At 65.4% G+C, this 57671-nt stretch carries 39 protein-coding genes (1 of these 39 running past the window's edge); 6 read left to right on the top strand and 33 right to left on the bottom strand.

Features of this window, described 5'->3' with window-relative positions; translation table 11 throughout:
- Positions 1 to 15256: leukotoxin LktA family filamentous adhesin (locus QRQ56_RS32180; protein WP_438745410.1), on the bottom strand; the 15256-nt coding region annotated here is incomplete at its 3' end.
- 69 nt (positions 15257 to 15325) lie between these two features.
- Entirely contained in the window at positions 15326 to 16075 is a 750-nt protein-coding gene (locus QRQ56_RS32185; protein ID WP_438745411.1) for a hypothetical protein, read from the bottom strand.
- Between the two features lie 292 nt (positions 16076 to 16367).
- On the opposite strand from QRQ56_RS32185, the gene QRQ56_RS32190 reads away from it, so the two are divergent.
- Positions 16368 to 17399, top strand: coding sequence for an ABC transporter substrate-binding protein (locus QRQ56_RS32190; protein ID WP_438745412.1), 1032 nt, complete (start codon positions 16368 to 16370; stop codon positions 17397 to 17399).
- On the top strand, positions 17396 to 20089 hold the full coding sequence (locus QRQ56_RS32195; protein ID WP_438745414.1) for an ATP-binding protein: 2694 nt from the start codon (positions 17396 to 17398) through the stop codon (positions 20087 to 20089). Before QRQ56_RS32190 ends, QRQ56_RS32195 begins: the two co-directional genes overlap by 4 nt.
- 22 nt (positions 20090 to 20111) lie before the next feature.
- Here the strand turns inward: QRQ56_RS32195 and QRQ56_RS32200 are convergent, their stop codons facing one another.
- The 6 genes from QRQ56_RS32200 to QRQ56_RS32225 all read right to left on the bottom strand — a co-directional run bounded on the left by QRQ56_RS32200 (position 20112) and on the right by QRQ56_RS32225 (position 26700).
- The gene (locus tag QRQ56_RS32200; protein WP_438745415.1) at positions 20112 to 21089 is read right to left on the bottom strand and encodes a LysR family transcriptional regulator; all 978 of its coding nucleotides are present in this window, start codon (positions 21087 to 21089) and stop codon (positions 20112 to 20114) included.
- A gap of 44 nt (positions 21090 to 21133) precedes the next feature.
- Positions 21134 to 22807, bottom strand: a complete 1674-nt coding sequence (locus tag QRQ56_RS32205; RefSeq protein WP_438745417.1) for a carbon-nitrogen hydrolase family protein — start codon at positions 22805 to 22807, stop codon at positions 21134 to 21136.
- Between the two features lie 31 nt (positions 22808 to 22838).
- On the bottom strand, positions 22839 to 23675 hold the full coding sequence (locus QRQ56_RS32210) for an ABC transporter ATP-binding protein (protein ID WP_438745418.1): 837 nt from the start codon (positions 23673 to 23675) through the stop codon (positions 22839 to 22841).
- A 12-nt stretch (positions 23676 to 23687) separates the two neighbouring features.
- Positions 23688 to 24683, bottom strand: coding sequence for an ABC transporter substrate-binding protein (locus QRQ56_RS32215; protein ID WP_438745419.1), 996 nt, complete (start codon positions 24681 to 24683; stop codon positions 23688 to 23690).
- A gap of 28 nt (positions 24684 to 24711) precedes the next feature.
- Positions 24712 to 25497: an ABC transporter permease gene (locus QRQ56_RS32220; RefSeq protein WP_438745420.1), complete on the bottom strand. Its 786-nt coding sequence runs from the start codon at positions 25495 to 25497 to the stop codon at positions 24712 to 24714.
- A gap of 294 nt (positions 25498 to 25791) precedes the next feature.
- The gene (locus QRQ56_RS32225; RefSeq protein ID WP_438745422.1) at positions 25792 to 26700 is read right to left on the bottom strand and encodes a LysR substrate-binding domain-containing protein; all 909 of its coding nucleotides are present in this window, start codon (positions 26698 to 26700) and stop codon (positions 25792 to 25794) included.
- Between the two features lie 128 nt (positions 26701 to 26828).
- Between QRQ56_RS32225 and QRQ56_RS32230 the strand changes: the two genes are divergently transcribed.
- Complete coding sequence (locus QRQ56_RS32230) at positions 26829 to 27767, top strand: ring-cleaving dioxygenase (protein ID WP_438745424.1); 939 nt, start codon at positions 26829 to 26831, stop codon at positions 27765 to 27767.
- Complete coding sequence (locus tag QRQ56_RS32235) at positions 27764 to 28384, top strand: alpha/beta hydrolase (protein ID WP_438745425.1); 621 nt, start codon at positions 27764 to 27766, stop codon at positions 28382 to 28384. Before QRQ56_RS32230 ends, QRQ56_RS32235 begins: the two co-directional genes overlap by 4 nt.
- A 92-nt stretch (positions 28385 to 28476) precedes the next feature.
- On the opposite strand, the gene QRQ56_RS32240 is transcribed toward QRQ56_RS32235, so the two are convergent.
- From QRQ56_RS32240 to QRQ56_RS32280, 9 genes are all read right to left on the bottom strand, one after another.
- Positions 28477 to 29451 (bottom strand): magnesium transporter CorA family protein, encoded by a 975-nt coding sequence (locus QRQ56_RS32240; RefSeq protein WP_438745426.1) that lies wholly within the window; start codon positions 29449 to 29451, stop codon positions 28477 to 28479.
- 265 nt (positions 29452 to 29716) lie between these two features.
- On the bottom strand, positions 29717 to 30535 hold the full coding sequence (locus QRQ56_RS32245; RefSeq protein WP_438745427.1) for an alpha/beta fold hydrolase: 819 nt from the start codon (positions 30533 to 30535) through the stop codon (positions 29717 to 29719).
- 449 nt (positions 30536 to 30984) lie between these two features.
- On the bottom strand, positions 30985 to 32607 hold the full coding sequence (locus QRQ56_RS32250) for an amidase family protein (RefSeq protein WP_438745428.1): 1623 nt from the start codon (positions 32605 to 32607) through the stop codon (positions 30985 to 30987).
- 262 nt (positions 32608 to 32869) lie between these two features.
- On the bottom strand, positions 32870 to 34363 hold the full coding sequence (locus tag QRQ56_RS32255; RefSeq protein ID WP_438745429.1) for an ABC transporter substrate-binding protein: 1494 nt from the start codon (positions 34361 to 34363) through the stop codon (positions 32870 to 32872).
- Between the two features lie 56 nt (positions 34364 to 34419).
- A complete protein-coding gene (locus QRQ56_RS32260; RefSeq protein WP_438745430.1) occupies positions 34420 to 35424 on the bottom strand; it encodes an ABC transporter ATP-binding protein in 1005 nt (334 codons plus the stop codon).
- Positions 35421 to 36434, bottom strand: coding sequence for an ABC transporter ATP-binding protein (locus QRQ56_RS32265; RefSeq protein WP_438745431.1), 1014 nt, complete (start codon positions 36432 to 36434; stop codon positions 35421 to 35423). Before QRQ56_RS32265 ends, QRQ56_RS32260 begins: the two co-directional genes overlap by 4 nt.
- A gap of 2 nt (positions 36435 to 36436) precedes the next feature.
- On the bottom strand, positions 36437 to 37330 hold the full coding sequence (locus tag QRQ56_RS32270; RefSeq protein ID WP_438745432.1) for an ABC transporter permease: 894 nt from the start codon (positions 37328 to 37330) through the stop codon (positions 36437 to 36439).
- On the bottom strand, positions 37327 to 38277 hold the full coding sequence (locus QRQ56_RS32275; protein ID WP_438745433.1) for an ABC transporter permease: 951 nt from the start codon (positions 38275 to 38277) through the stop codon (positions 37327 to 37329). The genes QRQ56_RS32270 and QRQ56_RS32275 overlap by 4 nt, the downstream gene beginning before the upstream one ends.
- 99 nt (positions 38278 to 38376) lie before the next feature.
- Positions 38377 to 39798, bottom strand: a complete 1422-nt coding sequence (locus tag QRQ56_RS32280) for an amidase (protein ID WP_438745661.1) — start codon at positions 39796 to 39798, stop codon at positions 38377 to 38379.
- Between the two features lie 120 nt (positions 39799 to 39918).
- Between QRQ56_RS32280 and QRQ56_RS32285 the strand changes: the two genes are divergently transcribed.
- Positions 39919 to 40806 (top strand): LysR family transcriptional regulator, encoded by an 888-nt coding sequence (locus tag QRQ56_RS32285; RefSeq protein ID WP_438745434.1) that lies wholly within the window; start codon positions 39919 to 39921, stop codon positions 40804 to 40806.
- Between the two features lie 4 nt (positions 40807 to 40810).
- Here QRQ56_RS32285 and QRQ56_RS32290 read toward each other — a convergent pair whose 3' ends face one another.
- The 15 genes from QRQ56_RS32290 to QRQ56_RS32360 form a co-directional block, all read right to left on the bottom strand.
- Positions 40811 to 41746 (bottom strand): carbohydrate kinase family protein, encoded by a 936-nt coding sequence (locus QRQ56_RS32290; protein ID WP_438745435.1) that lies wholly within the window; start codon positions 41744 to 41746, stop codon positions 40811 to 40813.
- 5 nt (positions 41747 to 41751) lie between these two features.
- The gene (locus QRQ56_RS32295; protein WP_438745436.1) at positions 41752 to 43398 is read right to left on the bottom strand and encodes an FGGY-family carbohydrate kinase; all 1647 of its coding nucleotides are present in this window, start codon (positions 43396 to 43398) and stop codon (positions 41752 to 41754) included.
- 40 nt (positions 43399 to 43438) lie between these two features.
- Positions 43439 to 44212 carry an SDR family NAD(P)-dependent oxidoreductase gene (locus QRQ56_RS32300; protein ID WP_438745438.1) on the bottom strand — a complete coding sequence of 258 codons (774 nt, stop codon included), beginning with the start codon at positions 44210 to 44212 and terminating at the stop codon, positions 43439 to 43441.
- 20 nt (positions 44213 to 44232) lie between these two features.
- A complete protein-coding gene (locus tag QRQ56_RS32305; RefSeq protein ID WP_438745439.1) occupies positions 44233 to 45240 on the bottom strand; it encodes an ABC transporter ATP-binding protein in 1008 nt (335 codons plus the stop codon).
- Between the two features lie 10 nt (positions 45241 to 45250).
- Positions 45251 to 46081 carry a carbohydrate ABC transporter permease gene (locus QRQ56_RS32310; protein WP_438745440.1) on the bottom strand — a complete coding sequence of 277 codons (831 nt, stop codon included), beginning with the start codon at positions 46079 to 46081 and terminating at the stop codon, positions 45251 to 45253.
- A gap of 3 nt (positions 46082 to 46084) precedes the next feature.
- Positions 46085 to 46957, bottom strand: a complete 873-nt coding sequence (locus tag QRQ56_RS32315; RefSeq protein ID WP_438745441.1) for a carbohydrate ABC transporter permease — start codon at positions 46955 to 46957, stop codon at positions 46085 to 46087.
- A gap of 146 nt (positions 46958 to 47103) precedes the next feature.
- Entirely contained in the window at positions 47104 to 48417 is a 1314-nt protein-coding gene (locus tag QRQ56_RS32320; RefSeq protein ID WP_438745442.1) for an ABC transporter substrate-binding protein, read from the bottom strand.
- A gap of 298 nt (positions 48418 to 48715) precedes the next feature.
- Entirely contained in the window at positions 48716 to 49666 is a 951-nt protein-coding gene (locus QRQ56_RS32325; RefSeq protein WP_438745444.1) for a sugar-binding transcriptional regulator, read from the bottom strand.
- Between the two features lie 7 nt (positions 49667 to 49673).
- Positions 49674 to 50336 (bottom strand): HAD family hydrolase, encoded by a 663-nt coding sequence (locus QRQ56_RS32330; RefSeq protein ID WP_438745445.1) that lies wholly within the window; start codon positions 50334 to 50336, stop codon positions 49674 to 49676.
- 71 nt (positions 50337 to 50407) lie between these two features.
- Positions 50408 to 52327 (bottom strand): nitric oxide reductase activation protein NorD, encoded by a 1920-nt coding sequence (locus tag QRQ56_RS32335; RefSeq protein ID WP_438745446.1) that lies wholly within the window; start codon positions 52325 to 52327, stop codon positions 50408 to 50410.
- A 10-nt stretch (positions 52328 to 52337) separates the two neighbouring features.
- Positions 52338 to 53150, bottom strand: a complete 813-nt coding sequence (locus tag QRQ56_RS32340) for a CbbQ/NirQ/NorQ/GpvN family protein (RefSeq protein ID WP_438745448.1) — start codon at positions 53148 to 53150, stop codon at positions 52338 to 52340.
- 63 nt (positions 53151 to 53213) lie between these two features.
- Positions 53214 to 54560 (bottom strand): cbb3-type cytochrome c oxidase subunit I, encoded by a 1347-nt coding sequence (locus QRQ56_RS32345; protein WP_438745449.1) that lies wholly within the window; start codon positions 54558 to 54560, stop codon positions 53214 to 53216.
- Between the two features lie 40 nt (positions 54561 to 54600).
- Positions 54601 to 55053, bottom strand: a complete 453-nt coding sequence (locus QRQ56_RS32350; protein ID WP_438745450.1) for a c-type cytochrome — start codon at positions 55051 to 55053, stop codon at positions 54601 to 54603.
- Between the two features lie 114 nt (positions 55054 to 55167).
- On the bottom strand, positions 55168 to 55428 hold the full coding sequence (locus QRQ56_RS32355) for a cytochrome C oxidase subunit IV family protein (RefSeq protein ID WP_438745662.1): 261 nt from the start codon (positions 55426 to 55428) through the stop codon (positions 55168 to 55170).
- Positions 55428 to 56006, bottom strand: a complete 579-nt coding sequence (locus QRQ56_RS32360; protein WP_438745451.1) for a cytochrome c oxidase subunit 3 family protein — start codon at positions 56004 to 56006, stop codon at positions 55428 to 55430. The genes QRQ56_RS32355 and QRQ56_RS32360 overlap by 1 nt, the downstream gene beginning before the upstream one ends.
- Positions 56007 to 56179: 173 nt before the next feature.
- Here QRQ56_RS32360 and QRQ56_RS32365 point away from each other — a divergent pair, with 173 nt between their 5' ends.
- Positions 56180 to 56347: a hypothetical protein gene (locus tag QRQ56_RS32365; protein WP_097659322.1), complete on the top strand. Its 168-nt coding sequence runs from the start codon at positions 56180 to 56182 to the stop codon at positions 56345 to 56347.
- 206 nt (positions 56348 to 56553) lie between these two features.
- Here QRQ56_RS32365 and mmsB read toward each other — a convergent pair whose 3' ends face one another.
- A protein-coding gene (mmsB, locus tag QRQ56_RS32370) for a multiple monosaccharide ABC transporter permease (protein ID WP_438745453.1) crosses the window boundary here: on the bottom strand, positions 56554 to 57671 show its 3' portion. 73 nt of this gene lie beyond the right edge of the window; the window shows 1118 of its 1191 coding nt (coding positions 74-1191); the start codon falls outside the window, past its right edge; the stop codon is at positions 56554 to 56556.

Raw genomic sequence — 57671 nt, forward strand, 5'->3', positions numbered from 1 at the left:
TGATGCTGCCCTGCCCCGCGGTCGCGCCCAGGCTCGTGCCGACATTGAGCACGTTCCAGTCGATCGGGCCGCCGTTGGCGGTCAGCAATCCCGAGCCCGTCGTAGCCGCGAGCGTACTGCCGGTGATGGTCGTGGCGGCCAGCAGGCTCGCCGAGCCGTGGGCCGAGACCGAGCCGAGCGTGGTCGCGCCGCCCGACGTCGCCGTCTGCGCCAGGATGAAGCCGGTGTCGGCAGTGACGTTGATGTTGCCGGCGTCACTGCTGTTGCCGGTCGTCATGAGCGACTTGAACGTCACATTCTGGGTCGCGTGGACCGTCTGCGAGCCGCTGCTGTCGGCGGTGCCGATGACGATGCTGCCGTTGTTCGCGATCGCGCTGAAGCTGCCGCTCGCGCCGGTCGCGGTACCCGCCACCACCTGGTCGAGCGTCAGCCCGCCCGTGCCGACGATGTCCACGCTGCCCTTCGCGGCGGACAACAGGCTGACCTCGGTGTCGGTCAGCGCCTTCAGGTAGATGTCGCCGCCACTCGCACTGGCCGACAGCCGCGTGGCGTTGGTGGTGAACCGGCTCGTCGCGCCACCGATGCCGTTCGATGCACTCAGCGACACTTCAGCGCCCGCGCCGGGCACGAGGAACTTGGTCTGGCCGTCGCCATTGTCGATGATCGCACCGAGCGAGGCGACGCCACCGGCGGTCACGATGATCGAAGGCGCGTTGGAGGCGGCCGCATAGGACAGCGACGAGTTCAGCTGGCCGATCGTCGCATCGCCCGTGGTGGTCACCGAGATCAGGCCAGGCGCGTTGATGGCGGAATAGGCGCCCATCGACAGCGTCGCGGCCACCAGCGTTACGCCAGAGGTGTTGCTGGTCGCAACCACCGGCGCCGCGCTGGTGCCGGCCGCAAAGGTCATGCCACGATTAGCGAGCAGCTGCATCAGGCCGTCGCTGGTGATGCTGCTGTTGATGGTGAGCGCGCCGCGCGCCACGTTCAGCGTCATCGCGCCGCCGGACGTCAGCGTGCCATAAGCGCCGCTCCCGCCGATCGCGAGATCACCGGTGACGGCCAGGATGCTGAGATCGCCGACTGACGAGCCGGTCACCGCGCCCGAGATGTTCACCTGCAGCGGCTGGAAGGCCGAGCCGTTGAAGCCGATCTTGCCGCCGGCGCGCAGATCGAGGTCGGTGCCGAGGATGTGGATCGCGCTCCGGTCGGTGAAGTCGGCCTCGGCGTAGATGCTGCCGGTCGCGGCGAGCTGGATCGCATTGCCTGCGGCGATGTTGCCGAGGATGAGATCGCCGGTGGTCTGCTTCAGATAGATGCCCTGCGCCGACGAGACCTGGTCGAGCTGGTCGTTGGCGGGATCGGCAAACGCGATCTGGATCGCGTTCGGGTTGCCGACGGGATTGGCGGTTCCAGAGGGAGCACCGACATTGCCGCGCTCGGCGATCAGGCTCAGGTTGGCGATATCGCCCGAGATCACGGCGCCGCCCGCATTGGCGGTGATGTTGTTGACGGCGTCGAGCTTGGCGTCGCCGCGGCCGGTCACCTCGATGCCGTTGGCCTGCGCGGCCGCGATCGGGCCGTAGTTCGCGGTGACGCCGCCGAGCGAGAGACTGTTCTTGCTGCCGAGATAGATATTGGCCGCCGCCTTCGCCGAGATCGCGATCGGGTTGTCGACGACGACGAGGTTCTGCTGCGACAGGCTGACCGTGTAGGTCGTGACATGGCTCGTCGGGTCCGTGACCGCGCCGACGGTGAGCTGGCCGGGACCGGCCGAGGACAGCAATGCCCTCTGCTCCGTCGTCAGCGACGAAGCATCAACGCTGGTGAAGGTGAAAGTCTGGGGCGCGGCCGAATTGCCGACCGAGCCGCGCGGCGCATATAGCATGATTTGGTTGGCGCTGACATTGGCGACGACGTTCTCGTCGATCGGCGGCGGCGCCGCGCCGATCGACGACGACGAGACGGTGTAGGCCAGCTGGCTCTGCGTCCACTGCGCGCCCGCTGTGATGATGCCGTAGACACGCTCGGTCGATGCGAGCGTAAAGCTGTAGTTCGCGTTGTAGGTGTTCAGCGCCGTCTGCAGCGCCGTGTTGGTGGGCATGCGCTGATTGGCCGTCGAGACGCCGTCGAACAGCTTCGTGAACAGCGTCGTCGACAGCGAGCTGCCGAACACCGTCCCCAGCGGATCCGAAGGCGCGGTGCCGAGCAAGCTCGTCAGCGAGGTCTTGAGCTCGTCGGTGGTGATCTTGCCGAGCAGGAATTGATCCCGGAGGAACCGTGTCGTCGCTTCGGTCTTCATCTGCGTCGTCGTGACGTCGGCGGGATCGATACCGAGCTTGGCCGCGACCTGCGCCCGCAGCACCGTCTGTCCCACCGAGGTCGGGCTATAGGTGCTGCCGTTCTGGAAGGCGATGTTCTTGAGCTGGAAATAGTCGTTGTAGGCCGACGTCACCATCGACTGGTAGCTGTTGACGGCGTTGGTGGCCGCGTTGCCGCTGAGCAAATCGAGGCTGGCCCAGACGTCCTGCAGATGCTGGCTCTGCGCCTGGGTAAGACCGACCGCCGCCCGGCCGTTGAGGATGCTGGCCTGGTTGCCGTCGGAGCCGGCGGCCTCCAGGAACACCGGACCGCCGGTCGACTGGATCGTGCCGAGGCGAAGGTCGCCCTTGGACTGGATGATGTAGGTGCCGGTGGCCGAGGCGCTGTCGAGCACGCCGCCATCGACGGCGCCGCTCGCCTGAACCGTCCCCGTCGCCTGGATCACCAGCGGATTGATATTGGTCAGGGTGGAGGCGTTGTTGACGACGGCGCTCGTCGCGCCGATCGCACCGGACGTGGAGTTGATCTCGATATTCTTGCCGATCACCACCGGATTGGCGACGTTGTAGGCGGAAGCCGAGTTGATGTCGCCGGTCGCCGAGAGGAAGACGCTGCCCTGCGGCGTGGCGCCCGCCGAATTCACCTTCACCTGGTTGATCGACAGCGCGCCGATGGCCGAGATCGCGATGTCGCGGTCGATCGAGCTCGCGGTCAGGCTGCCGCCATAGAGCTGCACCTGGACCGGGGTCCCGTTGGTGCCGAGCGAGCCGATGCCGCCGTCACCCCGGAGCGTCACGCTCGTGCCCGAGACCACGGGGTTGTTGGCATTGGCGCCGACCGTGATGGACGAGCTGGCGCCGGTGGCGCTGAGCGTCGTCGCACCCTGAAGGTTGTTGATCGAGCCGTTGATGACGATGCCGGAGGTCGAATTGACCACGACGTCGCTGCTCCCGCCGCCGGTGAACTTGATGTTGATCGGGTTCGACGCCTTGACCGTGTTGGTCAGTGTCAGCGTCAGGTGATCATAGATCGCCTGGTACCAGTTGAACTGGGCGTCCGCGCCGCAGCACTTTTCCACGTGAGTGTTGAGTCCGACGGGGGACCCGTCCGGGTTCACCCCTCCCGCCCAGTGATAGCTGCCCGTGGCGGTGGTGACCTTCTGGTAGTTGGTGCTCTGCGTACCCGAAATCAGACTGGTGGTACGGGTCCAGTTCTCTCCGGTGGTCTGATTGGGCGTGAAAGCCCAGCCGTAGTCGAACTGCGTGCTGCTGGTCGAACGATCCAGGGTCGCGGTGTCGACCCACTGATAGAGCATGTTCGCCTGCGTCGCGTACTGGATGCCTGCCGTACCCGTCCTGGATGTGATCATCGACGGGTCGACCGCGGCCGCAGTGACGCTGTTGGTCTCGTATTTCGTTACCTGCTGGTTGCTCGCGGCCTTGGGATCGTAGACATACCACGTCGTCTTGCCCTTGAGCTGGTCGACGATCTCGACCACGCTCTGGGCCGTGGCGCCGGTATTGATGGTGTTCGTGACCAGCGCAAGGCCGCTCGTGTTGTTGACCGTGATCGTGCCGGCGCCGCCCTTGATCTCGATATTGCCCTGGGTCTGGGTGTTGTCGGTCGAGGTCGAGATGATCTTGCCGTTCAGATAAACGTAGCCGCCCGCGCCCTGCACCACGCCGTTCAGGACGAACTGGTCGGTGAGAGCGTTGTACCTGACCCCGATCTTGACGTCGTCGCTCACCGACGTCGTCACCGAGCCAGAGACGTCGTAATAGACGCCGTTCCGCGCATTGGCCTGGGCCGCGGCGAAGTCCGCGCCGCCGTTGCGGTTCTTGAGGCCGTTCGTGCCGTAGATGGCAGCATAGGCGTCGGCGCCGATGTTGACCGAGTAATTGCTGCTCGAGCCGGCCTGGATGGTGCCGTTGATGTTGATCACCGACGCCGAGATGATGACCGCCTGGCCGGTGATGGTCCGGGTGGCCGTCGCGGTCGCCGGCGTATTCGCGGTCTTCGCCGTGATCGCATCTGGCTGGATCTGGATGACCTGGAAGAAGGCATCGCAGCCTGCACAATTGAACGGCGTCTTGTACGGACCACTATCCGCGTAAACGTTCCGGCCGTCGTAAGTCGTTTTCTCCCAAGGCGCGGTGGCAACAATGGTCGAGTTCGACGGCTGCCCTTCGATGACCTTCAGCGTAGCGACATCAGGCACGCTGCCGGCATTGGGAGTGCTGGTGTTCCCAGGCGTGCCCCGGCCCACCGGCAGGAAGATCGACGAATAGAGCGAGGTGCCGTCGTAGAACGTCATCAGCATGCGGGCGGTGAAGATCGTGCTGGCGTCAGCGTTGCCGACCGGTGCATAGATGCCGCTACTGCCGCTGGCGCAGCAGTAATAGAAGTACGGGTGATCGCCTCCCGAACCGATGTGCGGAGCGGTGTAATAGTCGCCATAGGCGCCGAGATAGGTCGCCGCCGTCATCACCGCCGTCAGCGTGTCTTCCGGCCTGTTTTCGGTGCTCGACCATTGCGAGGTGACTGCGCTGCTGCTGTCGTAGAAGCTGCCGATGCCGCCGAGGAAGGTGAACGTGCCCTTGGGCACCACGATCTGCACGGTCGCGGCGCTGAGCGACTGCGAGGCGACGACACTGCCGAGATTGTTGAGGACCTTGAGCAGTCCGTTTGCGTTGCTGACGGCGCCGTTGAAATAGATGTCGGGCGTGCGCGTCAGCAAATTGCCGTTCTGGTCGATGCCCTGCCCGCTGTCGGGATCGAGGCGGTTGTAGGTGGCCGAGACGTCGATCACCGGCGTTGCACTCGGCATCGCGGTGAAGGTCACGTTGGAGTGCGAATCAGGGTCGACATGGTCGATCTGGCGGTAGGTGATGTTGCCGCCGCTCACCTCGGTGACCGTGAGGTTGCCGAGGCTCATGAAGTCGAGACCCTTGTTCTCGATCTTGATCAAGGGCGAGCTGCGCGCGATGACCGCGGGCGCGGCCGGATTGGTGCCGCTGTTTCCGGTCAGCTTCTGGGCCAGGATGGAGACGTTGCCGGCGGACACCAGGATGTCGCCGAATGCGAAGGCGTTGCCGGGCGCATCGGAGGTGAACGGCGCCTGCTTGATCAGGGTGTCGATCTGGCGCTGGATGTCGCCGGTCGGATCGGTGCCGGACGGCGACATAGTGGCCGGGTTCGTCGCCGTCGCCGCCGCGAGCTGGGCGCGAACCTGAGCCTCGGAGAGGCCGGTCAGCGTCGCCAGCTGGTTGACCACCAGCTGATAGGGATTAAAGTTGCCGATGGTGGTGTACTGGACCGTCTGATGGTTCCAGCTCATCACCCGGCTGAAATGGTTGACGTCGGACACGGATTCGAGCGTCAGCGCGGAGTACGGGCTCGTCGTGCTCAGGGTCGGCGTGGAAGCGCCGAGGTCGATCGTGATGGTCACGTCGTTGTTGATGCCCGCGACCACGAGGCCGTTGAGCGCGACGTCGCCGGTGCCGCTGGTGTGGCTGTGGTTGTCGCTGTTCTTGGCGCTGAAGATGTCGAGATACGGGTTGTAGTTGCTGCCGTTGCCGGCGGCCGTGACCTGCCCCTGCGTGGCGCCGAGATAGATGTCGCGCGCGCCGAGTATGCTCGAAGTGGGAGCGAGCGTCAGGCTCGTGGTGTCGTCGGCATTGGCCGTGCCGCGGTAGAGCGCGGAGATCGGAATGGCGGTGTTGTTGTAGACCACCGTCGTCGCCATCGCCTGCACGCTGCTGAAGACCGAGCCGTCGCCGGCGAGGCCCGCATACATGGTGATGTCGCGCCAGGCCACGATCTTCGTGCCGTCGCCGACATTGACGGACTGGTTGGCGTGAACCCAGCTGTTGGTGCTGGCGCCGACGCCGGCGATCGCGCCGTAGAGGCTGGCATTGGCATTGTTGGACGCCGCCATCTTCGCGGCCGTGCCGACGTAGATTTTGCCGGCGCTGAACAGCTGGCGGGCGTCGATGTTGACCGCGAGCGTGGCGTTCGCCGTCATGTTGGATTCGGCACCGCCGCCGGCGAAGAAGCTGGCCGTGGCGAGGCTGGCGGTGTCGTTGGTGTTCAGCGTGTTGTAGGCCTCGATGTTGATCACGGCCGTCGAGGTCCGGGGATCGTCGTTGAGGCTGAGAACCGTGCCGGCGCCGATATTCGTGGTGACACGCTGGGTAACGAAGGATTCGCTGAGTGCCGCCGCTCCCGAGAACGAGCCGCCCGAGCCCGAACGCGCGCCGCCGCCGGCCTGGTTGACGATGTCGTTGGCGATGACGACCATGTCGCCGGCGGCCGAGTTGATGATCAGATGCGTCCCGACGTCCGCCGTGGTGGTGGAATCGACGTCGTTCCGTGTTTTTCCGGCGGACACGCCGGCCGTAGACGCCTGATAGGCGTCGCCGCTCGCCATGTAATTCGTGGTGTGCTTGGCGTCGATGCGGAAGCCGCCGAAATAGAGCGTGTCGTCCGTCGAGCCGCCGTCGAACCGCGCATTGGTGACGGCGGTCGAGCTGGTGGTGGCGACCGCCGCCGCGCCGGCATAAGTGCCGCCCGCGCCGACCAACGCGCTGGAGAAATTGGTATCCGTGCCGGTGGCCTTGATCCAGAGGACGCCCGTGTAATTGCCGTGGTTGGCGGCGTCCATATCCGCGGGCGCACCCAGATAGGCATAGGTGTGTGCGCTGGACGACGTCTGCGCGACCGTGGCGCCCAGCGCCAGGAAGCCGCTCGAGAGGCCGGTGGCCTCCGCGTATTGAGCACTGTCGTTTTCGGCTTCGATGGTCACGTTGGCGTTGGGCAGCCTGATCCCCGTTCCGCCATAGGCGTTGACGGTCGTGTTCTGCGACGCCTTGGCGTAGCTGCCCTGCGCGCCGATCAGCGAGCCGCCGCCGCCGGCGAGCGCCTTGGCCCAGGTCGTCGTGCCCACCGTCGGAACCAGCGCCTTGGCGCTGACGTCGAGCGCACCGCCCGAGAAGCTGACGCCGTCGCCGACATCGGCCGTCACGGTGGCCCCGACCGTGGACTGTGCGATGGCGACGCCGACGGCACCGCCGCCGACCGAAACGCCGATCGCCTCGCTCGACAAATTGGGCGCGATCGCCGCCGCCACCAGCGTGCCGATCCCGCTCGCGGACGTCGTGATCGAGGCGCTGGCACCGATCTCCGCCAGCACCGAAGAGTTCTCGGTGGCCTCCGCATCCGCCCCGCTCCCGGAGACGATGCCGCCACCGAGCGCGGTTGCCGTCGTGCTTAGGGTGCCTGCGCCGGCTGCGCCGATCATCAATTGCGAGGTGTTGATGGTGGCGCCGTTCAGGACTCGCGCTGCGACCGAGCTGTGCCGGCTTGCCGTCGCGACCGAAGCGCCGACGGCCACGGCACCGGCCGAGACGCCGCCCGTGAAGACCACCTGGGACGTGGAATCCTGCGCCATGACGGCAGCGCCGGTCCCGCCCGTGCCGCTGATATTGCCGCCGAGCAGCGCCGTCACGGTGTTGGTGACATTGCCGACCGCAACGGCGGCCTGGGCGCCGAAGTAAAGCGCCGCACCGCCGGCGATTGCCTCGGTGTCGATGGTCTTGCCTGCGTAAGGTCCGGTATTGGCGTCCTGGACGACCGCAGCGACGGAGATTGACGGCGCCGCGACGGCCAAAGGCGTATCCGCGGCCACCAGCACGCCGGAACCATTGCGTCCATAGTCACTGAGATTGGCGACCACGGTGCTGTTGACGCTGGTGTAGCCAATGCCGGCACCGATGCCGACATTCTTGGCGAAGCCCGCGCCGAGCAGATACATCTTGGCCGCGTTGGCGCTTGTGGCCGAGACGTTGACTTGCGTGCCCGCGACGTTTCCGCCCGCGATCTGCGCGACCACGACATCGTTGCCACCGCTCAGCACGTTGCTGACGTCGTAGGTCGAGCTGACATTGGCACTGTTCGGATTGCCGGCGGTGCCGCTCGCGACAGCGCCGCTGCCCTGCGCGTTGCTGGTGCCGCTGTTCACGGACGCAATGGTGCCGCTGCCGCCCTGATTGAGCTGGCCGGTCTGCTGGCCCTGGGTGTCGGCATCAGCGGTGTTGGTGCCGATGATGATGACGCCGACGGTCGCGCCGATGCCGACGCTGCCGCCGATGCCGGCGGTGACCGCGTAGGACAGCACCTCCTTGGTGCTGAGCGCAGTGACGTTGATCGCGCCAGACGAATTCAGGTTGCTGTTCCAGCTCTCTGCGACGGTTCGGCTCTTGAACACGATGATGTTGGCTGCGGCGCCGACGCCGACCCCTCCTCCGCTGGCGCCGACCGCGAGCGCGCCCGCGATCTCCTTGATCGCGACGTCCTCATTGGCGTTGATCGTGACCGCGCCGGCCGTGCCCCCCGTCACCCCCTGCAACGTGCTGTCGTAGACGCCGGCGATGGTGGTGTTGTTGGCGACCTCGATGTTGGCCATGCCGGCGATCGCGGCGGTGCCGGTCGAGAGCGCGCCACCGATCGCGTAGGCCTCGAAGCGGTTCTTGGTCTTGGCCTCGACGTCGAGCGCGCCGCTCAAATTGAGCGCGGTGGTGTGCGCGGCGCCATTGCCTTGATAGCGGAACTCGTCACCGACATAGGCCAGGGTCCGGTTCGAGGAGACCTGGACCAGGAACGCCGCGCCGATCGCGGCCTGGCTGCCATAGGCGCCGGAGCCGTTCGCGGAGAAGATGCCGGTGTTGTTGTTGGCGTTGACAGTCAACGACGAGGCCGTCAGCGCGCCGCCGTCGACATAGGCTTCCGTGGTCGCCTGGAACACGTTCAGCCCGACCGAACCCGTGTTGAAGCCGATCGCGATCGAGGACGCATCCTGCTCCGCATTGGCCTTCACGGTGACGGCGCCGACCGTCTCGCTCGACCACTGGACGCCGCCAACCGTGGCATTGGTGATATAGGCAAAGGTCTCGCGCGACATCGTCGTGGAGATGATGGTCGCGCCACCGCCGCCGCTGCTGCCGTAGGCGATACCGGCGCCGAACGCGCCCGAATAGGAGAAGCTCGACGCGGCCACCTCGATCTGCGGCTTGAGCGTCGACGAGGTCAGGCGCGTGTCGATCGCCGCGCTGTCGATATAGGCCCGCGTCGCCCCGCTCATCACATTGGTGATCGGGTTGATCATGATCGAGATGCCGCCGCTTGCGGCGACCGAAGCGACGTTGGTCACGACGGCCTGGTGCGAGCTTGCGACAACGGCAAGGCCGCGCACGCTGTCCTGATTCTCGGAGAGATCGGGCGTGGTGTCGGTCGGCGCATGGGCCGTGCCGAGATCGAACGCATGCACCAGCGTGCCGTTGTTGACCGACAGCGTATCGGTGGTGCTGGTCCCGAGCGCGTCGACCTTGGTGTTCGCGCCCGTGATGTAAGCCGCTGTGGTGCCGGTGATCTGGTTGGTCACCAGCGAGCCCGCGCCGCCGGCCGCGCCCTTGCTGATCGACAAGGCACCCGCGAACACCGCCGCCTTGTCGTTGTTGCCGGCGACCACGCCGACATTGTTGGTGGCCGTGACATCGGCTCCGTTGATGCCGTTGGTGCCGGCGGCGGTGATGCCGGCCGTGACGTTGGTCCCCATCAGATTGGTGGCGACCGAACCTGCGAGGCCAACCTGCGAGGACATCGCAATGCCGACCGCGACCGTCGAGATGTTGGTGTTCGAGTTCGCGCTGACCCCGACATTGCCCGAGGCGGTCAGCTTGGAGCCGGTGACGCCGGCGCTGACATTGTTGGCGATGCTGCTGTAGACGAGCGCAAGGCCCGCGGCGCTGCCTTGCGTCGAGGCGCCCGCGATCGCGGCGGTCCCGGTGATGCTGGAATTGTCGGTCGCGTTGACGGAAATGTTGCGGCCCGTGACGGACGATTGCGACGCGCTCGACAAATTGTTGCCGATGGCGGCCGAAACGGTATTGCTGATCGAGCTGATCGTCGTGCCGCCGACGCCCGCGAACTGCCCGGTCGCAAGGCCGAAGCCGATCGTGACCGCCTGGATCTTCGAGGAATCGACCGCACTGACCCGGACATTGCCCGGGGCCGACATCAGCACATTGGCGATGTAGGCCGAATGCGTGGTGGCGATGGTGTTGTAGACGATCGAGGCGCCGACATTGTTCTTGCCGGCCTGGATCAGGCCCGCGACGGAGACGATGCTGGCGCCGGGACCGTTGCCCGTGCCGTCGTTGAGCGCGGCCGCGCTGAAGTCGATGCAGTTCTGCCCGCCCGTGCCGCCGGCGACCGTGCAGGTGTCGGTGGCGAGATGATTGTTGTTCGACTTCTTGACGAGGTTGCCGAGCGCCGTGTCCAGCGCCGAGACGGCGCCGCTGTCCGCCAGCACCGTCACGCCACCGACATTGATGTTCACGGTCGAGCCGCTGCTGATATAGGCCGTCGTGGTGGGCGTGACCTCGCTGACGACGATCGCGCCGGCAAGGCTGTTGGCGCTGGCCCCTCCGCCGCCCGAGGCCGCACCGGCCGCAATCACGCTGGCGTTGTCGGCCATCACCAGCAGGGTGTCGTAGTTCGAGATTCCGGTGCTACGGATATGCGCGTCGGTGGCGTTGCCGCCCGAGGGATCGGCGATCGACGCATAGGTCAGCCCGATGCCGACGCCGACCTGGCCACCCGATAGATAGAGCGAGCCGCCGCCGATCGCGATGTTCGTGGTCTGGTAGGCGTCGACCTCGAGCGCGCGATTGACGCCGGTCGCCTGGCCCGTGATCGTCGAGCTCTCGATATAGGCGTTGGCGCTGTCGGTGATGATGCCGACCGAGGCCGACAGCGACGCCGCATTGGATCTCGATCCCGCCACGCCGAGAGCGACGACGGTTTCCGAGCCGCCATTCAGCGCCTGCACCGTCACCGAACTCTGGTCGTTCATGGTGGTGCCGTAGATATAGGCAAGCGTCGCGTTGTTCGACATCGCCGACGCAATCGCACCGCCGATCGCAGCCCCGGTGGCGGACGCTCCGGCCAGATTGAGCGCCGCGGAGCCGGACCCGTTGTTGAGCATGGTGTCGTTGAGCGCCTGAACGATCGTATTGGTCGTGACAGCGCTAGCCGTGGTGTATTTGTTGACCGTCGTGTTCTTGATATAGGCGCTGGTGCCCAGCGAGACGTCGCTCACCGACGAGCTGCCAGCGAGATCGAGGCTGAAGCCGCTGGTGCTGGATCCCGAAGTCGAGCTGATCTTGCTGGCAGCCGTTGCCACGCCGGCAGCCCCACCGGTCGCGGCGGCGCCGGCAGCGTCGGCCTTGTCGGAGAAGCTCGACGACGCCGGATCTGAGACCGCTGCCGCGACGGCGGCCGCAGTGATGCGTCCGGAGGTGGTCGCGCTCAGCGTCAGATTGTCGACGTTGACCGATCCGCTTCCGCCGCTGGTGCCGGCGAACGGGTCGTCGGCGCTGAACACGCCGGGCCGAATGTCAGAATGGTTGTCGCCGATATAGGCGGAAGTGTCGGTATTCGCGCCGAGATAGGCGACCGACAGGCCGACCGCCGAACCGCCGCTGCCATTGTAGCTCATCGCACCGGACAGGGTCACGACCGACAAGTCCTGCTGCGCCAGGATGCCGACGGTCGGGGCATAGACGGTGGCCTGGCTCGAGATCGACGCATGGGTCGTGTTGTTGAGGAAACCGAGCGAGGTGATGCCGTTCAGCGCCAGCGCGCCGGCGGCCTTGCCGGACGACGGCGCGACGGCGACGAACTGGTCCGAGGTGATCGCGTTGACGGCGATGTCGTCCGCCGCGCGCAGCGTTGCGCGGTCCGAAACGCCGGCGATGGTGTTGGTGTTGAACTGGACGAGATTGAGCGCACCGCCCACGGACGATCCGCCCGAGGTGTTGCCGAACAGGAAGCCGAGCGTGCCGACATTGCCGGCCGCGTCGATCGACGCCATGGTCGTGGTCGCCGCGATCTGGATGCTGGTGTCGTAGGTGTGGACGTCACCGTTGTTGACCGTCGCGGACCAGCTGCTGCCGCAGGCCGCGGTGGTGCAAGTCGCGGTCAGACTGGCGCTGCCGGCCACCCAGGCCGTCGTGTTGTTGTTGACGACGAAATGGTTCAGCGAGCCGGCAACGCCGATCACGTCTCCAGCGTCGGCCGTAGCGTTGGCATAGCTCGTCAGGATATTGCCGCCAACGCCGAGATTGCCGTTGAGATGGCCGAGGACCTCGGTCAGTCCGTCCCACTTCAGCCAGGTATTGGTGATCGGCATCGAGGTGGTGGCGTCAACGGCGATGTTGGCCGCGTTGACGGTGGTGCCGCTGCCGATATAGGCGTTGGAATTGTGGTTGAAATTGCCCCAGGCGACCGCCGCGCTGATCGCGACGCCCTCGCCGCTGGTAACGTCCTTGGTGATCGCGGAAGCCGTCGCATTGCTGCGCACGCCCCGATCGATGAGAGTGCTGACGACCGCGACGTTGCCGCTGACATAAAGGCTCGGCGCGCCGCCGCTCGGATTCTGGCCGATCGATGCCGTCGCGTTTTCAGTGCTGTTGGCCAGCGACAGCGCACCGGCGGCCTTGAAATTGAAGTTCACCGGCATCAGCGAGACCATCTGCTGAGCCATCATCCCCGACAGGCCGGGGCTGGAGACCAGGAACCCCTGGATCGCGCCGACCAGGGCCGGCGTCCCGACAATGGTCGACGCCATGGTCGAGTTGCTCGTCGTGTTCGAGGTCGCCTCGACCAGAACGGAGCCGTTCATCCGCGACGACGCGCTGGTGCCCAGCGACGAGCCGAGCTTCGCGGTTGCGGATGTGGTGACGTCGCTGATCGCGAGCGCCCCGCCAACACCACCGCTGGCGGTCGGCGTGCTCAGCGCAACCGACGTGGCGCCGGTCGAGAACGAGTTGTTGTTGATCGCCCGCACTGTCAGCGAGTTGCCGGATGCATTCACGGTGCCGACGGAAAGGTTCGCGCCGGTCCCGACATTGGCCGTGGTCGAGACCGAGCCGGTGGAATAGGCCACCGTCTCGACGAATTGCGCGCTGGAGGTCGCTGCGACCGCGGTAACGGCCATCGTTGCATCGTTGATGGCGTGGATGCCGAGGTTGCCGCCTGCGCTGATCGTGGCGCCGGAGGCAACATTGGTGCTGACATTGCCGTCGATCTTGCCGACGACGGCGGCGGCGCCGATCGGCGAGCCGCCGATCAAGGTGCTCGCAATCGCCGGATCCTGCGCCGTCTCCGAACCATGCGAGGCGATGGAGACGTTGCCGGTACCGTTGATGTTGGCGTTGCCGTTGATATTGACCGTCGCGGTGGCGCTGGCGGCCACGTAGCCGCCGTTGATGCCGAGCATCGAGGCCGCGAGCGTGGTGCCCACCAGCGTGAAGAGGCCAGGGACCGAGCTCGTAAAGCTGGACGACGCCGTCGAGACCGATGCGATCGTGATGTCACCGCCGGTGATCCGGCCGTCGACCGTAATTCCCGACGTCGCAGTGGCTTGGCCCGACAGCTTGCTGTCGCTCGCCGTCGCCGCGAGCGTCACATTGCCGCTGGTGTAATGCGTGCTGCCGGAGTTGACGGCCTGCGCGAGAATTTGCGCGCCGTTCTGGATATCGATGATCCGCGCCTCTATCCGGATGTCGTTGGCATTGCCCGTCGAATAACCATTGGCATCGAGACGACGGGTATCGACCAGCGCGTGGGCCGCCAGCGTGATCGAGTTGTCTGCCTGGATGAGGTAGGTGGCGCCGGCGCTGAGCCCGTTGATCGCAGCCGCGACCGAGCTGTTCGACAGCGTCACGCCGGTATCGCCCTGGGCGGCATCACCAACGACGAGATCCGTCGGGTCGATCAGCAGCGTGCCGGCCTTGCCGTTGTCCGCGCTGAGGTTGACCTTGATACCCTGGCCGATGTCGATGACCCCGTTGGCGCTGAAGTCGACGAGGCCGGCATTGCCGGTCTTGGCACTGGCGTTGAACTTCGCTCCGCCCGACACGGTCAGGTTCTGCGCCGCCTTCAGCCGGATCTCGCCGGCATCGCCGGTCTTGCTGGCAATGTTGAGCCTGGCGTTCTTACCGACCTCGATATTGTTGCCGGCCTGAACCGTGATGTTGCTGGGCGTCGAGGTCTTGCTGCGCGCGGTGAGCCGGCCATTGACGCGGGCATTGTTGACCGCGCCGATATGGATCGAACCGTTGCTGACGGTGATGGAGCTAGCGCTGCGCAGGCCCTTGGAGTTGACGGAGGCCGCGAACTTGGCGGCATGATCGAGATTGGCGATGTCACGCTGGGTGGCGCCGCCGACAAAGACGTTCTGCCCGGTCAGGCGCACGCCGTCGATCGCATTGACGCGACCGTATATGCGGATGTTGCCGTCGGGCGAGACCGGGAACGAACCCGCCATCAGATTGCCGACCGCCGACTGGTTGATCTGCCCGCCCGCGCCGATCAGGCTGTCGGTAAACTCGCGCGTCGGCGTCGAGACGTTGAGGCTGCCGACATTGACCACGCCGCTGCGGCCGACCACGAAGCCCTTGGGATCGGCGAAATAGACGTTACCGCCGATCGCGCCGTTCATGTAGGAATTCAGCGTGCCGTTGACGTAGACCGGCGCGTCGCGAACGATGTTGACGAGATTTTGCGTCCCTGTCGGCAGTTGCAGATTGACGGTGTTGCCCTGCCCGACGCTGAACTGCGAGAACGAGTTGAAGGCGTTGTTGCCCGACACCGTCGACGTCGTGACGTTGGTGACGCTGCCGGAGGTCTGCAGGGACGTACCGGTGCGTCCGTCCGGCAGGATGACGTTCGCCGTCTGCGCCTGAACGCGGACGCTGTACACCGGCAGGAAGACCATCTGCATCGCGCAGAGCAGCGACATCGAGCGGAAGCGCGCCAGTCCGCGCAGCGTCGTCGCCTCGTCATTGTCTCGCGCCGCAGATGGTCCGCGCATGTCAGATCCTCTTCATCGGCATTGGCGCCGATCCACAACCGGGTGGGAGAATGTCGTGCGTTCCAGGCATCAGAACTGGCCGGGCGGCAGCTTGAAGATGTCGGGGCTCTTGGCGTCGGCCACGTAGAACAGCAGCAGGCTGGTCGGGGTCAGCAGGCGCTGGTTGTTCTCCTTGTTCTCGAACGTGCCCTGCAGCAGCAGGATCACCGAGCGGTCCTTGGCGTCGCTGCCGCGGAACATCACGATGCCGCCGGCGACGGGCATGTTGACCGCGATGGAATCGGGCTTGAAGCCCTCGCCCATGAAATGGGCGCGCAGGATATTGGCGTTGGAGAACAGCTTCTCCGGCGTGATCGCAGCGTCGGTCGCCTTCGACCAAACCGCGCCGACTTGGATCAGCGATTTGGACTTGTAGCCGAACACGTAGGACAGCTCGGCGGTCCCGCCGTTCGGCAGCAGCTCCGGAACGGACAGCAGGATGCTGCGTGTCAGCTCGGCCGCGTTGTCCTGCGCCTTGATGGCGTCGGGCTTGGCGTTGAAATCCTTCGCCATCGCCGCGCGCACGTCGGCCTCGCTCATGCCGAACTTGGCGGAGCGGAAGCCGTCGATCGCCTTGGATTTCTCCTCCGCTCCCGGCGCCTCGGCCGCACTCGTGCCGGCGGCCACGGGCGTTCCGGCCGCAGCGGGAGCGCCGGCCGCAGCCGCCCTGGGTGCCTGGGCAGCCTTCTGCTTCGGCACGGCGCCCTGAGCCGCGAGCGGCCCGGCTGCAATGGAGGTGAACAGGCCGACGACGGCCGGAATGAGATAGATCTTGCGCATCGAAAACCTTCGAAACAAACCTGAAACAACGCTTCAAAAATCGGCAGCTGCGAAACCGGCTTGCCCGCACCGTCGTCGCAACCGGGACGAAAATGCTGCAACGCCACAAGGCGTTACAAGGCGCCACCGAGGAGACAAAATTCGAAACAGCGACTCTTGGCTGCGTAGGAATACGGTATCGGGCTGCCAAACGCTGCGAATGAACATTCACAAGCGCTTTTTTTGATCAATTGTGGACACCGGCCGTTCGCGCTAAGCAACAAACCGGGGCAAGCCACATGCAAAGAATTCCATGACCGAACGGCGTTCCGCTTTCGCGGTCGATCGCCGCGGCTTCATCCGTCTTGCGGGAGCAACCGTCGCGGGATGGAGCGCGCTCGGCGCAACGTCGGATCGCATGCGGATCGTCGCCTCGTTGACAGCCTTGCCGCTCGACGACGATCTGACCCGGCGGAGCATGATCGACAGCGCGACCTCGCGTCTCGGCGGCCTCATCGTCGGCTTGAGGCAGCGCGGCTGGGTCGAAGGCGTCAACTTCCGTCTCGAGCTTCGTTCGAGCTTTGGTCCGCCGGACCGGCTGAAGTCGGCGATCCAGGAGTTGCTGGCCCTCAAGCCGGATGTGATCCTGACGGGATCCACGGTCGAGACCGCAGCGGTGCTTGCCGCCACCAAGACCATCCCGATCGTGTTCGCGACCGCCAACGATCCCGTCGGCAATGGCTTCGTCGAAAGCCTCGCGCATCCCGGCGGCAACGTCACCGGCTTCACCAACAGCACCGCCGAATTGGGCGGCAAATGGCTTCAGCTCATCCGCGAGGCCGTGCCGGATATTTCCCGCGTGGGTGTGCTGTTCAACCCGGCGACCACGCCCCGGGCGGGACGCTTCTTCCTCGACTCGATCGAGCAGGAAGCGGCCGAGACCGGCGTGGCCGCGGTGCCCACCCCCGTCAACGCGCCGGCGGACATCGACGAAGCCGTCAGGCGCTTCTCAGAGCCGCCCAAGGCTGCGATGATCGCGCTGGTCGACAGCTTCCTCGTCGTCAACCGCCAGGCAGTCATCGCGGCCGTCGACAAATATCGTGTGCCCACGATCTATCCGTTCCACTATTTCATGGATGCCGGCGGCTTGATGAGCTACGGCCCGACGCTGGAAGTGCGCTCGGCCGACTACGTGGACCTTATCCTGCGCGGCACCAAGGCCGGTGACCTGCCGGTGCAATCGCCGCGGAAATACGAGCTCTTGATCAACCGCACGGTCGCCCGCGCGCTTGGATTGACCATTCCCTTCACGCTGCTCGCGCGCGCCGACGAGATCCGCGAGTGAACGAGACGGACGACCAGGGACCTTTGCGGACGCCTCCCGGCCGGTTGTTTCGCAAATATCTCTACTCCATCGTCGCCCTCGCCTTTGCCGCGCTCGCCATCAACACCGGCTTCGACGTCTGGTTCTCCTATCGCGAGCAGAAGCAGCTGCTGGCGGCGACCCAGCGCGAGCAGGCCGCGTCTGCCGCGATCCAGATCGGCCAGTTCATCGGACAGATCGAGAGCCAGATCAGATGGCTGTCGCGCCTGCCGCCGGAATTGTCGACCAACGAGGACGAGCGGCTCAACGCCATCCGCCTCTTGCGCCTGTCGCCGGCAATTGCTGAGCTCGCCGAGCTCGACTCGCGTGGGATCGAACAGGTGCGCGTATCCCGCCGCGTGGCGGACAAGATCGGCAGCAAGGCCGATCTCTCCGCCTCGCCCGCCTTTCGCGGTGCCAATGACAGCCGGGCGTATTACGGGCCGGTCTATTTCTTCGCGGACACCGAGCCGTTCATGACGCTCGCCACGCGCGGCATCGGCCGTAACCCGAATGTCATCGTCGCCGAGGTCAATCTGCGCTTCATCTGGGATCTCGTGACCGGGATCAGGGTCGGCAACACCGGCAAGGCCTATGTAGTCGATCGCATGGGTGTCTTGATCGCGCATCCCGATCTGTGGCGGGCTCTGCAGCGCAGCGACCTCTCCGGCCATCCGGACGTCCGCGCCGCGCTCGATGGCGTGGGACCTCCCTCCGGCGGCCTGGTCAAGGAGGATTTGTCCGGTCAGCGCGTGCTGTCGACCTACGCGACAGTGCCCTCGCTCGGCTGGCTGGTGTTCGTCGAGCTGCCGCTCACCGAAGCCTACGCGCCGATCTATGCATCGATTGGCCGCTCGACGTTTCTTCTCGTCATCCTGCTGATCTGTGCGGTGCTGGTCTCGCTCGTTCTCAGCCGGCGCATGACCGTGCCGATCCAGATGTTGACGCAAGGCGCCAAGCGGATCGGCAGCGGCGATCTCGGCCAACGGCTCGCGATCAGGACCGGTGACGAGCTGGAGGCGCTCGGCGAGCAGTTCAACCGCATGGCGGCGCATTTGCGCGAGTCCTACGCGACGCTCGAGCGCAAGGTGGTCGAGCGCACCTCCGAGCTGGAGAAGGCGCGCGACCACGCGCTTGCCGAGCATGACGCCGCCGAGCGCGCGCGCAGCGTGGCGGTCGCGGCCAACGAGACCAAATCGCGCTTCCTCGCCGTCGTCAGTCACGAGCTGCGCACGCCCCTGAACGGCGTCATGGGCGTGCTGCAGCTGCTCGACGACGGCAGGCTCGGCGAAGCGCAGCGGCGCCATCTCACGACCGCGGCCGCGTCGGGCGAAACGCTGATCGCGCTGGTCGATACGATTCTCGAATATGCGCGCCTCGAGGCCAGCACCGAGGTGCTGGAGCCGCGCAATTTCCACCTGGGCCAGCTGATCGAGACGGCCGTCGATCTGATGCGCCCGCAAGCCCTGGGCAAGGGACTGACCTTCGAGCTCGCCTGCGATGCTTCGGTCAACACCTCCGTGCACGGCGATCCCGTCAGGCTCAACCGCATCCTGCTCAACCTGATCGGCAACGCCATCAAGTTCACGCCATCAGGCGGGATCGCGGTGAGCGCGGCCGCACAGCGGCACGACGACCACATCCTGCTGCGCATGACCGTCCGCGATACCGGCATCGGCATCGCCCCCGACATGCACGAGCGCATCTTCGAGGATTTCGTGCAGGCCGATGACAGCATCGCGCGGCGGTTCGGCGGCACGGGTCTCGGCCTTGCGATCGCGCGGCGCCTCAGCCGCCTGATGCGCGGCGAGCTGACGGTTGCGAGCACGCCGGGCGCGGGCAGCAATTTCACCTTCGAGGTGCCGCTCGGCCTTGCCGCAAGCGATGTCGCGCAAGGCGCGTTGCCGCCCCCGTCGCGCCCGCTCCGCGTGCTCCTGGTCGACGACGATCCCGTCAATTGCGAGGTCGGAGAGGCGATCCTGAAGCGGCTCGGTCATCACCCCACGATCGCCCGGAACGGTGCATCGGCCGTCGAGCTCGCCCGCGATCGATCCTTCGACATCATCCTGATGGACCTGCACATGCCCGACATGGACGGCGTCGAGGCGGCGTCGCGGATCGGCAAGCTCGGCCTGACAAACACGCCGCGCATCATCGCCGTGACGGCGGATGTGTCCTCCCTCGCCCGCGAGCGGCTCGCGGACGCCGGCATCGTCCAGATCGTCAGCAAGCCGATCCTGGTCAACGCGCTGCGCGAGGCCATCGAGGACGGCCCCAGGATGGGTCCAGCAGACGCGCAGCTCGCGGCCGGCGCATTGATCGACCGGCACTATCTCGACGACCAGAGGGAGCTGCTCGGCGTCAGGCAGATCGAAAAGCTGCATCATCTGCTGCAGGAGACCAGCGACGGACTGATCGCGGACATTGCCCGGGCCGCGGCGGCAGGCGATCGCAAGCAGCTCGCGCGCTTGACGCACCAGCTCGGCAGCGCCGCCGGCGCGCTCGGCCTCGTCCGCCTGTTCGAGCGCTGCCGAGAAGTCGAGGACGCCGCCGCCTCAATGTCCGCGCCGGAATGCGCGCGCGCCGCGCAAGATCTCGCCGCGCTGCAGACGGCCTCGATGAGCGCGCTGGATGAGTTGCTCCGGCCGGCGGGACAACGCTCGGCGGGCTAGGCGCGCCCGCGGCGCCCCTCGGTCACACGGCCTTGGCGAGATGGGTCGCCGACATCAGATAGTCGGCATCGGCCGCGACGCGTTTCTCCAGAAAGCCCATGACCGCCTTGATGCGGGCGATGTGCAGCAGGTCCTCGTGAACGGATAGCCAGATGTCGCGGACGGAGAAATAGCTCGGCAGGATCGGACGCAGGTCCTTGTTGTGGGCCGCCACATAGGACGGCAGCATGGCGATTCCGACCCCGTTCGATGCCGCCATATACTGGGATACGAGACTGGTGCTGCGAAACACCACATGCGCCGGCCGCAGGATGTCGGACAGCCAGCGGTTCTCCTTGATGTGGATGTGCTCGTCGATGAAATCGATGAAGTCATGGTTGTCGAGGTCCTTCAGATCTGCCGGAGCTCCCGCGCGCTGCAGATAGGCACTGGAGGCGTAGAGGAAGATTCTGAACTCGCCGACCTTCTTGACCGAGAGCCGCCGTCCCTTCGGCTTGAAGAAGCTGATGAAGATGTCGGCCTCGCGGCGCGTCATGTCGAGCAGGCGCGTATCGGTGATCAGCTCGACCTGAATGGAGGGCCAGGCCTTGCTGAAGGCGGCCATGCAGCTCGTCAGGTACATGCTGCCGATGCCTTCCATCGCGGCAATGCGCACCGCGCCGGCGGCGTCCGCCTTCTCGGAACCGACCACCGTTTCGATGATGGCGTTGGCGTTGTTCTCCATGCCTTCGGCGAACTGCAGCAGCCGCAGGCCCGCTTCCGTCAGCGCAAAGCCCGCCTTGCTCCGCTTGAACAGCGTGGTGTTGAGGCTGCGCTCGAGCTCCCTCACCCGCCTGCTGACGGTGGTGTGGTCGACCTTCAGCTTCTGGCCCGCGCGGACGAGATTGCGGGTCCGCGCGACCTCCAGGAAGAAGATCACGTCGTCCCAATTGTAACGCAGCGTTCGCGCAGCCTTTGCCACCTCGGCCGTCCTGATATACCCGTTCGCGAGCTTCGGCATCTAGCACTCGTTACTTTCGGGCATATCAGCAGGCACGGCAACCGTCAGGCGGCAATGATCGGGGCGTAGGTTTCGACCAGCCGGTTAGCGAACATGTCGACCTTCGGGATCATCAGCTTCTGCCGGCAGACCGCGAGATCGATGTGCTTGGGCATGACGGCCCCGAGCTTGAAGACACGTGGCGCGACGAGGTTGATGTCCCAGAGCGGGAAGCCGGTCGGCGGGATCACCAGGCTGCCGCCCGGATAGGGCGAGTCGACACGGTTCGCCAGCACCACCGCGACCCGATTGTCCTCGGCCCTCGGTATCGCCAGCAGCTCACGTTCGAACGGCTCGCGCAGCGAGGCCGGCCACAGGATGATGTCTGCCGCCGCGATACCGAGACACCGCGAGACCTCCGGAAAGACGGCGTCATAGCCGGACATGATGCCGATCCGCCCGAATGGTGTCTCGAACACCGGATAGTCGTCGCCGGCCCGCGCCCATTTCCGCTCCTCGGCCGTCAGGTGGGTCTTGCGATATTTCCCGACCTCCTTCCCATCGGGCCCGATCAGGAACGTCGTGACGAACAGCCCGGCCGCGGCTCGCTCTACCGTGGGCAGCGCGATCAGGCATTGATAGCGGGACGCGATGGCGGCCGTCCGGGTCAACAGCGATGTCGTCTGGTCGGCCAGGGTTGCGGCCTCAGCCGCATTCGGGATTGCGGACGGACAAAACGCATATTCCGGCAGCGTGAGGACCTTGATGCCGAGCTTGGCCGCGTGATCGACCATGTCGAACACCTCCTCCGCCCCGCTGTCCCTGGTCACGTGCATCTGCACGGCGGCGACCTTGGCGACGGACTTCGCCGGGATCAGCGGCTGTTCCGCGATCCGGTAGACCGGCGTCTTCTCGTACGGCAGCGCCATCAGCCCATACGTCTCGGGACGGCGGTCGGCGATCTTGTCGTTCGCCGAATAGATCGACTTGTCGTGCGCGGCGTCGAGATCGACGTCGGCAATGGCCATACCGTGCACATCGTACGGCACCTTCGACAGCACCCGTCCCTTGGGATCGACGATCATGCTGCCGCCGGGATAATAGATCGATCGCTCGTAGCCGGCCTTGGTTGCCGCCACGAGCCACATGCCGTTCTCGTAGCTGCGAGCGGGGCCCCACATGTCCGCCTGGTCCATAGCGAAGAAGTTCGCCATGTCGACGATCACTTCCGCGCCCTGCATCGCCATTGCGCGGAAGATCTCGGGAATGCGGCCATCGAAGCAGATTAGCAGGCCGATCCTGCCGAGATCCGTGTCCACGACCGGGCAGCCGCGTTCGCCGAACGCAAACCAGTTCTGATCGTGGGTGGCGAGGAACTGCTTGTGATAATGACAGACGGTCTCGCCCTTCCGGCCGAACATGATGCCGGTGTTGAAGATCTTCTCCTTGTCCGGATCCCATTCGGTGACGCCGCTGGCGATGTAGATGCCGTGCTTCCAGGCGAGCGCGGACAATGCCGTCACGAACGGGCCGTCCGACATCGTTTCAGCGAGTTCGCGGCAGTGATCGGCGGAATCGAAGAGATAGCCGGTGTCCATGCATTCCGGGAACACGACCAGTTCGGCTCCCTGCCTCACCGCGTCCTCGACATATTGCGTGGCGAGCGCGATGTTGTGGTCGAAGTCCCCCAAACGGGCAAGCGTCTGGACGGCGGCAGCGCGAAAACGGCGCTTCGTCATGTTGGTCTCCATCTTTCGAAGGTTGATCGAATTAGTCTCGCTTGACCTCGCGCCAGAAGCGGTCGAGGCAATGGCGTTTCAGGGTGATGAACCCCTCGCCGGTGGTGACATCGAGATCCCGCGGCCAGGGCAGATCCACCGGAACGATTTCCGCGACGCGCGTCGGCCGGCGCGTCAGCAGCACGACCTGGTCGGCGAGCTGGATGGCTTCTTCCAGGTCGTGCGACACCAGCAACATCGTGGTCTTCAACTTCATGAAGATGTGCTGCAGCCGTTCGCGCATGAACAGCGTCATTTCGTAGTCCAGCGCGGAAAATGGCTCGTCGAGGAACAGCACTTCGGGCTCGGTCACGAGCGCGCGCAGGATCGAAACCGTTTGCTGCTGGCCTCCGGACAGCGTGTAGGGGTAGGCATTGAGGTCGAACGGTACGTCGAAATCCGCAAGCAGCTTCTCGACGCGCCGGCGCCTCTCCTTGCGATCCAGCCCGATCACCTTCAGCGGATAGTGAATGTTGTCGATCGCGCGCATCCAGGGGAACAGCGCTTCCCTGTAGTTCTGAAACACATACGAGATCCTGGTGTCCCGGATGGTCTGGCCGTCATACAGCACCTCGCCGGCATCCATCGGCATCAGGCCGGAGATCATGTTGATGAAAGTGCTCTTGCCGCAACCGTTCGGGCCGAAGACCGAGATGAACTTTCCCATCGGCAGGTCGATCGAGAAGTCGTCGTAGATCGTCGTGCCCTGAAATTTCTTGCTCAGCCCACGCACCGTGACGTAGGCCTGCCGCGGCTTCGGCGACGGTGCAGGTGACGGGGCTTCAGCGGCTGCCCGGTCGATGCTGCGGATCGCGGTCACGTTCCCCATCGGAGTGTCCACTCAGTTTCCGAGATCGGACTTGGCGAGGAGCTTGTCTTTGACGTTGATCGGACCTACCACCACGCCCTCCTTGATGAAAACGTCGACCAGCGCCTGATACGACTTCAGGTCGGTGTCGTTGAGATCCTTGAAGCCGCGCAGATAAGGCTGCGCCAGGAGTTCGAGCTGGTCCTCCTTGATCGGCGTATACTTGGTGAGGATCGGCTTGTATTTCTTGAAGTCGGCATTCACGAGGTCGGTCGCCTCGTCGATCACGGCGACCACCTTGCGCGCCACCTCGGGCCGCTCCTTCAGGAACTTCGTGGTCATCAACGAGGCGCCTGAATAGAAGGGATCGGCGATCACATGCGCGACCGGATTGGTCATGGCGCGGGCAGCCTTGCCCGAGGCGACCGCGATCGATCCGACCGGCTCCAGCGAGAGCGTCGCATCGACCGTGCCGCCGACCACGGCGGGCACCTGCATCGCGACCGCGAGGTCGACCAGCTTGACGTCGGTATCGGGATCGAGCCCCGCCGAACGGACCATGTGGCGGGAGATGGTGCGCCATTGGATGCCCGGGACGTGACCGAGCGACTTGCCCTTCAGGTCGGCAAAGCTCTTGATCGGGCTGTCCGGCTTGACGATCAGGCCGTCATTGATGCGGTCGACGACGATGCCCCCACCCTGCAGGCCAAACACCTTCAGTTTGCCCGGGAACTTGGCTTCCGCGATCATCGCGATGCCGGCTGCAGCGCCCGGAGGACCGAAATCGGCACGCTCCGCGATCAGGGCGTCGATGATCTGGTTCGGCGCTTCCATCTTGGTGGAAACGATCTCGATGCAGGCCTTCTCGAACAGCTTCTCTTCCAGAGCGACGTAGTAGGCCGTCGTCTGCATGATCGGCAGCCAGACGGCCGTCACCTTCTCGGTCTTGTCGCAGGCCGCATGCGCGCCGGCCGCACCAAGCAGGAACGTGGACGTCGCGAACGCCGCAAGGAATCTCTTCGTTTGCATGATGGCCTCTTCGTTTTGGGTGGGCGGACTATCTGCCGGACCAGTGAATGAACGAGCGTTCGATCATCAGGAGCATGAGGTTGAGCCCGTATCCCATCGCGCCCGCGATCAGGATGGAGCCGTACATGTCGGTGAGCGAGTAGGAGATCTGCGCATCGATGATGCGGTGACCGATGCCGTCCGTCGCGCCGATGAACATCTCGGCGACGATGATCACGACCAGTGCAAGCGACACCGCCGTGCGCAGGCCGACGAAGGTCTGCGGCAGGGTCTCGTAGAAGATGACGTCCTTGAAGATGCGGAGCGACGAAGCGCCCATCGAGCGGGCGGCGAGGATGCGGGTCTGGCGGGCATTCATGACGCCGTAAGCGACGTTGAAGACGATGACGAGCCAGGCGGCGAACGCCGCGACGGCAATCTTGGCGAAATCACCCAGTCCAAACAGCAGCAGGAAGAGCGGGAAGAGTGCGGTTGCCGGCGTGGAGCGGAAGAAGTCGACCAGGAATTCGACCGAGCGATAGATCGCGGCCTTGGCGCCGAGCACGATCCCGATCGGAACGCCCGCGATCACGGCGATCAGGGTCGAATAGCCGACCCGCGCGATGGTGTGAACGAAATCGCCGGTCATCTTGCCGGCTGCGATGCTAGCCGCGGTGTCGCGCAGCGTGTCGACCGGCGACGGCAGCAGGTCCTTGTTGACCAGTTGCCCCTTGAAGGCGATCCACCACAACGCAAACAACAGTAACGGGCCCACCGCGAGTTCGATCGCGCGCTTCACCTTCGGATTCGAGATCGCTGCGGTGATCTGTTGCATCGGCATCCCCGTGGGCTCTGCGGCTCTGCGCACTTCCGCCGCGAGCACGAGAAGTGTTGGCCGCAGCGGCGCGAAAGAAAATGGCGAGATGTGCAATCGATCGTGCAGGAATGCATATTGAAATCAATCTTCCCAGTGATTGATTTGCAGGCTTGCAGTGCCCTTTGCTTAGGCAAACCGCGACTTTCCGCCCATGACAATGGCAGCGGGACGTCGGATGGCAGCGGCACGCCGCCGGCCGATCCTGAGCGGAAAGCCTGCCCTGCCTTCAGATGATGGAGCCGGCCCCGCCTCTCAGCGCGCCCGCACGCGATCCTCCTCGCGCCCAAACCGCTCCACCAGAAAATCGATGAACAGCCGCACCTTCACCGACAGGTGCCGCGTCGGCGGGTACACCGCATAGAGCGCGAGCGGCGGCGCGGAATAGTCGTCGAGCACCGTTCGCAGCTCGCCCTTCTTCAACGCATCAATGGCGATGAACTCCGGCAGCAGGGCCAGCCCCCTGCCCTTGATCGCGACGTCGCGCAGCACCTCGGCATTGTTGACACACAGTGACCACGCCGGCTGAATCCAGTGATCGCCATCGCTGCCGGTGAGCTTCCACTGATTGCCGGTCAGCAGGAAGCCGTAGGTCAGCGCGGCATGCTCGCGCAGATCCTGCGGATGCCCGGGCGTGCCGTGCCGCGCGAGATAATCCGGCGAGGCGCAGATCATCCGCGCCACCGGCATGATCCTTCGCGCAATCAAGCTGGAGGATTCCAGCTCCGCGATCCGCAGCGTCACGTCAAAACCATCCTGCACGGGATCGAGCAGGTCGTCGCTGAGCACGATCTGGAGCTGAAGCTCGGGATAGAGCGCCATGAAATCGGCGAGCACGGGACCGAGCCGCATCGTGCCGAACGACATCGGCGCGTTGACGCGGAGCAGCCCGCGCGGCGCGGATTGAGCCTGCGTCACCGCCTGGTCGGCCGCCTCGACCTCCGAGAGGATGACGAGCGCGCGTTCGAAATAGCGCTGGCCGCTCTCGGTCGGGCTCGCATGCCGCGTGGTCCGGTTCAAAAGCTGGACGCCGAGGCTCTCCTCGAGGTCGGCGATGTATTTGCTGATCGCCGAGCGGGACAGCCGCAATTGCCGGCCGGCCTCGGCAAAACTGCCGCTTTCGACCACCTTCACGAAGGCCCGGAGGCTGCCGAGCTTATCCAAGGGCCGCTTCCGGCGATTGTTTCCAATTCGTAGACATAGCCGTCATATTTGCATGGATTGTCTCCAATCCAAAGCGGAACAATATTTCCGGTCAGAGCAAGACGCTCCCCGAGCTTTGGAGGACGACAATGTCTGGACTGCACCATGTCACCGCGATCGCGGGCGATCCGATCCGCAATTTTGGCTTCTATACGCGGGATCTCGGCCTGCGCTTCGTCAAGAAGACGGTCAATTTCGACGATCCCGGCACCTACCACTTCTATTACGGCGACGAGACCGGCCGCCCCGGCACCATCCTGACCTTCTTTCCCTGGGCCGGCGCGTCGCCTGGACGTCGCGGCGTCGGCGAGACCCATCAGACCGCCTTCCGCGTGCCGCAGCGCTCGCTCGGATACTGGACCCAGCGCTTCACCGAGAAGGGCATCGCCTATGAGGCGCTCGAGAAGCGTTTCGGCGAGTCCGTGCTGCCGTTCACCGACCCTGACGGCATGGCGCTCGCGCTGGTCGGCATTCCCGGCGCCGAGAACGAGCCCGGCTGGAGCAATGGCGATGTCCCCGCGGAGCACGCGATCCGCGGCTTTCACGGCGTGACCCTCCTGCTCGACAGCGCGGCGAAGACGGCCGCCGTCCTCACCGACGTGTTCGGCTTCAAGGAGACGGGCCGCGAAGGCTCCGTGATCCGCTTCAAGGCGACCGGCGACGTCCAAGGCAGCGTCGTCGACATCTACGAGGCCAAGGGCTTTCTGCGCGGCCATCAGGGCGGCGGCTCCGTGCATCACATCGCCTTCCGCGCGGCCGACGATGCCGAGCAGAGCCAGATGGCGCAAAAGCTCGCGAGCAATCACGGCCTGCATCCGACCGAGCAGCGGGACCGCAACTACTTCCGCTCGATCTACTTCCGCGAGCCCGGCGGCGTGCTGTTCGAGATCGCGACCGACATCCCCGGCTTCGCCGTCGACGAGCCGGTCGCGACGCTGGGACGAGACCTGAAGCTGCCTGGCTTCCTCGAGCAGCACCGTAAGCAGATCGAGGGCGTTCTGCAGAATCTGGAAGAGACCGCGTCATGACCGAATTCATCCATCGTTTCGAGCCCGCGCGCGACGCGGGCTCCACTCCTCTACTGCTGCTGCACGGCACCGGCGGCGACGAGAACGACCTGCTCGGGCTCGGCAAGATGATCTCGCCGGGATCCGCCCTGCTCTCGCCGCGCGGCCGCGTGCTCGAGCACGGCATGCCGCGCTTCTTCCGCCGCCTTGCGGAAGGCGTATTCGACGAGGAAGACGTGCGCCGGCGCGCGAACGAACTAGGCGAGTTCGTCGTCGAGGCGCGCAAGCAATACGGCATCGCCGCGCCCGTTGCGGTCGGCTTCTCCAACGGCGCCAACATCGCGGCGGCGCTGTTGCTGTTGCAGCCGGAGGTGCTTGCGGGAGCAATCCTGCTGCGCGCGATGGTGCCGCTGTCGGATCCGCCGAAGGCTGAGCTCGCAGGCAAGTCGGTGCTGTTGCTGTCCGGACAGGCCGATCCTATCGTGCCGGCAAGAAATTCGGCGAAGCTGGCGACGCTGTTGTCGGATGCCGGAGCGCGTGTCGACCACAAGGTGCTGCCGGCGGGCCATCAATTGTCGCAAGCCGACGTGACACTGGCGCGCGACTGGATCGGCCGCGCCAACGCGCAGGCGGCATGACTGGGCGAACAGCCCGATGCATAGGGTGGGTTAGCCTTGCGGCCTGTGCGAAGCGCAGTCCGCAAGGCGTAACCCACCCTACGAAGCGTACGTCATTCGAACCAGCCGCGTCGCTTGAACCAGATCAGGGGCACGATGCCGCTGGCGATGATCGCGAGCCATGCCAGCGGATAGCCGAAGCTCCAGTCGAGCTCGGGCATGTGCTTGAAATTCATGCCCCAGATGCCGACCATGATCGTCGGAGGCACGCCGACGACAGAGACGATGGTCAGGATCTTGAACAACTCGTTCTGCTGAATGCTGATGAAGCCGAGCACGGCGTCGAGCAGCAGCTGGATCTTGTCGGACAGGCGCGTCTCGTAGTCGCTGAGCGAGACGACGTCCTTCGAAACGGCGCTCAGGCGCTTCTTCGACGCCTCCGTGATCCATTCGCTGCCGACGTCGCCGGCAAAGGAGGCAATGCGCCCCACACCGAGCAAGACATCACGAGCCTTGGCAAGATGATCGGCGAGTTGGCCGATGTTCTCCAGCGCCTCGCGCATCCTGCGGCTGGACCTCACTGGCCGCTGGGTGCGGACGAGGCCGCCCTTGAATACACCGCGAGAGAGCGTGTCCACCCGCGCGCCGAGATGCTCGAGCACATCCGCGCCGCGGTCGATCATGGCCTCGAGCAGGCTGGTGAAGACGCACATGCCGTTCTCCAGGCCGTCGTCAGCGCCGACGCGCTTGCCGATGTCGTCGAAGATCGGCAGCTCCGCAAAGCGAACCGTCACCAGCACATGCGGGCCGATGACGAAGCCCACGGGGGTGATCACGGCCTCGTTGTCCTCGGTGAGGCGGACGGCGGGCGAGCTGAGATAAAGCGTGCCATGGGAGAAGATGAGGCGGCTGGACGCCTCGATCTCACTCAGAGAGTCCTCCGACGGAACGCGTATGTTCAGCAACCGTTCGACGAACTGCCGTTCCTCCCCGGTTGCATTCAACAGATCGGCCCAGATGATCTCCGAGGGCAAGTCCGCGCCGATACTCCGCCAGTCGTCGGACGGCCACCTGTAAAGCTTGAGCAAGAACCGAACTCCGTGGCCGCACCGTCATGTCATCTCTGGCGGGCTAACGCATCAGGGTTCCAAACGTTCAATGTCTTGCGGCCCGGTGGCCTTAAGCTTCGGGCGTAGTCCGCATTCCGACCAAAGCTGATGTCGGCAGTGCGACGACGAGGGGGCGAAGGACCAAAAGCGGCTGTGGCGTACCGTCTCCTAGACTGGAAGGAGAAGCCGTCTTGCATGCGGCATCTCCTTCGTGCGGGAAGGCGATGATGGATGAGAGATGTCGTCAAGCTCTGATGAACGAGAGCAGGTCGGGGTTGAGGACATCCGCATGCGTGGTGAGCATGCCATGGGGGTAGCCGGGATAGGTCTTCAGCGCCCCGTTCCTGAGCAAGTCGACCGCACGCGGCACGGAACTTGCGAACGGAACGACTTGATCGGCCTCGCCATGCATCACCAGCACCGGCACGGTGATCTTCTTGAGGTCTTCAGTGTAATCTTCGAGCCAGGAGTCGACAGTCGCGTGGTGAGCGAGAGCACCGCCGGCCATGCCTTGGCGCCACCAATTCGCAATGATTGCCTCCGAAGGCTTGGCCCCATCGAGGTTGTAGCCGTAGAACGGATTCTCGGGGACGAAACGGTAGAATTCCGACCGGTTGCCCAGCACGCCTGCCCGGATCGCTTCGAACCACTCCGGCGGTTGACCGGCCGCGTTGTTCTCGCTCCGGTACATGTTCGGCGTCAGTGAAGCGACCAGAACCGCCTTCGCGACGCGCTCCTGGTGGCGAGCGACATAGCGAGCAACCTCACCGCCACCCGTGGAGTGCCCGATGTGGATGGCGTCGCGCAGGTTGAGGTGTTCAGTCAGCGCCGCGAGGTCGTCAACCCAACGGTTCATGTTGTTGCCCGTGCTGGGCTGGTCGGACCGGCCGTGGCCGCGCCGGTCGTGGGCGATCACCCGATACCCGTGACGAAGGAAGAACGTCATCTGGGCATCCCAGTCGTCCGCCGTCAGCGGCCAACCGTGGCTGAAGACGATCGGCTGACCTGATCCCCAATCCTTGTAGAAGATGTTTACGCCGTCGTTCGTGGTGATCGTGGACATGGAGTCGCTCCATCTGCGCTGTCAGAAGTCGACATCACCTTGCCGAAGCACGGTCGCGACTACGAACCTCATCACGATGATGGTGGAAGGACACAGCTACGTCTTTCGAAAAGACCCGAAATAGAACGACAGGGGGAGTGCGCTCGAGGTACTGCGCGCTGGCCGAGAGACCGCCGTCAAGCTGACAAAACTGTCGCCTGGAAATGCGACTTGGCGACGGGATTTGATCTGGGTGGACATAGAAATTGAAGAGCTATCAAGTGACGCGGGCAAGTTTTGCGAGCGCGCGCTGTTTCTGGTGATTCGGTTGGAGGTAGTCGGATTCGGATCACAAGAAGACAATACCGATGGTAATCGCATTTCCGCCAATCGCTCCCAAGCCGACATCCGAACCGACATCCCCCGTCGGGCGCCTGTTCGTCGACAGATCAATGAGGAGTCAGCGACCTCTAACCCCCCGCCAAATCCGGCGGTGCTTTGCGCATGTTGGAGGCCTGCTCATAGGCATAAGCCAGACGCAGCAGCTTGTGCTCGCTCCAGGCGCGGCCTGCGAAGGTGACGCCGAACGGATAGTCGGGCGTGTCCTTGTCGTCTGCTCCCGAGATGAAGCCGGCCGGCACCATGACGCTGGGATAGCCTGCCTTCGCCGCAATCACACAGCCCGCGGCGCCCGGGAACAGTACGGCATCGAGCTTGTGCTCGTTCATGTAGGCATCCATGCCGCGCGTCTTCGCCGAGAGCAGGTCCATAGCGCGTGCCGACTTGTATTCGCGCTCGCTGAGGTCGCCTCTGGTCATGTCGGCGGAGAGGAACAGGTCCTGCCCGAAGCGCAACGCCTTGTCCGCATGCGCCTCGTTGAAGGCCACGATGTCGGCCATGGTCTTCATGTCGGTGTTGGTGGCCCAATCCCTGAGATAGAGATTGAGATCGCGCTTGAGCTCGTAGAGGAAGACGATCGGCGGTGTCGCCACGTTGCCTTTGTTGCGGCTGAGCGGATTGCGGTTGAGCACGTTCATGCTCGTGCCGGGGCCGCCGATCCAGCCTGCCGTCGGCATGTTGGCCCGCACGATGACGGCGCCGAGATCTTCCAGCACCTTAATCGCATCGGCCATGACCTTGGCCGACCGCGCTGGTAACTTGCCGTAGAAGCGATCGTTCAGCGGGTCGGATGCGTCGCTCGGCACGCCGATACGTGCACCTCTCATCGCATCCGCCGTGAGATCGGCGGTGAAATCGGCCGGCCTCCGCTGCCGCTCGGTCGCGGGATCGAGCGGATCCACGGCCGCTAGCACGTTGAGCAGCATCGCCGCATCGCGCACGGTGCGCGTCATCGGACCCACGGTGTCCTGACTGTGGGCGATCGGCACAACGCCGGCGCAGCTGACGAGGCCGACCGTCGGCTTCACCGTAACGAGGCCGTTCTGGCTGGCGGGATACAGCAACGAGCCCGAGGTCTCGGTGCCGATCGCAGCCGCGCACAGGCCGGCCGCCACCGCGACCGCTGAGCCCGCGCTCGAGCCGCCCGGCGGCACGAGCGGGATGCCGCGGTCGTCTTCGAGCGCCGGCGCGTAAGGATTTTTCACCTGACCGCCCAACGACGAATAGCCCGCAGGCATGTCGGCCGCGAGAATGTTGGCGAACTCCGTCAAATTCGCCTTGCCGAGGATCACCGCGCCGGCCTTGCGCAGCAGCCTCACGACGGTCGCATCGCGCCGGGCGCGCGCGCCCTCCAGCGCTAGCGAGCCTGCCGTCGTCGGCTGCTTGTCGCCCGTCGCGATGTTGTCCTTCACCAGAATCGGGATGCCCGCGAGCGGCCGCCTGGCTGACGCCTTGGTGCCGTCGAGCTTGCCCGCAATCGCGAGCGCATCGGGATTGAGCGCGCGCACGGCGTTGAGCGCGGGCACGGCGCGATAATAAGCCTCGATGCGCGCGAGATAGGCTTTGGTCAGCGCCGCCGCATTGACCCGGCCGTCGGCCAGGGCTTGAGCGATATCGCTCATCGATGCGTCGTCGAGCTTAAGGGGGATCGGCACCGGGATGCCGGCCGCGGCGAGGCCAGTTGGCTTCTTCATGGCGTGCCCCGCCTGACGGCGCGTCCCGAACCATGACGCCGCGATGACGTGATATTGCCAGTGTTTTGCCCGACGGGTCAACGGAATCGCGGCCAAATCGAAAGCCGCCGAGCGCATCGCGCAAGGCATTGAAATGACTAACCCCGTCTACTGTGCATGGGGTTGTTTTTCAGTTTTTTGTTTGGCTTTGCAAAAACAAATGGCCTCTCCCCGATGAGGGAGAGGCCAGGATTGGCCCGACGCGTGATCCGATCGGTCGCCCCTACTCCCAGGCCCAGGTCGAGAAATCATTCTCGAACTGCGGGACTTCCTTCCAGACGCCCTTCAGCTTCTTGTTGATGACGGTCGGCCATTGCGGCTGGAACAAATAGGCGGAGACGGCATCGGTGGCCAGCATGCGCTGGGCATCGCCGAGCAGCTTGGCACGGGCGGCCTCCTCCGGCGTCGACACGATCTGCTTGTAGAGCGCGTTGAAGGCCTCGTTGTTGTAGCCGATGTAGTAGTCGGGCTCGGTGAGCTTGACGAGATCGAACGGCTCGACATGGCTGACGATGGTGAGGTCGAAATTGTGCGGACCGTTGGGTGCGAACACTTGCGACAGCCACTGCGCCCACTCGACGTTCTCGATCTTGGCGTTGATGCCGACCTTGGCGAGCTGGGCCGCGACGATCTCGCCGCCCTGCCGCGCATAGGGCGGCGGCGGCAGCTTGAGAGACACTTCGATCGGCGCAGTCACGCCGGCTTCAGCGAGCAGCTTCTTGGCCTTCTCGGGGTCGTAGGGATTGACGCCGGTGGTGTCGACATAGCCGAGTGAGCCCGGCGTGTAGAAGCTGCCGATCGGCGTGCCGAAGCCCTCGACGGCGCCGTCGATCAGGGCCTTGCGATCGATCGCAGCGAGGATAGCGCGGCGAACGCGAACGTCGTCCAGCGGCTTCTTGCGGTGGTTGATGGCGACGATGGTCTTGGCCCTGGAGCCGCCGATCAGCACCGCGAAGCGCGGATCGGACTTGAACTGGGCAACAACGCGGGTGGCGATACGCGGGAACGCGTCGACGTCGTTCGAGAGCAGCGCAGCCGCCTGGGCGGCCGGATCGGAGATGAAGCGGATCGTCACCTTCGACAGCTTGATCGCCGAGGCGTTGCGATAATCGGCCCATTTGTTCAGCGTGATCGAGGAGCCCTTGGCCCAGGCGCCGAGCTGATAGGGCCCGGTTCCGACCGGCTGCGTCACGTTGGTCGCCGCGCTCTTGGGCTCGACGATCGAGCCGCTCGCCTGTCCGAGCAGGAACGGCAGGTTCGGCTCGGAATATTTCACGGAGATCACCACGGTATCCGCGTCCGGCGCCTCGACCTTCTCGAAGGACTGGAACAGGCTCTTGTCCTTGTTGGTGCTGGTCGCCGCCGCGTTTCGCTCGAACGAGAACTTCACCGCCGCGGAATTGAACGGCTCGCCATTGTGGAATTTGACGCCCTTGCGAAGCTTGAACGTGTAGGTCTTCAGGTCGGGCGAAGCGGTCCAGCTTTCCGCCAGCAGCGGCGAGGCCGAGCCGTCCTCGTTGATCTTGGTCAGCGTCTCGTAGATGTTGTAGAGCGTGACCTCGGCGATCGCGGCGGCGGCGGCATTGGTGGGATCGAGCCCCGGCGGCTCCAGCGTCATCCCCATGACGACGCTGTCCTTCTTGCTCTGCGCCAGCACGGGCAAAGGCGCCGCGACGAGCGCGGCGGCAAACGCGACGATCGATAATTTCCTCAACATGCGTAACTCCCCGGCCTGTTCTGTTCTTGAGCTCAACGCCAATCCGGCTCCGGACTCTAACCTTCCATGGCTGCCTGCGGCAACGCCATCACGGCCTCCGCCCTGTGGCAGGCGGCAAGGTGCCCTTCGCCAACCCTGCGTAACTCAGGCAGGGCCTCGCGGCAATGCTGCTCGGCGAGCGGACAGCGCGCCACATAGGGGCATCCGGCCGTCGCCGCCGATTGCGAGGCGATCGCCTGGCCCCCGCGCCGCCGCCTCGTGCCCCCGGCGCGTGCCCGCGGCACCGCCTCCAGCAGCGCCCGGGTGTAGGGGTGCGCGCAATGCTCGAACAGATCCTCCGGGCGCCCCTGCTCCACGATCCGGCCGAGATACATCACCGCGACCTCGTCGCAGAGATAGTCGACGACGGCGAGGTCATGGCTGATCAGGATGTAGCTCAGGCCGAACTGCTCCTGCAGGTCCTGCATCAAGTTCAGCACCTGCGCCTGCACGGAGACGTCGAGCGCGGAGACCGGCTCGTCGGCGACGATCAGCTTCGGCTGGGTGATCAGCGCGCGCGCAATCGCAATGCGCTGGCGCTGGCCGCCGGAGAATTCGTGCGGATATTTCTCCATGTCCGCATCGCGCAAGCCGACCTGGCGCAGCACCGCGGCGACGCGTTCGCGGAAGGTGGCGCGGTCGGCGCCCTCCAGCACGGTCAGCGGCTCGGCGACGATGCGGGCGATGGTCTGGCGCGGATCGAGCGAGCCGTAAGGATCCTGGAACACCATCTGGAAATCGCGGCGGGCGCGGCGCAGCTCGTCGGCGGAGATGCGATTGAGATCACGGCCGAGCAGCGCGACCTGCCCCGACGTCGGCCGCTCCAGCGCCATCACCAGCCGCGCGAAGGTCGACTTGCCCGATCCGGATTCGCCGACGACGCCGAGGCTCTTGCCGGCGGCAACCTGCACGCTGACGCCGTTGAGCGCATGCACCTGCCCCGGCGGACGAAACAGGCTCTCCCGCGGCAGCGCATAGCGCTGTTCGAGATCCGTGACGTCGAGAAGCAGCTCGGCGCTCATGCAGTCAGCGCTCCCTCGCGTTCGGCCATCGAGACATCCGTCCGGATGCAGCGGACGAAGTGCCCGGGGCCGACGTCGATCATCGGCGGAAGCGCCGCGCGGCACCGGTCGATCACGAGCGGGCAGCGGTCCGAGAAGGTGCAGCCGGACGGCAGATCGGCCAGCTCCGGCACGGTGCCGGCGATCGTCGTCAACCGCGTCCCCTTGCGCGCGCCGAGCCTCGGCCGGGCGCGGAACAGGCCTTGCGTGTAGGGATGCCCCATGCGGCGGAACACTTCGTCGGTCGGTCCGCTCTCGACCACGGTGCCGCCATACATCACCATCATGCGCTGCACGTTCTCGGCGATGACGCCGAGATCATGCGAGATCAGGATCATCGACATGCCGCGCTCCTCGACGAGGTCGGCGATCAGGTCGAGGATCTGGCCCTGGATGGTGACGTCGAGCGCGGTGGTCGGCTCGTCCGCGATCAAGAGATCGGGCTCGCAGGCGAGCGCCATCGCGATGGTGATGCGCTGGCGCTGACCGCCGGAGAACTGGTGCGGATAGGCATCCACCCGCCGCGCCGGGTCCGGCAATCCGACACGGTCGAGCAAGGCAATAGCCTCCTTGCGTGCCTGCGCTGCCGAGTGCTTCTTGTGCCGCCGCAGCGGCTCGGCGACCTGATCGCCGATCGTGTGCATCGGATTGAGCGCGGTCATCGGCTCCTGGAAGATCATGCTGATCCGGTTGCCGCGCAGGCGGCAATAATCCGCATCCGGCAATCCCGAAAGCTCGGTGCCGTCCAGCTTGATGCTGCCGGAGATTACGGCGCTGTCAGGCAGCAGCCCCATCAGCGACAACGCCGTGACCGACTTGCCGCAGCCGGACTCGCCGACCAGCCCGAGCGTCTCGCCGCGCTTGAGCGCAAAGCTGACGCCGCGCACGGCCTGCGCCGGCCCGCGGCTGGTGTTGAGGCGGACGCCGAGATCGTCGACCGCGATCAGCGGGATGTCGGAGCGCTCGGCCATCGTCATCGCTCCCGCGCCAGTCGGGGATCGAGCAGATCGCGCAGTCCGTCGCCGAGCAGGTTGAGGCCGAGCACCGCGATCGCGATCGCGGCACCTGGATAGACCGCGAGCATCGGCGACTGGAACAGCAGCGACTGCGCATCGTTCAACATGCGTCCCCAGGACGGCTGTGGCGGCTGCGTGCCGAGACCGAGATAGGACAGCGCGGCCTCGGCAAGAATGGCGAGCGCGAACTGGATCGTGACCTGCACGATCAGGATCGATAGGATATTGGGCAGCACGTGCTCGACGGTGATGCGGAAGGCGCCCTTGCCGGCGGCGCGCGCGGCCAGCACGAATTCGCGGGCCCAGATCGCGTTGGCCGAGCCGCGCGTCAGCCTCGTCAGCGTCGGGATCTGGAAGATCCCGATCGCGACGATCGAGGTCACCATGCCCGGGCCCACCACCGCGGCGAGCATGATCGCGGAGAGCACGGCCGGAAAGGCGAAGGTGAAGTCGGAGAACCGCATGATGATTTCTTCGGTCCAGCCGCGCCGGGCCGAGGCGATCAGGCCGAGCGTAACGCCGAAGGAAAGACCGATGCTCACGGCGATGACGCCGACCAGGATGGTGGAACGGGCGCCCGCGAGCAGCAGCGAGACGATGTCGCGGCCGAAGGAATCGGTACCGAGCCAGTGCGCCGCCGACGGCGGCCGCAGCTTCGAGGCGATGTCGATCTCGTAAGGCGACCAGGGCGTCCAGACCAGCGACAACAATGCCGAGGCAACCACCAGAAAGGTCAGCGCACCGCCGAGCACGAAGCTGCGGTGGCGGAGCGCACGGGCCCAGAACGTGCGGGCCGGCGCACGGCGCGCTGCCATCGGCAATTCAACCGGCGTGGTCAGGGGCGCGCTCACAGGTCGTGCACCTTGATGCGGGGATCGATGAAGGCATAGAGCACGTCGACCACGAAGTTGACGATGACGACCATGGCCGCGAGCAGCATCACGCAATTGCGCACCACGATCAGGTCGCGGTTGGCGATCGACTGGAAGATAAGGCGGCCGAGGCCCGGCAAATAGAACACGTTCTCGATCACGATGGTGCCGGCGAGCAGATTGGCGAATTGCAGCCCCATCACCGTCATCACGGGGATCATGGCATTGCGCAGCACATGTCTCCACAGCACCTCGCGCTTGCCGAGCCCCTTCGCGCGGGCGGTGCGAACGAAGTCCTCGCGCAGCACCTCCAGCACGGCCGAGCGGGTCACGCGCGCGAGGATCGCCGCCTGCACCACCGCGAGCGAGACGGCGGGGAGCAGCAGCGACCTCACGCCCAGCCAGATGCCGTCCTCCCAGCCGGCAAAGCCGCCCGCCGAAAGCCATTGCAGCCGCACCGCAAACAGCAGCACCAGCAGGATCGCGAACCAGAAATTCGGCAGTGCGATGCCAACCTGCGTCAGCGACATCACGCCGACGTCGCCGAGCTTGTTGTGGTTGGCGGCGGTATAGATGCCGGCCGAGAGCGCCAGCGTCACCGTGATCGCCATCGCCATGATCGCGAGCGGAACGGTCAGCACCAGCCGCTCCGCGATCAGGGCGGCGACCGGCGTGCCGTAGACGTAGGAGTTGCCGAGATCGCCGACCAGAAGGCCCCTGATCCATTGCAGATAGCGAACCGCCAGCGGCTGATCGAGCCCGAGCTTGACGGTGAGCGCGCGCACCGCGTCCGGCGAGGCATCGGCGCCCATCAGCATCTGCGCAGCGTTGCCCGGCAGCGCATCCAGCACGAGGAAGATGATCAGCGACGCGCCGATGAGCGTCGCCAGCAAGGTCACCAGACGTCGGAGGACAAAGACGCTCATGCGCGTTCGGGCTCAAAGCTCACTTGCGGCACGATCAACATGTCCGGGCGCCGGAGGCAAGGGCTTTGAGGATAAGCCTTTTGCGGCCTGTGCATGTCGTCATTCCGGCCAGCGGGACAGAAGGCCCGCGGAGGCCTCGAACAACGCACTGGCGCGCAACAATTCCGCATCATGCCGGAAGCGGCCGACCAGCTGGAGCCCGATCGGCAGGCCGTCGCCACCAAAGCCTGAGGGAAGGCTGACGGCCGGATGGCCGGTCATGTTGAACAGCATGGTCCAGGGGAACCAGTGCGGCCGGACACTGTCGAAATGCCGGCCGTCGATCACGATGGTGCCGAACAGGTCCTGGTCGATCGGCAGCGCGGTGCGCGTCAGGGTCGGCATCGCCAGGAAGTGTCCGCGCGCAAGCAGCGATTGCACCCGGCGGAACAGCGCCGTGCGCGCGAACATCGCTTCCTGGTAGTCGACGCCACTGACCTCGGTCGCGAGCGCCAGCTGCTTGAGGAATGCTTCGCTCAGCTCGTCCTTGTGCTCGGCCGCAAGCTTGGCAAAGCGCGTGCGCCAGACGGTGTGGTTGATGGCGCGCCAGATCGGCTCGATGTCGAACCCCTCGCCGGAGAACTCCTCGAGATCGGCGCCGAGGCTGGCCAACCGGTCCAGGCTCGCCTTGAAATTGGCGGCGACGTCCGCGGAGACCGGCCGGCCCGGCGGCGTCAGGCAATACAGGACCCTGAGCCCGCGCAGGTCGCCTCGCGCTTCGGCGGTGCCGATGAAGTCAGGAACGGGCATTCCGATCGACCAGGGATCGCAGGCGTCCTCACCGGCCATCGCCTGCATCATCAGCGCGGTGTCGGCGACGGTGCGGGTGGTCGGCGTGACGTAAGTCTGATTGCCGAAGGCATCGAGGGCCTGGCTGTGCGGGATCACGCCGTTGCTCTGCTTCAGGCCGACTACGCCGTTGCAGGCCGCAGGGATCCGCGTCGAGCCGCCGCCATCCGTTGCAATTGCCAGCGGCGCGATACCGCTCGCCACCGCCACCGCCGCGCCGCCGCTGGATCCGCCGGAGGACCGGCCGGCATCCCAGGCGTTACGGGTGCGGCCGAACAAAGGCGAATCCGTCAGGCACTTGCTGCCGAACTCCGGCGTCGTGGTCTTGCCGATCAGGATCGCACCGGCGCTGCGCAGCCGCGCTACCGCAACCGCATCCTCGGCCGGCACATTGTTCTTGTAGGGGACGGCACCGAAGGTGGTCTTGACGCCCCTGGTGTTGACGATGTCCTTGACGGTGACGGGGATGCCGTGGAGCAGCCCAAGCTCTTCGCCCGCCATCATCTTTCGCTCGGCGGCCCGCGCCTCTGCCATCGCCTCGTCGCCGCAGATCGTGATGAAGCAGTTCAGCTCGCTCTGGCGCGCCTCGGCCCGCGCGAGCACGGCCCTGACGATCTCGACGGGCGAAACCCGCTTTGCGGCGATGAGGCCGCGCAGTTCGGTTGCAGACAAGAGGCAGAGATCGCCATTCATCGTCACATCACGCTCCGCTGGCCTCGTCGGCCCCAAGACATTGACAGCGAGAATGACAGTTTTGTTTACTCGCCGTCCAATACGATTTTGGACGCCAACCCATACGTTTTCGGTATGCCAATGGATCTTCGCCGGCTCCGCTATTTCGTCGCCGTCGCCGAGACGCGCAGCATCGGCAAGGCCGCCGAGCGGCTGCGGATGGCGCAGCCTCCGCTCTCGGTGCAGATCCGCAAGCTCGAGGCCGAGATCGGCGCGCCGCTGTTCCGCCGCGGCACCCGGGGCATGGACCTGACCGAGGCGGGCCAGGCGCTGCTGACGCGCGCGAGCGAAGCGCTGGCGTTGGCCGTCGACGGCGCCGAAGCCGCGCGCGCGGTCGCCGCCGGCAAGCGCGGGCGGCTGTCGGTCGGCTACATGTTCGTGCTGGCGAATGCGATGCTGCCGCGGCTGATCCCCGAGCTGCGCCGTTCGGTGCCCGGCGTCGACCTCGAATTCGCCGAGCTCAGCGCCTCGACGCGCGAGGCCCGGGTGCTCGATCGCAGCGTCACGGTGGCGCTGTGCATGCCGGCCATCAACCATCCCGAGATCCAGGTGGCCCGGATCGGTACGCAGCGCCTGATGCTGGCCATGCCGAACCGCTCGCCGCTCGCCCGCCTGAGCTCCGTGCCGATGGCAAAATTGCACGGCCGTCCGCTGATCGCGCTGCCGCATCCGGACCACGGTCCCGCATCGTCCGCCGTGGTCCCCCTGCTCCGCCGGCACCAGGTCGTGATGCCGATCGCGAGCCGCGTCGAGACGGTGCATTCGGCGATGAGCCTGGTGCTGGCGGGCGAAGGCCTCGCCATCCTGCCGGCCTGCGCGCAGCTCGGGGCGCCGCGCGGCATCGTGTTCAGGCCGCTGCGCGAGGCCACCGACTCCCTCGACATCGCGGTGTGCTGGCGGCGAGATTCCCACAGCCCGCTGATCGGAACCTTCCTCAAATGTGCCGAGAAGGCCGTCGCGCGGATGTGACGGGTTAGAGACCCCAGGTGATCTCGTGGCTCCACGGCGGATCTGCGCCTGGACGGGTGCAGGTCAATCCGGCGCAATTGGCGGCGAAGGTCAGCGCGCGGCGGAGCTCGTCGATCCCGATACTCGCGAGCCGTGCCCTGTGCAGACGATCCAGACTATGCAACGCGAACAGCAACGCAGCCTGAAAGCTATCGCCGGCGCCGATCGTGTCGACCACCGTGGACTTCGGTGCCGGCACCCGGATCTCACCGGGCCCCTTGCGCCAGGCAAAGGCACCATGCTGGCCGCGGGTGATGACAACGAGGCTTGCCCCCTGCTTCAACAATGTCTCGGCGCGCTTCTCGTAAGGCTCGTCGCCATAGAGATAGGCGAAGTCGACATCGGACATCTTGATGAGATCGGCTTGTTTCGCGAACTCGGCCATGCGCGCGAGGTAGGCCGGCTTGTCCTTGACCAGATTGGGGCGGCAGTTCGGATCGAAGGAGATCGTGGACGATTCGCGCGCGTCCGCGATCAGGGCCCTGGTCTCGGCTGCGCCCTGGTCATTGACCAGCGTGGTCGAACCGACATGGACGACCTCGACATCGGCGAACGGGATCGTCCCGCGCCGATAGGTCCAGCTCCGCGTCGCGGTCTCGGCATCGTAGAAGGCGTAGTGCGACTCGCCCGCGACGATGCGGACGAAGGCGAGCGTGGTCTGATGGTCACTGCGGGTGGCGAGGTTGAGGTCGACATGCGAGGCAGTGGCATGGTCTGCGATCATCTGCCCGAACAAATCGGTCGAGATGCCGCCGACGAAGCCGACGGGCGCCCCCAGCCGCGCCATGCCGATCGCAACGTTGAGGCAGGAGCCGCCGACGGCCGGCATCACCGCCTCGCGCCCCTCGGCGTTCCGCGTCGGCACGAAATCGATCAGCGCATCGCCGCTGGATATCAGCATGTCTGTCAACCTCTCGCGATGTCGGCCATCGCCGCGCGGCTGCCGCGATCGACCTCACGCAACAGCTTGTAGACCTCGCGCTTGCGCGTGTGAAACGCGGCCATGTCCGGCGCCGTCGGTTCGCTCTTCCGTCCCAGCGCCGACATTCTGGCCATGGTTTCGCCGATCGAGGCAAACGCGCCGCCGGCCACCGCGCCCAGCATCGCAGCGCCGAGCAGCACCGGCTCCTTTGTCTGCGGCAGCGCGACGGTAAGGCCGGTTGTATCCGCCATGATCTGCCGCACCAACGGGCTGCGGCTCGCCCCGCCCCCCATGATCATGATGCTCGAGCGCACGCCATGCGCGGCAAAGGCCTCGATGACCTCGGCGAGCCCATAGGCAAGTCCGCACAAGCCGGCAAGGAACAGTCGCTCCATCGCGGCGATGTCGGTGTCGAGATCGAGGCCCGCGATCACGGCGCGGGTCTCGGGATCGGCATAGGGCGAGCGGTTGCCGATGAACTCGGGAAGCACGTGAACATCGCGGGCGAGCAAAGCGGCGCGGCTGGCGCTGCCGGCGCGCGCGATGATGCAGCGCTCGAGGAAGTCGATGAGATCGAGCCCCTCACTCCGCGCCGCCGCGATCGCCTCGGCATGGCCCGGATGCGACTTGAGCAAATGGTCGATCGCCGCCCCCGCGGCGGACTGGCCGCCTTCGTTGAGCCAGAAGTCGGGCACCATGCCGGAGTAATAAGGGCCCCACACGCCCGGCACGAAGCACGGCTCCTTCGTCGTCGCCATGATGCAGGCCGACGTCCCCATGATGTAGGCGAGACGGTCGCTGACATTTGCAGCCCCGCCCGCGCCGTCGCGGCCGCCGATCGCCCCGATGCCGCCGGCGTGGGCATCGATCAGCGAGGCTCCGACCGGTGTCCCCGGCGTCAGCCCAAGCTCGACCGCGGCCGTGCGAGTGAGCCCCGCGCCGAGCCGCGTGCCGGGAGCAACGATCTCGGTGCCGATGCGGGCGTAGGCGTCGTCGATCAGCTCCGCCAGGCCGATGCGCTTGAGGAATTGCGCGCTCCAGCCGCCACCGTCATGGGCGAGATAGTTCCATTTGCAGGTAACGGTGCAAGTCGAGCGCTGCAGCGAGCCGGTCGCGCGCCAGGTCAGGTAGTCGGCCAAATCGAAGAAATGACCGGCGGCGTCGAAACTGGCGCGCAGGTGTCGCTTCAGCCATACCAGCTTCGGCATCTCCATCTCGGGCGAGATCGAGCCGCCGACATAACGCAGCACGGCGTCCCCGGTTTCGTTGATCAGCCGCGCCTCGGCGACGGCGCGGTGATCCATCCAGACGACGACATTGCGCTGCCTGTCGCCGGAGGCACTGACCGTGAGCGGCTCGCCCTGCCCATCGAGGACGACGAGCGAGCACGTAGCGTCGAAGCCGATGCCGCCGACGCTGTCGGGCCCGATGGCCGCTTCCGCCATCGCCGCGCGCACCGATCTGACGCAGGCCTCCCAGATATCCTGTGAGGACTGCTCGACGATGTCACCGGGTTCGTGCCAGATCCGGATCGGATGCCGCGCGGTCGCAAGCAGAGTTCCCGACTCGTCGAATACCCCCGCTCGCGTGCTCGTGGTTCCCACGTCGACGCCGATATACGCTCGCGGCATTGTCACTCCCGGTCGCCTTCCGTCAATTTTGACGGCAAGCCTACCAGCAAGTGTAGCCGCCATCCACCAGCACGATACTGCCAGTCATCAGGCTCGCGGCCTCGGAAGACAGGAACAGCACGACCGAGGCGATCTCCTCGACCTGTCCCATCCGCGCCATCGGGGTGCCGCCGATCCAGGCGTCGTACATCCTCGGATTGCTCTTCACGAAGGCGTTGAGCGGCGTCTCGATATAGGTCGGCGCCACCGCGTTGACGCGGATGCCGCGCGCGCCCCATTCGGCGGCGAGCGACTTGGTGAGATGATGCACGCCGGCCTTGGAGGCGTTGTAGAAGCACTGTTCCTGCGGCTTGTTGACGATGAAACCGGACATCGAGCCGACATTGACGATGGCGCCGCTTTTCGCTTTCAGCATGTGCTTGCCGAATTCGCGGCAGCACCAGAAGGTGCCGTTGAGATTGACGTCGATGACGTTGAGCCAGTGCTCGTCGGTCACCGTCTCGGCCGGCGTTTCGCTGCGGGCGATGCCGGCATTGTTGACGAGAATGTCGACCTTGCCGTGGCGAGCGACGAGGTCGTTCGCGACCTCCGCCACGCGCTTGGTGTCGGTCACATCCATGATGGCGGTCTCGATGTCGAAGCCCTTGGCCTTCAATGTGGCCTTGGCGCTGTCGGCGACCTTGCCGTCGCGATCGCCGATAATGACCCGGGCGCCGGCTTCCGCCAGCGCTTCCGCGCAGGCGAGGCCAATGCCCTGGCCGCCGCCGGTGATGAACGCGGTCTTGCCGCTCAGCTTGAATTTTTCCAGGTACATGATCGCAGTCCCGTTTCTTGTTAGTTTCGAAGCGCGTTGCCGCTCTGGTCGAAGCGGTGGATGCGCGCGGGGTCCGGCACCAGCGATACGCGATCGCCGGCGTGCAGGCTCAGTTCTCCGACGTAGCGTGCGGTCAGCATGCCGAGCGAACCAGCATCGACGTAGAGGAAGGTGTCACTGCCCAGATGCTCGGCGACGGCGATCGTGCCCACCCAACCGCCGTCACCGTCGCGCTCAATCTTCAGATGCTCCGGCCGCACGCCGATGGTGGCCGCGCCCTGCTGCTGGGCGAGCTCGCCGGTGACGAAGTTCATCTTCGGGGAGCCGATGAAGCCGGCAACGAAGAGGTTGGCCGGCCGCTCATAGAGCTCCAGCGGCGAGCCATATTGCTCGATCTTGCCGGCGTTGAGCACGACAATCTTGTCGGCCATGGTCATGGCTTCGACCTGGTCGTGAGTGACGTAGATGGCGGTGGTGCCGAGCTGCTTCTGCAGCCGCGTCACCTCGATGCGCATCTGCACGCGCAAGGCCGCATCGAGATTGGAGAGCGGCTCGTCGAACAGGAATCCCTTGGGCTCGCGGACGATGGCGCGTCCGATCGCGACGCGCTGGCGCTGGCCGCCCGACAGCTCGCGCGGCTTGCGATCGAGATAGGGCGTCAGGTTCAGCGTCGCGGCCGCGGCCTCGACCTTGCGGTTGATCTCGTCCTTGGGCAGGCCCGCCATCTTCAGGCCAAAGCCGATATTGCCGCGCACGCTCATATGCGGGTAGAGCGCGTAGGACTGGAACACCATGGACAGCCCGCGCTTCGCCGGCGGCGTGTCGACCACGTTCTTGCCGTCAATCAGGATGCTGCCGCCGGTGACGTCTTCGAGCCCCGCGATCAGCCGCAGCAAGGTGGTCTTGCCGCAGCCGGACGGACCGACAAACACCACGAAGGCCCCGTCGGCGATGTCGAGGTCGGCCCCCTTGATGATGTGCACGGGGCCGAAGGATTTCTGCACGCCCTGAAGTGTGATCTGACCCATGGCAGCCCCTTTACTTCACCGCGCCAAAGGTGAGCCCGCGGACGAGCTGCTTCTGGCTGAACCAACCGAGGACGAGAATGGGCGCGATCGCCAGCGTCGAGGCTGCCGATAGCTTTGCCCAGAACAGCCCTTCCGGGCTCGAATAGGAGGCGATGAACGTGGTGAGCGGCGCTGCGTTCGCCGTCGAGAGGTTCAGCGTCCAGAACGCCTCGTTCCAGGCCAGGATCAGGTTCAAGAGCAGCGTGGACGCCAGCCCCGGGATCGCCATCGGCGTCAGCACGTAGATCAGCTCACGGCCGATGGTGGCGCCGTCCATGCGCGCGGCTTCGAGGATGTCGCGCGGGATCTCCTTGAAATAGGTGAACAGCATCCAGATCACGATCGGCAGATTGCCGAGGCACAGGATGAAGACGAGGCCGATGCGGGAATCGAGCAGGCCGAACGTCTTGTAGATCAGGTAGATCGGCACCAGCACGCCGACCGGCGGCATCATCTTGGTCGAGAGCATCCAGAGCAGGACGTCCTTGGTGCGCTTGGTCGGTGAGAACGCCATCGACCACGCCGCGGGGATCGCGATCAGGAGCGCAATCAAGGTCGAACCGCCGGCGATAATGATCGAGTTCATCGCGTGCAGCAGATAGTCGCTGCGCTCCTGCACGGTGGCGTAATTCTCGGTGGTCCAGTGGAAGAACAGGAAGGACGGCGGAATGGCGAAGGCTTCCAGCTCGGTCTTGAAGCTCGCCAGCACCATCCAGAGGATCGGGAAGAAGATCAGGAAGCCGAAGAACCAGGCTCCGATCGTCGAGACCACCACCCGCTGCCTCGTTGCCATCCGCGCCATGTCTTATGCCTCCAGGTTGCGGCCGACGATGCGGACGAGGAAGAAGGCGACGATGTTGGCGATCACCACGGCAATGAGGCCACCCGCCGAAGCGCTCCCGACGTCGAACTGGATCAGCGCCTGCGAATAGATCAGGAAGGCGATGTTTGTGGTCTGCAGGCCCGGCCCTCCCCCGGTCGTGACGAAGATCTCCGCGAACACCGTCAGCAGGAAGATGGTCTCGATCAGGATCACCACCGTGATGGGACGCGCGAGGTGCGGCAGAGTGATGTAGATGAAGGTCGAGAGCGCGCTGGCGCCGTCCATCTCGGCCGCCTCCTTCTGCTCCTCGTCGAGCGATTGCAGCGCGGTGAGCAGGATCAGCGTCGCGAAGGGCAGCCACTGCCATGTCACGATCAGGATCACCGCGAACAGCGGCAAATCGTTGAACCAGTCGATCGGCGTCAGGCCGAACAGCGAGGCCAGCCAGGCGAACAGGCCGGAGACCGGATGCATCAACAGGTTCTTCCAGACCAGCGCGCTCACGGTCGGCATCACGAAGAAAGGCGCGATGACCATCAGGCGCACGAAATTGCGCCCGATCACGGGCTGGTCCATCAGCAGCGCCAGGGGAATGCCGAGCAGGATCGTCAGCGCCAGCACCGAGCCGACCAGCACCAGCGTGTTCTGGAGCGATGCGAGGAAGGCGGGATCGGTCAGGAAGTAGCGAAAATTCTCCAGCCCGACGAAGGATTCCGAGCCGGGATCGAGCAGGCTGTAATGCAACGTCGAGAAGTAGATCGTCAGCGCCAGCGGGACGATCATCCAGATGAACAGCAGCCCGACGGCCGGCGTCAGGAGCGCGCGCGCCAGAAACTGCGTTTGCCTGGTTGCCATCGTCGGCTTCTCCTTCAGAGCGTTTTCGAGCGAAGTGGAGACCGGTTCGCGGGACGAAAACGCGTCAAAATGAAACCTCGGGAAGAAGGCGGCCATCCATAGCTCTGGATGGCCGCAAGTCGGAGCTCAGGAGGCCGAGCTCGGGTTCACTTGATGTAGCCGGCGCGCTTCATCTCGCGCTCGGTCGCCGATTGCGCCGCAGTGAGCGCGGCATCGACCGTCATCGAGCCCGCAAGTGCTGCGGAGAATTGCTGGCCGACCTGGGTGCCGATGCCCTGGAATTCGGGGATCGCGGCGTATTGCACGCCGACATACGGTACCGGCTTGACGGTCGGCTTGTTCGGATCGGCCGCATCGATCGAGGCCAGCGTCAGCTTCGCGAACGGGGCGACCTTCAGATAGTCCTCATTCTTGTAGAGCGAGGTGCGCGTGCCCGGCGGCACGTTGGCCCAGCCCTCCTTCGAGGCCACGAGCTTGGTGTAGTCCTTGCTGGTGGCCCAGGCGATGAACTTTTCGGCGGCTTCCGTCTTCTTGGAGCCGGCGGGGATCGCAAGGTTCCAGGCCCACAGCCAGTTGGCGTTCTTGCCGAGCCCGGTGTTGGGCGCGAGCGCAAAGCCGACCTTGTCGGCGACCTTGGAATCCTTGGGGTTGGTGACGAAGGACGCGGCGACCGTGGCGTCGATCCACATCGCGCATTTGCCGGCGTTGAACAGCGCAAGGTTCTCGTTGAAGCCGTTGGAGCTTGCGCCGGGAGGACCGGCTTCCTTCATCAGGTTGACGTAGGTGGTGAGCGTCGTCTTCCATTCCGGCGTGTTGAACTGCGGCTGCCACTTCTCGTCGAACCAGCGCGCGCCGTAGGAATTGGCCATAGCCGAGAGGAACGCCATGTTCTCGCCCCAGCCGGCCTTGCCGCGCAGGCAGATGCCGTAGGTGCCCGCGCTCTTGTCGGTGAGCTTCTTGGCAGCGTCGATGACGACGTCCCAGGTCGGCTTCTCCGGCATCTTGAGGCCGGCCTTCTCGAACAGATCGGTGCGGTACATCACCATCGAGCTCTCGCCGTAGAACGGCGCGGCGTAGAGCTTGCCGTCGGCGGAGACCGCGTCCTTGATCTTCGGCAGGAGGTCGGCGACGTCGTAATCGGCGCCGAGATTGGCGAGCGGCACCAGCCAGCCCTTCTTCGCCCAGATCGGCACCTCGTAGGTGCCGATGGTGAGGACGTCGAACTGACCGCCCTTGGTGGCGATGTCGGTGGTGACGCGCTGGCGCAGCACGTTCTCCTCCAAGGTGACCCACTTTACCGAAATATCGGGGTTCTTCTTGGTGAATTCGCTCGTCAGCCCCTGCATGCGGATCATGTCGCCGTTGTTCACGGTGGCGATCGTCAGGGTCGTTTCGGCCATCGCGGGGACGGCCAGCAAAAGTGCAGACGCGCCGCAGACGGCGCCGAGGACATGTTTCACGGTGACCTCCCCTAAACTCGCGTTTTGAGCATATGCCCACGCGTTGGGCGTATGTTCAACGCAAGCACGGAGCCTTGTCAAGCACGCGGGCTGGCGTTTTCGCAACTTATGAGTGCTGCGATGCGGGAGGCGTGGCAGGGCCGTGCCGCCCACACTCCCGGTCATGCCCCGCGAAGGCGGGGCATCCAGTACTCCGTGTCGTCGATTGGTTTGCCCCGAGTCGGGCCGCGGCGTACTGGATCGTCCGCCTTCGCGGACGATGACAGCGGAGTAAGTGGCGAGATCGCTCGTCGCGCCCCTACCGCTCCAGGATCGCCTTTGCCGTGATCTCGTCGGTGATGAGCCCGTTGACGAGACCGCCGTTCAGTGCCGCCGCGATGGCCGGCACCTTGGCCGCGCCGATCGCGGCACCGATCGTCGTGGTCTTCGCCGGCACTTCCGGCGGAATGCTGGTGAGGCGCTTGTTGGTGCCGGCCTTGAGTAGTCGCCCCTTGGAATCATAGGCCCAGCCGGTGATCTCGCCGATAGCACCGAGCCGCATCATCTCGAACAATTCGTCGCGGGTGACGAAGCCGTCGATGTGAATCTGGGCCTTCTGGTCCATCTGGCCGATGCCGACGAGGCGTAAGTCAGCCTTGACCGCCACCGCCTTCACCCTGGCGATCGGCTCGATGCGGACCATCTTGTTGCGTTCGTCCTCGGACGACATCAGGAAGGGAAGCGGCATCGGATAGTGCCGCGCCCCGGTGCGGTCCGCGAGCCGTCCGACGGTGTCGTAGAAGCTTGCCGAACCGTCGGCGGAGATGGTGCCGACCAGCGAGACGATCTGGTGATTGGGCCGGTCGATCGGCGTGACGCGCTCGACGGCGGCGCGCACCGCCCGGCCGGTGCCGAGCGCGACGATCACGGGCGTCTCCGAGCGCAGCGTTGCGTCGAGCAGATTGGCACAGCGTTCGGCGATGCCCGAGGTCGACTGCGGCGCCGCCGGATCGGCCGGCACCACCTCGCAATGGACGAGGTCGAAACGCTCCCTCAGGCGGGCCGCAAGCTCCATGCAGGCCGCGATGGGATGCTCGAGCCGGAAGGTGATGAGGCGCTCCGCAAGGCACAACGAGACCAGCCGCTGCGCCGAGGCGCGCGAGACCTGCAGCATCTTCGCGATCTCGTCCTGGGTGTGACCGGCGATGAAATAGAGCCAGCCGGCGCGCGCGGCATCGTCGAGTCGCGACTTGTCGTTCTCGGCGACCATGCGGGCCTCACGCCTCCCAGAAATCGCTCATGCGTGCGAACACCCGGTCCGCCCCCGCGCGCGACAATATAGCCGCTCCGTCGCGTCCGCGGTAATGGCTGCCGCCGACAAATCCCCAGACAGTCATGCCCGCCGCCTTGCCCGCCCTGACGCCGCTGACGCTGTCCTCGATCACCACTGTGCGCGCAGGCGAGGCCCGCATCTTTTCGGCCGCGTAAAGGAAGAGATCCGGCGCCGGCTTGCCATGCCGGACCATCTGCGCGGTGTAGATCCGCTCGCCGAAATGCGTCCGCAGGCCGGTGACGTCGAGGGAGAGCGCGACGCGGTCGAGGTCGCTGGACGAGGCGACGCAAGACGGCACGGACAGGCCAGCCATCACGCCGGCAATGCCGGGGATCGGCTGAAGCGAAGCTGCGAATGTCGTCAGCACCTGCGACTTCAGGCGCGGCAAAAAGCCCTCCGGCACGATCTGCCCGAGCTCGCGATAATGCTGCTCGATCGCCTTGGTGCTGCGCCCGAGAAACAGCTCGAGCGCCTGCTCCAGGCTGAGCGCGATGCCAAACTCGGCCAGCACCGCGGACAGGCACCCGCAGCTCAGCAGCTCGCTGTCGACAAGCACGCCGTCGCAATCGAAGATGATTAGTTCGGGTTTTGGCCGGCCCTGCTCCATCCGGCCATTCGATCATATACCCAATTGGTGGGCAATAGCTCAGCCTGAACGAAGTTACCCGCAGTTCCCCGTCAGTGCGCCACCTGCCGGTAGATCGCCGGCAGCGCGGCGGGCAGCCGCTTGATGTTGCCGACGATCGCGTAGCCGCCGCGGCCGAACAGGGTGGGAAAGTAGGATTGCGCGGTGGCGTCCACCGTCACGCCGAAGGCCGCGATGCCGAGCCGGCGCGCCTCCTGCACCGATTTGCGAGTGTCCTCGACCGCGAAGCGGCCCTCATAATGGTCGACGTCGTTCGGCTTGCCGTCGGTGAGGACGATCAGCAGCTTCTTGCGCTGCGGCTGGCGGGCAAGCTCCGCCGCGGCGTGGCGCACGGCCGTGCCGATCCGCGTGTAATAGCCGGGCTTCAGCGCGCCGATGCGGCGCTCCACCGTCGCGCTCATCGGCTCGCCGAAGGCCTTGACCGTTTCGAGCCGCACCCAGGAGCGCCGGCGCGAAGTGAAGGTCAGGATGCTGTGGTGGTCACCGCAGGCCGAAAGCCCGTGGGCGAGCACCAGCAGCGCCTCCTTCTCGACGTCGAGCACGCGGTAGCCGTCGACCCAGGCGTCCGTCGACAGCGAAACGTCGACGAGAAGCGTGACGGCGAGATCGTGCCCCTGCGGGCGCATGGCGACATGGATGCGATCGAGACCGCTGCCGCCGCTGCCGGCGCGGAGGTCGCACTGTGCGCGCACCAGCGCGTCGAGGTCGAGGTCGTGTCCGTCGGCCTGGGCGCGCATCAATTCGTGGCGCGGCCGCAGCACCTCGAAGCGGCGGCGTACCTGGCGGATGTGCCGGCGCGTGGCCTCGTCGGGTACCCAGCTTTCACCCTGCTCGGACGCGCCCGCCGCGAGCACGCGGCAATGATCCGGCAGATAGGAGCCACTGCGGTAGTCCCATTCGGGATAGGTGAGGTCCGCATTCAGCTTCGAGGCATCGAGCGCTTCCGGCGGCAAATCGAGATCGAACTTGAAGCGGCTCGCCGGCTTGCCGGTACGGCGGCTGAGCGTGATCTCCTCGAGATCGTCGGCGGCCTTCTGGGCATCCTCGTCCTCGCTGTCGTCGGCAGGCCGATCGACATTGACCATCTCGGCCATCGCGAGGATCTTCTCGAAGCGATTGAGCACGAACGGATCGCGGCGGTTGGCATTGTCCTCGCGCTCGCGGACGGCAAAGCGCTTGCGATCGTTTTCGGCCGCGGCTTCCGCGCCCGGCGCGCACTCGTCCTCGCCGGAATGGGCGGGCGAGAGCTCGCGCGTCCAGCAATCCCCCCAGAGTGGGCACGGCAGGATCGAATGATAACCCGGCGGTGCCTTGTCGGGCAGCGGGCCCGTTCCCATCATCGCCGGCCACAGCTTGCCCGCGGGCGCCTTGCCGGCTCCAAGGAGGGCCAGCACGATCTGCTCGACCTCCTGCTCGATCCGCGGCAAGGGCCGACGGGGCCTCGCCTCGGCAGTGGCCGCGGCGAGCTGCGCGTAATCGGCGACGAGGCCGGGAAATTGCGTGAGCACCCAGACCGCCGTCTCGCTCGCGCGGCGCAGCACGAGAAGATCCCGCCGCAGCGGATCGGGGTCCGTGATCGTTTCGATCGGTGCGGCCGCAAACCATGCCGCGAGCCAGCGATAGAGCGCCGCGTTCAACGCGCGGTCGGGAAAGATCGAGATGCGATCGGGAAGGAAAATGGTCGCGGCGTCGCGGCCCGGCTGCTCCAATCGCTCGTCGCCAAGACCGATGCGCTGCCGCCAGCCGAGGCGGTGACCGGATTTTCGGGCGCTTGCGCTTGCAATCTGCACCCCGGTCTCGCCGCCGAGCGCGCGGAACATCACCGCGAGCCGGCCCCTCATTTCTGTCAGCGCGACGGCGTGATCGTCGTGGACCGGATAGCTCGCGGTGCCGCCAACCATCCTGTGCCAGGCACGGCCGACCGTCTCCTCCAGTTCGAGGAAGTCGAGCATGAGAGAGCCCTCACCCGATGACGGCGCGCGCGACGTCCAGCAGCGCCGCCTTCACGTCGGCGTCGTCGGTGAGCGGCTCGATCATGCCCGCCAGCACCGCATCGGCGACCGACGTGCCCGCGGCGATCAGGGTCGCGCAATAGACCACGAGCCGGGTCGAGACACCCTCTTCCAGATCGTGGCCCTTGAGCGCGCGCAGCCGCCCAGCCAGCCCCACCAGCGGCCGCACGCGCTCCGGCGACAGCCCGCTTTCGGCGGACACGACGCCGATCTCCTGCTCTGGCGGCAGGAAATCGAATTCGATGGCGACGAAGCGCTGGCGCGTCGAGGGCTTCAGCGCCTTCAGCAGCGTCTGGTAGCCGGGATTGTAGGACACGACGAGCATGAAGCTGTTTGGCGCCACCAGTTCCTCGCCGGTACGTTCCAGCGGCAGGATGCGGCGATCGTCGGTCAGAGGATGCAGCACGACGGTGACATCCTTGCGCGCCTCCACGACCTCGTCGAGATAGCAGATGCCACCCTCGCGCACGGCGCGGGTCAAAGGACCATCGGTCCATACGGTGTCGCCGCCCCTGAGCAGATAGCGGCCGGTGAGATCGGCGGCGGTCAGGTCGTCATGACAGGCGACGGTGTGAAGCGGCAGTCCCAGCCGCGCCGCCATATGCGCAACGAAGCGCGTCTTGCCGCAGCCGGTCGGTCCCTTGAGCAGCACCGGTAGACGCCGCCGCCAGGCATGCTCGAAAAGCTCGCATTCATTGCCGGATGGAACATAGGCCGGCAACTCCGGCGTCGAGGTGACCGTGTGAAGGGCAGCAGCTTTCATGATGTTTCTCCGGACTTTCCAGGAAGCGGGCGGCCGCGGCGATCCGCGGCCGCCCTTTCTCGTTTACTCAGCCGGCTGCAGCGCAGCGGGAATGCTCGCCTGCTTCTCGCGGCCCGGCACCAGGACGGCCCAGACGAACATCAGCGCAGAGATCGCAACGAACACGCCGGAGCCGAGACGGACCCAGTAGAACATCGCAAGCTGATCCTGCACGTCCATGTAGCTCTGGCCGAGCACGCGCTGCAGGTGGACCTGAACCACGCCGGCGAAGGTCAGCGCGAAGGTCATCACCATCATGGCCGTGCACATGATCCAGAAGCTGGTCATGGAGAGCCACTGGTTATAGGGCGCACGTCCCTTGAGCTGCGGGATCGCATAGGCCATGACCGACAGGTTCAGCATCACATAGGCGCCGAAGAAGGCGAGATGGCCGTGCGCGGCGGTGACCTGGGTGCCGTGGGTGTAGTAGTTCACCGAGGACAGCGTGTGCAGGAAGCCCCACACGCCGGCGCCGAGGAACGCCATCACCGAGCAGCCCACCGACCACAACAGCGCGGCGCGGTTCGGATGCTTGCGGCCGGCCTTCCAGGTCATCTGCACCGTGAAGATCACCATGGTGAAGAACGGAGCGACCTCGAGCGTGGAGAACAGCGAGCCGATCCACTGCCAGTAGCCGGGCGCGCCGATCCAGTAGTAGTGGTGGCCGGTGCCGAGAATGCCCGAGAACAGGGCGAGGCCGATGATGACGTAAAGCCACTTCTCGACGACCTCACGATCGATGCCGTTGAGCTTGATCATGAGATAGGCGAGCACGGAGGCCATGATCAGCTCCCAGACGCCCTCGACCCAGAGATGGACGACGAACCACCAGTACATCTTGTCGACGGCGAGGTTCGCCGGGTTGTAGAAGGCGAACAGGAAGAAGATCGCGACGCCCCACAGCCCGAACAACAGGATGTTGGTGATCGTGGTCTTGCGGCCCTTCAGCGCCGTCATGGTGACGTTGAACAGGAACATCAGGCAGACGACGACGATGCCCACCTTGATGATGAAGGGCTGTTCGAGGAACTCGCGGCCCTCGTGATAGTGGAAGAGGTAGCCGACCACGGCGGCACCGGCCGCACCGAAGAACATCCAGAACTGGATCTTCGCCAGCAGCGGGCTGAAGATCTCGTTCTCGGTCTCTTCCGGGAGCAGGTAGTAGGTCGCGCCCATGAAGCCGATCAGCGACCATACGATCAGCGCGTTGGTGTGGATCATCCTGACGATGTTGAACGGCAGGATGACCGACAGGGTATTTGGCAGGACGTAGATGGTTCCGGCGAGCAGGCCAAACAGGACCTGGGCCAGGAACAAGGTCAGCGCGCCGTAGAAATACAGCATCGCGACTTTCTGGGTTTGATATTTCATCTCGAATTCTCTCTGTCTTGAGAAGAAGAAAGCAGCGTGCTCAGCCGGCCTTGTTCGGCGGCCAGCTCTGGCGCTTGATCGTGCTGGTCCATTGCAGGAAGTCGGCGAGGTCGTTGAGTTCCTGATCGGTCAGGTTGAACTGCGGCATCTGCCGGCGGCCCTCCGCGCCCGAAGGCTGCGACTGCATCCAGGCCTTCAGCGTCTCGCGTGCAGCAGCCGGATCCTCATTGCCGCCCCAGCGATCCCAGACGTTGCCGACCTCGGGAGCGAAGTAGGCGCCTTCGCCCAGCAGCGTGTGGCAGTTGATGCAGGAGTTCTTCTCCCAGACATGCTTGCCGCGAGCGACCGACGACGTCAGCGTCGTGGCATCCGTGGACGTCGTGGCCATGTAGTAATGGCTGTGCGCCGTCAGCCCTATGAAGATGGCGAAGAAAAAGGCCGAACCGCCGTAGAACACATTTCGAGCGGCCGACTTGGTCAGGCGTTCAGCCATTGCCAATCCTTTCCGGTTTGAGTCGAGAAAATCTGTGATGCGATTTATTGCCGATCGGCGGGGGTCACTCTTTGACGAAGCGCAAGGATGGCGACGATGCGCGGGACGCGCCGGTCAGATCAGGGCGACGATGGCAGATGCAAGCCAGGCGAACAGCACCACGATGACAACCCAGGCGCTGACGACGCCTCGCCAGAGCGCCGGCGCCGAGCGAAGATCGAGGAAATCGAGCACGATACGGCGGCCCTTGAGGGCGGCGAAGGTCAGCAGCAAGGCATTGGCCAACAGGGGGCGCGACACCAGCGTCGGAACCAGGAGGGTCGCCAGCGCAAGGCCGATCAGGGTGAGCCAGGTGATGTCGAGACGATCAAAAATCACGGGTGCACCAGATAGATGATGGGAAACATGACGATCCAGAGCAGATCGACCATGTGCCAGAAAGCGGTCCCGGTCTCGACGCCCGGCGCCCGGGCACCCCGGGAAACTACGGCCAGGATGACGATGCCGAGGCCGACATGCAGCAGATGGAAGCCGGTGAGGAGGAAGTAGAGCGTGAAGAACGGACTGGTCTCGAGGCCGTTGCCTTGCGCGATTTCGCCGGCATATTCGGTCAGCTTGACCGCGATGAAGACGCCGCCGAGAGCCATCGCGCCGAACAGCCAGCCGCGCGCCCGTCCCCGTTCGCCCGCCCGCGCCGCAGCCGTCGCCCGCGCGGCGGCCCAGCCACTGGTGACGAGCACGATGGTGTTGATTCCCGCCAGATGCGCATCGAGCGTCGCTTGACCGGCGGCGAAGACCGCCGGGTGAAGCGCGCGAGCGATCACGAAGGCGCCGAGGAACAGGCCGAAGGCGGCGAGTTCGCTGAAGATGAGCACCCAGATCATGGGATCGCCGGGAAGATCTTCCAGGATTCCCCAGCCGGTGTCTTGTTGCTCGCAATCCGTCGCCGACATCTGATTTCCAAATCAAGTCGCCGAACAAATATGCCACCGGCCCGATTGCGACTTTGTCGCCGGACAAATAGTGCAACCGGCCTCAGGCGCGTTTGCGCTATCGCAACGTCCCGGCCGCCCCGCCGTCATAGGGTGAATGTATCAGGCGGTTCCGCACAACAGTGAGCGATGAGATGAGCGATGCACAAATCGGGCTGCTGACCGCGACCCCCATCATCATCGTGTTCGCCATCGCGCTCCGGCGCATGGGGGTGCTGTCGACCGTGGCGACCGTATCGGCGGTGACCCTCTCCGTCGCGATCGCGACGGTGCTGTTCACGACGCAGGCACCGCTGCAGTAGGGTGGCCAAAGCGAAGCGTGCCCACCACCTCTTTCGATCGGACAATAAGTCGTGGGCACGGCGCAATGCGCCTTTGCCCACCCTACGACAGCGCCCGCAGTCAGGGTTCGGAGCGTAGCCCGCATGGAGCGCAGCGGAATGCGGGACAGTCTCACTGAGCGGATAGAACCCGGAATACGCTCCGCTCCATCCGGGCTACGAAAGCCCTACCGCCGCTGGTTATACACGTCGATGCACACCGCCCCCAGCAGCACCAGGCCCTTGATGACCTGCTGATAGTCGATGCCGATGCCGAGGATGGACATGCCGTTGTTCATCACGCCCATGATCATGGCGCCGACCACGGCTCCGCCGACACGCCCCACCCCGCCATAGGCCGAAGCACCGCCGATGAAGCAGGCCGCGATGACGTCGAGCTCGAAGCCGAGGCCGGCCTTCGGGGTCGCGGTATTGAGGCGCGCGGCGAAGACGAGACCCGCCAACGCGGCCAGCACCCCCATGTTGACGAAGGTGAGGAAGGTCAGCCGCTCGGTCTTGATGCCCGACAGCTTTGCCGCCTTGGCATTGCCGCCCACCGCATAGACCTGCCGGCCGATCACGGTGCGGCGGGTGACGAAGCCATAGAGCGCGATCAGCGCGGTCATGATCACCAGCACGTTCGGCAGGCCGCGATGCGAGGCGATCAGATAAGTGAAATAGAGCACGGCACAGGCCAAAAGAACGCTCTTGCCCAGGAAGAACGCGTAAGGCTCGACCTCGATGCCGTGCGATTGCTCGCGCGACCGTCCCTTGGCGCCGGCATAGACGAGGCCGAGCGCGAGCACGGCGCCGATCAGCATGGAGGTCGGGTGCAGCGTGCCGGCCTCGGGCAGCACCTCCGGAATGAAGCCGGAGGACAGCTTCTGGAAGGTCGCCGGGAACGGGCCGAGTGACTGGCCCTGCAGCACCGCGAGCGCGAGGCCCTTGAACACCAGCATGCCCGCCAGCGTCACGATGAAGGAGGGAATCCCGAAGAAAGCCACCCAATAGCCCTGCGCCGCGCCGATCGCCGCACCCAGCAGCAGGCAGGCGATGAAGGCGAGCGTGTAGTCGACCTTGTAGGTCACCATCAGCACCGCAGCCACCGCGCCGACGAAGCCTGCGACCGAGCCGACCGAGAGGTCGATATGACCGGTGACGATCACCAGCAGCATGCCGAGCGCCATGATGACGATGTAGCTGTTCTGCAGCACGAGGTTGGTCAGGTTGAGCGGCTGCAGCAGCGTGCCGCCGGTCATGACCTGGAAGAACAGCATGATCGCGATCAGCGACATCAGCATGCCGT

Source organism: Bradyrhizobium sp. U531 (assembly GCF_051710265.1).
Taxonomy (GTDB): Bacteria; Pseudomonadota; Alphaproteobacteria; order Rhizobiales; family Xanthobacteraceae; genus Bradyrhizobium.

Coding starts and splice junctions, on each gene's coding strand:
- QRQ56_RS32365 (WP_097659322.1), top strand. CDS start 56,180: ATGAGCGATGCACAAATCGGGCTGCTGACCGCGACCCCCATCATCATC.
- QRQ56_RS32310 (WP_438745440.1), bottom strand. CDS start 46,081: ATGGCGCGGATGGCAACGAGGCAGCGGGTGGTGGTCTCGACGATCGGA.
- QRQ56_RS32265 (WP_438745431.1), bottom strand. CDS start 36,434: ATGGCCGAGCGCTCCGACATCCCGCTGATCGCGGTCGACGATCTCGGC.
- QRQ56_RS32255 (WP_438745429.1), bottom strand. CDS start 34,363: ATGTTGAGGAAATTATCGATCGTCGCGTTTGCCGCCGCGCTCGTCGCG.
- QRQ56_RS32260 (WP_438745430.1), bottom strand. CDS start 35,424: ATGAGCGCCGAGCTGCTTCTCGACGTCACGGATCTCGAACAGCGCTAT.
- QRQ56_RS32315 (WP_438745441.1), bottom strand. CDS start 46,957: ATGGCAACCAGGCAAACGCAGTTTCTGGCGCGCGCGCTCCTGACGCCG.
- QRQ56_RS32345 (WP_438745449.1), bottom strand. CDS start 54,560: ATGAAATATCAAACCCAGAAAGTCGCGATGCTGTATTTCTACGGCGCG.
- QRQ56_RS32200 (WP_438745415.1), bottom strand. CDS start 21,089: ATGCCGAAGCTCGCGAACGGGTATATCAGGACGGCCGAGGTGGCAAAG.
- QRQ56_RS32305 (WP_438745439.1), bottom strand. CDS start 45,240: ATGGGTCAGATCACACTTCAGGGCGTGCAGAAATCCTTCGGCCCCGTG.
- QRQ56_RS32340 (WP_438745448.1), bottom strand. CDS start 53,150: ATGAAAGCTGCTGCCCTTCACACGGTCACCTCGACGCCGGAGTTGCCG.
- QRQ56_RS32210 (WP_438745418.1), bottom strand. CDS start 23,675: ATGGGGAACGTGACCGCGATCCGCAGCATCGACCGGGCAGCCGCTGAA.
- QRQ56_RS32215 (WP_438745419.1), bottom strand. CDS start 24,683: ATGCAAACGAAGAGATTCCTTGCGGCGTTCGCGACGTCCACGTTCCTG.
- QRQ56_RS32350 (WP_438745450.1), bottom strand. CDS start 55,053: ATGGCTGAACGCCTGACCAAGTCGGCCGCTCGAAATGTGTTCTACGGC.
- QRQ56_RS32335 (WP_438745446.1), bottom strand. CDS start 52,327: ATGCTCGACTTCCTCGAACTGGAGGAGACGGTCGGCCGTGCCTGGCAC.
- QRQ56_RS32230 (WP_438745424.1), top strand. CDS start 26,829: ATGTCTGGACTGCACCATGTCACCGCGATCGCGGGCGATCCGATCCGC.
- QRQ56_RS32325 (WP_438745444.1), bottom strand. CDS start 49,666: ATGGTCGCCGAGAACGACAAGTCGCGACTCGACGATGCCGCGCGCGCC.
- QRQ56_RS32330 (WP_438745445.1), bottom strand. CDS start 50,336: ATGGAGCAGGGCCGGCCAAAACCCGAACTAATCATCTTCGATTGCGAC.
- QRQ56_RS32205 (WP_438745417.1), bottom strand. CDS start 22,807: ATGACGAAGCGCCGTTTTCGCGCTGCCGCCGTCCAGACGCTTGCCCGT.
- QRQ56_RS32275 (WP_438745433.1), bottom strand. CDS start 38,277: ATGAGCGTCTTTGTCCTCCGACGTCTGGTGACCTTGCTGGCGACGCTC.
- QRQ56_RS32280 (WP_438745661.1), bottom strand. CDS start 39,798: ATGAATGGCGATCTCTGCCTCTTGTCTGCAACCGAACTGCGCGGCCTC.
- QRQ56_RS32250 (WP_438745428.1), bottom strand. CDS start 32,607: ATGAAGAAGCCAACTGGCCTCGCCGCGGCCGGCATCCCGGTGCCGATC.
- QRQ56_RS32220 (WP_438745420.1), bottom strand. CDS start 25,497: ATGCAACAGATCACCGCAGCGATCTCGAATCCGAAGGTGAAGCGCGCG.
- QRQ56_RS32185 (WP_438745411.1), bottom strand. CDS start 16,075: ATGCGCAAGATCTATCTCATTCCGGCCGTCGTCGGCCTGTTCACCTCC.
- QRQ56_RS32290 (WP_438745435.1), bottom strand. CDS start 41,746: ATGCTGATATCCAGCGGCGATGCGCTGATCGATTTCGTGCCGACGCGG.
- QRQ56_RS32300 (WP_438745438.1), bottom strand. CDS start 44,212: ATGTACCTGGAAAAATTCAAGCTGAGCGGCAAGACCGCGTTCATCACC.
- QRQ56_RS32245 (WP_438745427.1), bottom strand. CDS start 30,535: ATGTCCACGATCACCACGAACGACGGCGTAAACATCTTCTACAAGGAT.
- QRQ56_RS32295 (WP_438745436.1), bottom strand. CDS start 43,398: ATGCCGCGAGCGTATATCGGCGTCGACGTGGGAACCACGAGCACGCGA.
- QRQ56_RS32285 (WP_438745434.1), top strand. CDS start 39,919: ATGGATCTTCGCCGGCTCCGCTATTTCGTCGCCGTCGCCGAGACGCGC.
- QRQ56_RS32360 (WP_438745451.1), bottom strand. CDS start 56,006: ATGTCGGCGACGGATTGCGAGCAACAAGACACCGGCTGGGGAATCCTG.
- QRQ56_RS32235 (WP_438745425.1), top strand. CDS start 27,764: ATGACCGAATTCATCCATCGTTTCGAGCCCGCGCGCGACGCGGGCTCC.
- QRQ56_RS32190 (WP_438745412.1), top strand. CDS start 16,368: ATGACCGAACGGCGTTCCGCTTTCGCGGTCGATCGCCGCGGCTTCATC.